Source organism: Corynebacterium sp. HMSC066C02, from assembly GCF_001814945.1.
Lineage (GTDB): Bacteria > Actinomycetota > Actinomycetes > Mycobacteriales > Mycobacteriaceae > Corynebacterium > Corynebacterium aurimucosum.
The window spans coordinates 1-44,300 of the sequence record NZ_KV818428.1 but is presented as its reverse complement, the minus strand read 5'-3'; the positions used below and the strand labels follow the sequence as shown (position 1 = coordinate 44,300).

Sequence of the window (44,300 nt, the reverse complement as noted above, 5' to 3'; positions counted from 1 at the left end):
TATCAGGTGTCTACCTAACAGGGGTCAGGTCCTTCGCAAACGTGGGGTGATTTTGAGCAGGGGCGAACGCTTGTATCTGTGCGGAATCTTGTGGCGTATTGCTATGAGGATGAGGGCGCGCAGTGGACTGGTACGTCTATTTTCCGCCCCGCGTATAAGCATTGGCGGTTGAAGGATGAGTTGCTTCGTAAGGAAGTGACCACTTTGGACCGTAATGGTATGGGTTTCCCGGTGTATACGGGTAGTGATATTACGGATAACCCGAAGGCTGACCTTGAGTATGGGCAGGCGTTGGCAGAGAATGCGCGTAGCGGTGATTATGCTGGCGCTGCGGTTCCTGCGGGTGCGAAGTTTGAGCTTAAGGGTGTTTCTGGCCAGCTGGTTAGCCCGCGTGAGGCGATTAGTTATCACGATTCGATGATTGCTAGGGCTGTGTTGGCCCACTTCTTGAACCTTGAGAACGGCGGCAGTTACAACTTGGCGCAAACGCAGTCTGACCTGTTTATTCAGTCGTTGCAGACGATCGCCGAGTGGTTTGCGGATGTGTTTACGCAGCATGTCATTGAGGACCTTGTGGAGGTTGCGTTTCCTGACCATCAGGGGATGTGCCCGAGGTTGGTGTTTGATCCTATTGCTTCGCGTAAGGAGCTTGGGGCGGGGGATTTGGCGCAGTTGCTTAATTCTGGGGCGTTGTTTGCTGACCCGAAGTTGGAGGAGCATTTGCGTCGTTCGTATTCTCTGCCGCCGAAGCAGAAGCTGACTGATGCTTTGAAGTCGAAGCAGCAGCGGCAGCGTTTGGAAGAGCAGATGGGGGTCACGTTATCGAGTGATTCCGATACGGCTTCAAGTAGTGAGGAAGGAGGCACAGCATGAACGAGATTCTCATGTATGGCCCGATTGGTCCGGATTTTTGGGAGCCGGAGAATGCTATTACTGCGAAGTCGGTGATGGCTCAACTCTCCGAAATCTCCGGCGACGTGACGGTACGTATTTCATCTGGTGGTGGCGATGTCTACGAAGGCATCGACATCATGCAGGCCTTGAAGAACCATGACGGTGAGGTCACTGTGATTGTGGAATCACTGGCCGCGTCTGCTGCGTCGTTCATTGCGGTCGGTGGTGCCGACCGCGTACTCATGCGGGAATCGTCGGAGTTGATGATTCATCGTGCGTGGACTTTGGCTGAGGGTAATGCGGATGAGGTTCGCAAGACATTGTCCGACCTTGAGCGCCAGGACAATAAGCTGGCCGCTATCTACGCAGGTAAGGCCGGCGGTGAGATTCAGGAATGGTTGGACGCGATGAGCGCGGAGACGTGGTACACCGCCGAGGAGGCTGTGGCAGCCGGGTTGGCGGATGGGATTGTGGCTGAGAAGTCGTCCGCACCGGCGCCGTCGGCGTCGTTGGCGAAGCGGCGTTTCAAGTTCGCTAACCGGGCTGCGGCTCCGCCGCCGCCTGTCACCCGGTCGGTATCGGGGGACGTTTCTACTACGCCCAGTGATGGGCAGGAAGGAGATGCTATGAGCATCAAGAATCTCGCCCAGGAACTGGGTGTTGAGCCGGATGTGCTTCGTGAGAAGCTGTCCGGCTTTTTCAATGAAGAGGTAGAGGTTACGACCACTCTGGATGTGACTTACCCGGAGTCTGTGGAGGTTGTGCCGACCGGCAAGGTTGAGATTGCTCCGCAGGGTTCCCCAATTCCCGAGGGTGTGACTTTCGAGGTGTCTGGCCCGGATGGTTGGGAGACCACCGTGGAGGAGACTACGGGCGTGGTTACCGTTGTGGCTCCTGCGGGTGCGGAGCCCGATACCGAGGGAACTGTTGCTGTCACTGTGGCTGGCAATGGTGACCCGGTGGAGCTGACTGTTGGCGTTGTGGTTAAGGCTGCTGCCGATAATGATGGCGACGGTGAACCGGATGTTCCCGCAGAGACTACCGCAACCATGGAGGACACTGTCACCCTGGACCGTGATACCTACAACGACTTGCAGGCGGCGGCGAAGCTTGGTTGGGAAGCGAAGAATCAGGCTGATGCTAAGGCACGTGAGGACGAGGTAGACACCTGGATTCAGGAGGGGCGGGTTAACGCAGCGCGACGTTCCAAGGTCATTGAGGATATGCACCGTGACCCGCAGGCAGCTCGTGAGCTCTATGGCTCGATTCCTGTGAACACTATTCCGCGCATTGAGTCTGGCTATGGCCGCGATGTTGCCCCGGAGGGTGATTCTGCGGTGATGAGCACTGAAGAGCTCGATGCTCTCTCTAAGTCCCGCCTTGGCAAGTAGCCGGGGCGTTTCAATCTTTTAAGGAGAAAGAATGTCTAATCCAACTTTCCGCCAGGGCCCGATTTCTTTTGAGGCTTCCGAGGCGCTTGAGAAGTTCACTCTTGTCGCGGTGAAGGATGGCAAGATTGCCCCGGCTACTGCTGCTGGCCCTGTGTTTGGTGCGGTGACTGAGAAGGCCGATCCGAATAATGCGGCGCTTCCTGATGCGGTTTCGGTTCACTACGGTGTGGCCGCTGTGAAGCTGAAGGTTGCTGGTGGTGATGCTTCCGCGATTAAGGCGGGTGCTGCTGTGTTTGCCGCTGACAAGGGCGAGGTTGCTGCCACTGGCACTGTGCAGGTCGGTGTGGCCGTGTGGGACGGCGAGGGTGACCGTGTGCTGACTGTTCTCAATTCTCTGCCTCAGGCCGCTACCGCCTAGCAGACTGACCCCTAGGGAGATTTCAAGATGGAAACTATCAATTCTGTATTTGACAACATCAAGGGTCTTACCGTTGATGAGATGCTGGCTAATCCGGCGTACCTTCCTGAGAAGGTTCTCACCGCGATGGATGGACGTGAGGTTGAGCGCCTGTTCTTCCGCACCGAGAACGTTGCTTCTAACGTGTTTGCCTATCGTGAGCGTCGCCCGTACTACCTTGAGGACGACGTGATGAAGACCGCCGAGTTTGGCGAAATCCCGGTCGATGACCCCCGTGAGGATGAGTACAAGACTGGCAAGGTGGATAAGTACACCAAGGGTATTCGAGTGTCTTGGGAGCAGCGCAAGGATGATGACCGTGACGCTGTTGCTCGTGAGCTCGCAGCCCGTACGAACACCATCCTGCGCTCTCGTGCACGTGAGGCCCAGGCCGCTCTTGATGCGGCGGAGACTCAGGAGCTGGCTGCTGCCGTTGCATGGGACCAGCCGGGAGCTAAGCCCGCATCTGACATCCTGGATGCTATTGAGCTGATTCAGGGCGCTGAGGATGAGGACGGCAACTACTTCGAGTATGAGCCTAATGTTCTCTGGGTTCACCCGACTACGCTGACGATGCTGAAGCGTAACGAGGAAGTCCAGAAGCTCTACATCGGTGATATGGCTTCTGAGAACCCGCTGTTTAAGGGCGTTTCGGAGCAGCCGCTCCTGTTTGGCCAGTTGCAGGCAGCACCGTCCTTTGCTGTTCCGAAGGACAAGCTTTGGATTGGTGTTGAGGGCGCTGGCGTTCAGGCCCAGCGTGAGGATGAGCAGATTACTGACTTCTACGCTGAGGGCGGGGATTCTCACCTGGCTGGCCCGCACATGTCCTGGCGCTCGGACTACTCTCACCGCCGTGGCTTTGTGGTCGATTCCCCGAAGGGCATTGTTGAGCTGATGGGTCTGGTGACTAGCTAGTGAAGACGGTAAAGCTGGCGAAGTCGATTCGGTTCCCCGGCGGTCCGCTTCTAAAACAGGGCAAGACTCTTGAAGTGGATGATGCCGTGTTTGATGAGTATTTCAGCAGGGGTGTCTTCGTCGTGGAGGTTCCTGTTGAGCCGGATGTTTCTAAACCTGTTTCTGAACCTTCGTCTGGTGATGAGCCGGTGGGGGATGAGGATGAGGTCGTTCGTCCTGCGAAGTCTGCGCCGGCGACTGATTGGCGTGACTATGCCGAGGCTTTGGGTATGGACACTAAGGGCTTGTCTAAGGCGGAGATTATTGCCGCCACCGCTTAGGAGGCGACATGATTGAAGTTGATAAGGACGCCCTGCTTGCGCTGTTTCCGCGCCCGTTGGACGCGTTTGAGTCGGAGCGTCTTGACGGTTTGATTGCGTCGGCGGTCAAGACGATTGATACGGCGTTTCTCCGTCAGGGGCGCAGCTTTAAGCAGGAGCTAAAGACGGTCCCTTGGTTGGAACCGACTGCGCAGGAAGTTGTTGCTGACATGGTCGCGGCGGCGGTGTTGGTTGGCCCGAATGTGGGGCTGACTAATGCTTCGTCGTCTACTGGGCAGGAGTCTGATTCGGTGGGTTTTCGTGACACGTTGAAGTGGACTTCGTGGCGTGGCGTTCGTCTGACTGATGAGATGGCTGCGCTGCTTGGTTTGTCGGTGGCTGCTCGTGCCTTGGTTCGGTCTCCGCATCCTATTCGGTGGCCGGAGCGTCGCCTGTTTAGGCGGTGGTGACCGTGGAATTGATTACGGTTCATGGTGCCGCGGGCGGCGTGGATGATGATGGTTATCCGGTGCCGGGTGAGCCTGACCGTGAGGTCATGGTGAAGTCGGTGCAGCCGCTATCTCTGACGGAGATGTCGGATGAGGATAAGCAGGGGACGAAGGACATTCTGCGTGTGTGGGCGTCTGCTGGTACTGAGGTCGCTGATGGTGATGAGGTCACTGTGCGGGGCAAGCGGTATCAGGTGCGTATTACAGCGTGGGACTGGTCGGCTCATCGGCGGCCGGTTTATCGGCGGCATCGCCCGTCGATGGTTTTTGATTGCGTGAGGGGTGAGGGATAGATGGCGAAGGTTGGTAAGCCTCGTTTGGATATTCCGGATGAGTGGTACAAGAAGAATCTTGCTGCTCTTGCTCCGCAGTTGGAGTCGAAAGCGCAGGCGGTTGCTGGTGCCGTTGAGGGTGACGTGCCCGTGACGGTGACGATGAAGACTGACCGTCATGGTCGCCCAGTTGCGTTGGTGACGTTGGCGCATGCGAAGGGCCTGGCTATGCAGGCGAAGCATGGCACGTTGACGCGTGCCGCTGCGTCGCAGGGCCTAGACGTGCATCGCTACAACCCGAGGTGAGCGGCGTGGATTACTTCATTCAGCGCAACGCCCCGGAGGTCATTCGCCGCGCTTTGCGTGGCGTGATGGCGAAGCCGATCAGGGTCGTCGCGGCTATCCCGCAGGGCTGGTCCGTGGATGATGGCCCGGTAGTGACGGTGTCGAGCGATGGTTCTCCACGCTCGGGTCGTGCTACGTCGACTGAGAATGTTCGTGTCAATGTGTATGGCAAGTATGAGCCAGAGGTTCGGCGGGTTGCCGCCGAGATAGATGCCTGGCTTCTTAACCCCCACAGTGTTGGGGGTTTTCGTATTTCTCCCGGCCCGTTCCTTGTTGTGAAGGATGAGGACGTGAAGGGCTGGGTCGCTGCAGTCACGGTCGTGGCTGCTTCAACTAAGAAAGGACTTTCCTAAATGACTACCCCTAACACTGACCAGGGCACTCAGACCCTGGAAACGGATCGCGCCCGGATGATTGATATTTGGAAGGACGCGGAGGTCTACATCTCCACTGATGACGATCCGAAGATTGGCAATGATGGGTCGTTTGACCCGAAGGTGTGGAGCTTCATCGGATTGCTCAATGATGGTTCTGGCATTACGCAGGAGCCGGAGGTTGACCGCACTGAAATCAGCTCGTTCGGCGGCGTGTTGCAGCTGATTAATAACAAGTTCAAGAAGGACGTTCGCGGTTTCGACGCGCTCGAGATGAATAACGTGACGTTCCCGCTGCTGTGGCCGGGCTCTGTGTTCAAGGAGGGTAAGCCTGGTGTTCTTGTGGCGCCGGAGAACCCTGCTGAGGTGTTCATTGCGTTTAAGACCACTAATAGCTTCGGTGATGTCTACATTGATGTATCTCGTCGTCGTGCTCTGGTGTACGCAGAATCCGGTAATGAGCGTAACGATGATGGCGCTTCGGTAACTCAGTTTAAGGCTGAGATTCGTAAGGACCAGTACCGAGCTCTGTATGACTACCTGCGTCTGCGTGGGGATGATACGCCGGATGAGCTGCCGGATGTTATTCGATTCTCGGCTGAGAAGAATGATTCTGGTGACGCGGCGGAGGAGGCTCCGTCTCGCGGCGCTGACACCGAGGCTGGCGCTACTCAGTAGTGCGATGGGGTAGGGGAGATTTTTGGCAGACCGCCCCTACCCCTCCACCTAATTGGTCTGCCCAAGTTTTGTACAAACAATTCAATGTGAAAGGGTCTGCCATGACTACTCGCAAGAAAAAGAACGACGATGCTATTGACCCGAAGGACGCCTCTGGCGCCCAGGCCGAGGTCATCGAGGAAACCACCACTGATACCAACGATGAGGTGGAGTACCCCACGTTCACTATCAACGTGAACGGTGAGGATATTGAGATTGAAGACCGGTGGACTCGTGAAGCAGCCCCCGGCGGAATGATGTTCGTCTTCCATGAGCGCTACGCCCAGAAGTACATTCCGAGTGTGCTTGAGCAGCTCATTGGTGAGGACCAGGTGTTTAAGCTGATGGAGCTTGGTCTGTCGGTTGATGAGTTCCGTGAGGTGTTTACGGCGTGGGGTGAGCGCCGCCAGGGAAAATAGAGCTGCTGTACCTCATTGCTCAGCATGAGGATTTGGTAGAGGTTGATTTTCAGCGTTTCTACCACCTGGATTACCGGGATTTTTACCGTGAGGATGGGGGAGCCTCACGTATGACTTTGCGGCGAATGTTGTTGCTCGCGGAGCATTTGCCGTCGGAGTCTTTGTTTCATTCTGTGATTTCTGACCGCCCTCCGGTGAGTGAGGTGTCGTCGGTGCTGATGGATATTTGGTCAAGTCTGAATGGGCAGAAGCACCCGCGTTGGGAGCAGTTGAAGCGTGAGCGTCGCGCCAAAGAACGCGAAATTGCGATGCAGCGGGCGCGTGAGAAGGCCCGAAAGTTTAACGCCGCCAGGTGATTGCCTGCGCGGCCTTTTTTGATGGAGGTGTTCGCCCATGGCCGGTGCTGCTGGCTACGCTGTCCTGCCTACTACGATTTCGCTGGCGGGTATCGGCAAGGAACTGCAGGATAAGCTGCTTGCCCCCACCTCTAAGGCGGCGAAGAAGGCCGGCGACTCCATCGAGAAGGGCATCAAGTCTGGTGCTGATGATGCTGCGAAGCGTGTGGAGAAAGCCAACTACCGTGTGAAGAAGTCCTCGGAGGAGTTGGCTGATGCTGAGGCGAAGCGTAACTCTGAGGTGCTGAAGTCTCAGGCTGCGGCGAAGCAGCTGGAGGCTGCGGAGTCGAAGCTTTCCGAGATGAAGAAGTCCGGCAAAGCCAGCTCGGAGCAGTTGGCTAAGGCTGAAGGCGACGTGCTGACTAAGCGTGCCCGGGTTGAGACTGCCGCGCAGAATGTTGAGAAGGCGGAGCGCGGCGTCGAGAAGGCCATGGCTGAATCGAAGCGGGCTTCTGATTCGCTCGCTACGGCGCAGAAAGACCTCGAGCATGCCACGGAAGAAGCCACCAGTGCGACCAAGGAGTTTGGCGACGCCGCGGCTGATGCTGACGGTAAGGGCCAGGGCTTTGAGGTCTCTCTGGGCAAGATTGCCGCTGCCGGTGCGGTTGTTGTTGGTGCTGTGGGTGCGGCTGGTAAGGCTGCGTATGACATTGGTGCCCAGTTTGATGATGCGTATGACACGATTCGTGCGGGTACTGGTGCTAGTGGTGCTGCGTTTGAGGAGCTGCAGGATTCGATGCGCAAGGTCGCTGGCGAGTCCATTGGTGTTGGCTCTGATATGGGGGCTATTGGCTCGACGCTTGCGGATCTGAATACGCGTCTTGGGTTGACTGGTGCGCCGCTTGAGGAGATGACGGCTCAGTTCATGCAGCTGCAGAACCTGGGCGTGGATGCGGACATCAACGAGGTCTCGAAGGCCATGAGCGGCTTTGGTATCGAGGCGAAGGACATGCCGGGCGCGTTGGATGAGTTGTTCCAGGTGTCGCAGGCGACTGGGTTGACGATTACTGAGTTGTCGCAGTCGGCGGTGAAGGCTGGCCCCGTTTTGCGTGGGTTCGGTTTCTCGATGTCTGATTCTGCTGCGCTTGTGGGCCAGATGGATAAGGCTGGTCTGGATGCGGATAAGACGCTGCAGTCGATGCAGCGTGCGCTGGCGGAGTTTGCGTCTGAGGGGCGTGACGCGCCGGAAGCACTCAAGGAGACCATCGGGTCGATTGAGGAACTTATCAATGCGGGTGATGATGCTGCTGCGATTGATATGGCATCCGGTATTTTCGGTACTCGTGGTGCTGCCCAGTTTGTGGATGCGGTGAAGACCGGCACTTTGTCTGTGGATGATTTCATGGATGCGACGGGTGCCACCTCGGACACGATTGGGGGACTGGCGGAGGAAACCGCTGACTTCGCTGAGCGGTGGGACCAGTTTAAGAATCAGGCGATGTTGGCGCTGGAGCCTATTGCGGCGGCGGTTTTTGACTCTTTAGTTCCGGCTTTGGAGATTGCTCAAGGCGCGGTGTCTGGTGTTGCTGATGCTCTGAAGTTTCTAGGCGAGCATAAGGGCCCTGTTCTGGGGGTTGTTGGTGCTCTGGGCGCTTTGACTGCTGGCATGGCTGCTTATAACGCGGTGCAGAGCTTCAAGGATGCTGGTGGCTTTGTAGGCGTCATGGCCAAGATGAAGACCGCGATTATGGAGACCACGGTCGCGCAGAATCTTCTAAACGCGTCCATGTGGAAGTCCCCGATTACGTGGATTACGGCGGCGATTGTTGCGGTTGGTGTGGCGCTGTGGGCGTTCTTCACCAAGACTGAGACGGGCCGCAAGATGTGGGAGTCCTTTACGGAGGCTCTTGGCGCTGGCTGGGATTGGGTCGTTGAGAAGTTTAAGGCTGGCCTGGATTGGGCGAAGTCTACTTTTGGCCCGGTGTTCTCCCAGATTGGTGACACTATTTCTGGCGCGTGGGATACCACGGTGGAGAAGGTCACCGGGGCGGTCGACCGCATGAAGGAAATTTTTTCTGGGGCTTTGGACTTCTGGAAGACCGGCGACTCTACTGACTACGCCGAAGCTCTGGGCATGAACCCGGACTCTCCCGTCTTCACGTTTTTGCAGCTCTTCCGCGATAAGTTGATTGCGTTGAAGGACTTCGCTGTTGAGGCGTGGGGCTTCATGTCTGAAAAGTGGGGCGAGTTCACCGCTGGCTTCGGACAGTTTTATAAGACGTGGATTTCCCCGGTTGTGTCTTTCATGGGGGATGCGTTCCAGGTGCTGGGCACTGTTGTGGTTGGCGCGTTTAAGGGGATTTGGTCGGCGATTGAGCTCGTCGGCTCGATTATCTCAACGGTGTGGTCCTCGGTTATTCAGCCCACCCTGTCGGTGTTTATGTCTGTGGTGCAGTCTGTGGCGTCGTTCGTTGCCCCGATTTTCACCGCTGTGATTGGTGGGGCTTTCCGCACCCTGGGCGCCCTGATTTCTGATATTTGGAGTGGGATTATTAAGCCCACGTGGGATTTCTTCCGCAATGCAGCCGGACTGCTCGCGGATGTGCTCACGGGTAACTTCTCGAATATCGGGAATCGTTTCTCGTCGATGGGTGACGCTATTTCCGATGTGGTGCGCGGCGCTATCAATGCGGCGATGAACCTCTTCAAGTCCATCTTTGACAACGCGAAGGGCGTTGTGTCCGCGTTTGCTGACTCTGTCGGCAACATGGTGTCCGCTGTGCGCGGCAAAATTGGCGAGATGATGAGCTTGTTCGGGCAGATTCCGAGCAAGATTAAGAATGTTTTCGCTAATGCTGGCCAGTGGCTTGTGAATGCCGGTAAGAACATTATTTCTGGTCTCATCAACGGTATTAAGTCCATGTTTGGGCAGGTCGGAAACGCTATCGGGTCGATTATGCCGGACAAGATTCGCGGCATGATGGGATTCGCTAGTGGTGGTCTCGTCCTCGTCGACGGTGGTATCACCCGCGCCTATGTGGACGGCGGCATCGACAAGTTGGAGCGCTACGCCAATGGCGGTACTCGTGAGGACCATCGGGCGCAGATTGCTCGCGGTGGTGAGTGGCGTGTGTGGGCGGAGCCGGAAACCGGTGGTGAGTCCTACATCCCGCTCGCCAAGTCGAAGCGCAAGCGCTCCACTGAGATTCTTGCCAAGACGGCGGACATTTTCGGCCTCACCGTCTTGGACAAGGATGGGGAGCGTATCACCCCGGCCCCGTACTCTGCGGTAGCGCCAATGAGGGCCCACTACTTCGCCAACGGCGGTGTGGTGTCCTCGAAGGAGCTGTTGGCGTTTGCTTCTGGGCAGAATGTGAAGGGCAAGCAAGCCCCCGGCAGTCTTGAGGGGTCGCCCTATGTGTGGGGTGGTGGCCTGCTTGGTAACTGGGGTGACTGTTCTGGCGCTATGAGTGGCCTGGCGGCATTCGCTATTGGCATGGATTTGGCTGGGCGTAAGTTCGCCACCGGTAATCAGGGCCAGGTTCTTTCTCAGATGGGCTTCTCGTCGGGCATGTCGCCCGGTAAGTCCGCCTTTGAGATTGGCCACTTTAATGGTGGCCCCTACGGTGGCCACACCTCCGGCACGATTTATGACGCTAACGGGCGTGCTACGAACGTGGAGATGGGTGGCGGTCGCGGTAACGGCCAGATTGGCGGTGCCGCTGCTGGTGCTCGTCACTCCCAGTACACGAATCTCCATTGGATTGGTCTGAAGGATAAGCCCCCGGTGCCGCCGAAGATGAATGAGATTCTTCCGATGGCGGAGACCGGTGAGATTGACACGTCGCTGGTCACGGGTGAGTCCACATCATCCGGTTCTGCGTCGCAGACGGTGAAGCTGTCCCCACAGGAGGCGGCTATCGCGACGGCTGCGAACGAACTTGGGGATAAGTCCGTGGTGGAGCACCTTACTGAGGGGCTGCTTGATATGGCTGGTCTTGGTGGTGGCCTGTTGGCGAAGATTCTTCTGGGTAAGCCGGGGGATTGGCTGCCGTCGGGTGACTCCATCATCACTGAGAAGCAGGTTCAGGTTCCGACTTCTGGGAAGAAGGAGGAGCCGAAGGTTGATGTGGATAAGTCGGTGGCTCCGGCTGTTGTGACTCCGGATGAGGCTCGGAAGGCTAAGACTGCGGAGTGGGGCCAAGAGTTCTTCGTGAGTGAGATTGCGGAGGCTGCGAAGCGTCTTGGTGTGGGTGCTAAGGGCGCGAAGATTGGTGTGGCTACGGCGCTTGTGGAGTCGGGTAATCCGATGAAGATGTGGGCGAATCGTGCTGTGCCGGAGTCCCTGAAGTACCGGCATGATGCTATCGGCTCGGATTACGATTCCGTTGGCCTTTTCCAGCAGCGTGATAACGGCGCATGGGGCGAAGTGTGGCAGCGCATGGACCCGTACGAGTCTGCTGCGATGTTCTTCCGCCAACTGCACACCTTCAAGTGGCAGGACATGGACCCTGGCGCTGCTGCGCAGAAGGTTCAGGTGTCCGCGTTCCCTGGCCGGTATGCGCAGCAGATGGGCCTTGCTGAGGAGTTGGTCAATAAGGCTGGTGTATTCGGTGGTGGTTCGTCTGCCGCGAAGCCGGAGGTTCAGCTGAAGGGTGCTTTCCAGGAGTTCTCTTCCGCGTGGGATGGTGCCGATGCTGGCATTGTGGATACATCCTTGCTGCTGCGTAGTGAGGACGCCGCTAGGGCGATTCTGAACCTCGTTGAGGAGAGCGGTAAGGCAAAGACCGGTGTCGCCGCTAAGGACGCCTCGCCGGTGGCCTCCTACAAGCATCTGATGACGACGGGTGACTACGACGGACGTATGGCCCAGATAGGCATCCATGAGGATGATGACCTCGTCGGGGCTGTCATTGATGCCCGCCGCGCTGGTGCGGTGTATGACCAGGGTGGCTGGTTGAAGCCGGGCGGCATCGCGGTGAATCTGTCGAATGAGCCGGAGCCGGTGTTTAACGGTGACCAGTGGCGCGACATTAAGCGCGGCGGTCTGAATGGTGAGCAGGGTATGACCCTTGTGGTCAATCTTGAGGGCCAGGAGGTGCTGCGCAAGCGCGTGGACAAGGTCGAAGGCGAGGTCACTATCAACACGGAGGAGATTAGCAAGCTGCGCCGTCGTACTGGTGTGGCTGTTGCTGCGACTACTAGGGGAGGTGCGATGTAAATGGTGAATCCTGTGCGGTTTGGGTCCGGTTTTTCGGGTGTTGATTTGCCGGACCCGCCTGGCTACAAAATCACCTATACTGCGCCGCACCGACCCGGTGAGCAGTTCATTCTTCACTCGATGCTCGACACGGAGGCTGATGAGCAGCGCGTAGTCCTCAAAGAGGGCGGCTTTGGTGACGGTGTAGGCGGGGTGGACTTTACTTCGGTGGAGTCCGTCACCCGCTACGGTTCCCGCGTGGCCGGGATGAAGGTTCCGGCGTTTACCGGCTCTCTGGATGTGGTTGTGCGCCCTGGTCCTGATGAGTCTGTGATGGAGACGCTGCGTGATTGGCGCAACTCTTGGTCCTATTTTGCGGACGGGAAGTTGAAGGTTGTGGCGCGTGATGGTGGTGACCGTGAGGCGCGTGTGCGGTTGGTTAGTTTCGCAGAGGTTCCTTTTGACCCGTCCGGCGTGACCCTTATTGAGGATAGTGTTCAGTATCAGTGTCTTGATGGGTACTGGTCTGGGGGTGTTAGGGCATACACGGGTAACGTCACTGTGACGAGTCCCGGCGACCTGCCCCCGAAACTCCGGCTGCGTTGGGATGGGCAAGCCACCGCCTTCTCCCTACCAAGTGGACTGAGCTTGAGTCTGGCTACTGGGCCGGGCGTGCGATGGATTGATTTGGAGCGCGGCATGCAAGGCCAGGTGACCGACGAGGGCGGCAACGTTGATACCGGAACGTGGTCGTCGCTTCGTGGCGTGCTCGTGGGGGAGACGCTGCAGCCACACACAAAGAATGATTTTCAGTTGGGCGCGGGACTGACCCTAGAGGTTACCCCGCGCTTTCTTAGCCCGTGGAGGTGACACATGGTCAATTGGCAGCAGCATAAGGCTCACCGTGAAGCGGTCATGGAAGCCCACGGGCAGTACGTCGGCCTGTATGACAAGAATTGGGAGCCGGTGCTCGATATTGAGGATTGGCTGGAAGCGGAGTGGGGTGGCGTTTTTGCGGACGTGGGCAACATGTCCATGACCTTGCCGGGTGAGGTATCGCCGGGCGTGGTTAATCCCGTCGTGGACTACCTACTGCGCGATGACATCCGCCGCTTAGACGAGGGCGGCCGTTTGGATGCGCTCATTCACGGCGCGGTGCATGTGGTGGTGGAGCGGCCTGGTCTGCGCCGCCGCTGCTACCGCATCCTAGAAATCAGCCCACAGGGTGGCGACCCTGAGGGCAACCCCGCCGAGGTGGAACTGTCCGGCGTGGACTCGATGGAGCATTTGAAGCATTTGCCGTTGTGGGCGGACCCGTCAAATAGGTCGAAGGTGGTTCAGGCGCAGTGGGAGGACCGCCAGGACGGCAGTGCTGAGAAGGTCAGCCGCAAGCTCATTGGCCGCAACCTCATCGGCTACCAGCAGCCGAGCCTGATGGCGTCGATGTTCTCGTGGACGGACAAGTACACAAGCCCTGCGCAGTGGCGGGGATTCAACCCGTCGATGCACCCGGTGATTTGTTCACCGGTGATGTCTGGCAACCGCTCCGAGTGGTGCGTGGTGTCGGCTCGTTGGGACAACGCCTGGGACCTACTCAAAGCGACATGGGCGGCGGCAGGCGTGCAGCCTTTCGCGTGGCTGTGGCTACCCGGCGATGAGCAACCCTTCCCTTCCTATACGACGCTCTCGTTGCCGACGACGATTATCGACTTCGCCCCCAGGGCCACAGTCACCGGTGCTGCCGGCATCGTCGGCCAGGCATTCCGCCAGCTGAAGCGCACGATTAGCAGCGATGATTACATCACCTCTGTGACTGAGTTTGCGGACGTTGATGTCAGTAATACGGACGGGCGCAAACCCTGGGTGGTGTACACCCTGATGGATGCGCCGAGCGTGCAGGTGCGCAAGTCTACTGACCATCGCTTCCTTGTTGGTGGTAAGTCTCCGGACATGGTGAACAAGGTCGTCAACATCGGTATCAAATCAGCTATCGCGGCGGCTGTGTCAGCTGTGCCGGTGATTGGTGGCCCTGCTGCTGAGGCGATTAAGGGCGCCGGCGAGCTGGCGGCGGAGATGTCCGCAGACCGCCTGTTTGTGCTCAACGAGCACGTAGACCGTAATCGTGAGTTCCACTATGGGCGGTCCCGCTTCACCGCCATATCCAAACCGGGTGAGGCCAACACCGTTGACTCGCTACAGAAAGCTTGGCAGGCGAAGCAGGAGACCGAGGGCGGAATCAGCGCCGAATTCTCCATCGACAACCCCGACCCGTACCTACCAGGCCGCGACTTCGACCTCGGGGACACCATCGGCGTCACCGCGTGGGGTGTGGTGTGGGCCGCCTACGTGTCTGGCCTGACGTGGACCTCGAAACCGGGGCAGGAAGTTGGCTGGCAACTACGCATTGGTGATTACGCTTCGCTGGCGTCGCCGGGTGAGCTCTACCAGGCGAATAAGGAGAATGTTCGTGCTGTGATTGGCCGGCTGGCCGTGACAAAGGGAGGATAAATTGGATTACCGCTACATCGTGCCCACGCAGGTGCCGGAGTCGGAGCACCCGTACGCGGGGCTGTTTCTCGGCATCGTTCCGGAGGGCTACGAGTCACGGGCGGCTCGCCACATCTTCGACGAGCTCGGCGCACGCCTTGAGATTGGGGAGCCGGAGACCATCACGCTGGGGTGGGCGGTGGATTTCGATACCGATAGTGACCGCACCCGCACCAACATTGGGGACATCATGGACATGGTGGTTCCTGGAGCGGATAGGCGCGGCGTGAGGATTGTGGAGGGGCATCTTCCGCCCGGTATCCGGCTAGAGCGCCACACCGGAAAACTAGTCGGGGCGTTCACCCGCCCCGGCCTGTACGACGTGACCCTCATGCTTGGCCCGGCGGTGAAACTCGACCCGCTCGGCGGGGCCGGCACACCAGGCGAAGCTGTGGCGTGGATACCCATCAATCAGCAGAGGGCTAAGGCTGAATCATCGACACCCGCGCCTAAGACTCTGGCTGACCTGACCGCCCTAGAGCTATCCCAGCTCGCTGCTGAGGCCATGCGCCTAGAGCGCTTGAAGGCCATGGAGGAGCTAGACAATGGGTATTAGGCCAAACAACGGTGACAAAGCTGAAACCAATTACCGCGTCGACGGAAGCACTGAAGCCCAACAACTCATCAACGATGCGGAGCACACAGGCAACGAAGCCGGCAAGGTCTTCGCAGAGATTTCGGCGCAAGCAGACTCCGCCAACAACGGCATGAGCGAGCTTTCAAAAAGGGTGACAGCTCTAGAGCAGCTGAACAACCTCCCTCTAATCCTCTTCTGGGACGGGAAATCCACCAAGCCCCCATTACAGCCTAAGTGGCGTCTTTTTAACGGGTCGACCGGACAAATCGAGAAAGGATAGATAGATGGCAACGCTAACCCTCAAGGGGAAACTTGTTGACCTTACTACCAAGCCAGTTGAGGATGTCACAAATGTGACTGTAAAGGCCCCGGCCCCTAACGCGGCAAGCGTGGGCACGATTACTACCCAGCCAAGGAAAGTTAACCTTTCTTCGGACGGGTCTTTTTCTTTGACTGTGGCTGAAGGCACCGGCTGGCTGTTTATTGAAGGACCCGGATGGTCTGACAGCATCCGATTCGTCGCTAAAGCCGGGATGACGCTGTTTGAACAAGCCCGGCTGAATGCTGGACCGTGGCCTGTTCCGCTGCCGATTGCGGAAGCTTCTATTGAGGAGATCAGTAAAGCGCTCGAGTCTGCGATGTCGCGATTCAATAATGCTACTGAATCCACTACCCAGGTGGGCTGGGTAGCAAACGCTAGCAAGCGTCTTGCGCTTGATGCGGAAGGCAAAATACACATCGTGACTGCCCAGGTCACCCGAGAGCAAGACGCCGCATCAAAGGGCTACGTAGACGGGCAAAACAACTTCAAATCCCCACGGAGACTTACCTCAGGTGATATTGGGGAACTTCGGGGGAAAGACGATGCCGGAGAGTACGTCGTGGCGTCAGTCGACGCAGCGAAGAAGATTACCGGGTGGCCAGAAAACCAACCCGGGTATCTCGTAAACCGAACCGGGGGAATCCCCACCCAGGAAGTCATCACATACACGTCCGAGGGACCGCGACTCTGGTGGCGTGAATGGCGCCCAGGCCCCCAGTCGTGGAGCGACTGGATTGAGCCCGGGAAGAAGCAGGAGGTACGGGAAGATGTAGCCCTCGAACATGCGATTCGAGCGGATGCCGCAGCCAAGCGGCACGGCTATACCGTGCCCACCAATGGGCGCGGCGTTGTCATGCTCCGCTTTGACGATTACCCGCAGGACTTCATTAAGAAGATTCTACCCGTGCTCCGAAAGTATGACCTGCCGGCATACTGGGCGTGCACTATTCGGCACGTAGAGCAGGAGCAGCCCACTGATTGGGGAACGGTGCAAGACTGGTTCCTCAAAGACGGCGTGCGTATCTGGAATCATTCTAAGACGCATTCTAACTCCACCACGCCGGAGGATATTTTAGACAACATCGCTGGTGCAGCTGACTATTTCGAGTCGAAGATGCCGCAGGTCGCTATCGATGGGTGGGTGCAGCCCGGAACTGGGAGCAGCACCCCATATATCGATTTCAAATATGGTTCCCATCAGTCGTATTGGGATACGTTTGCAGGCCGGCTAATCATGCAACGTCATGGTGTAGTCAACGGTGGTACGGGTGGATACATGCAGCCGATGGGCGGTGAGGCAGTGGCTCAGTCGCACTACACCTATGAGGCTGTAACCGCGGATGATTTCAAAGAACAGGTGAAGCTGGCGCAGTCTGGGCCGTACGCTCTATCGGTGATGGCTCATCCGAAGTTCATCGGCACCGCAGGCTATATGTCTACGGCTGACTTTGAGTCGTGCATGGCGTGGCTGGCGTCCGAGCGTGACGCTGGCCGTCTGATGGTACTCACCGGGGATGTAGGCCCTTCACTTTCCGCTGGTGGTGGGTGCCGTAATGACCTACTGCCTGATTTTCCCACTGGGGCTTTGAAAAATACCATGTCTGCGACTCTGGACACGAAACCGGTGTGGTGGGCAGGTGGCGGAGTACGAGAGTTCCAGGCCACCGTCACAGTATCCGCGTCAACGGTCATAGAGCTTGAGGTGGCCGGCGAACCGGCAAAGAAGAAGCAGTACACGCTTCCTGCGGGGACACACACTATCCGCACATTTTTCGGCATGCCTAAGGGATTCACGACTTTGAACTTTTGGGTACGACGCATTTCCGGCGGAAAAGCGACTTTGAACGCGGCCCACGTCTACGCAGCATAAGGAGAAATTTTATGCACCGTACATCAACTGACAAAGAGTACTACGAATCTGGGAAAATCGTCATCGACGCAGACGGTATCCCCCTAGAGCCAGCTACGCTATCAGCGCTCGAGCTGAAAACCGATAAAACTTACGTCGATGGAATCGCTTGGAATAAGGGGCATATCTACAAGCAAGATAATCTTGATGGCTACTTCGGCCGAGAAAAACAAGGCACATATTCGCTGTCAAGTACTGTCGGAGGAAATCCGCTTGGCACACCGGGCTGGATGACCCTATCTTATGATTCGAGCTCGGCCCGATCGAGGCAGACTGTCACAGCGTCCTCTCCCACAGATGACCGCGCAGTCTACCGCACCTATTCAGGCGGGAAATGGACAGACTGGCGTCCCGACACCCCAATTGGGGACTACCTGAATTCCACATCCAACGCGGATGACCTCATCTACCCCGGCTACTACCCAGTCAGCAACTCGCAGGCGGCAGGTCTACCGACTAGCGTGCTAGGTACTGTCCAAACGCTCCCCGCAGGAACCGCGAGCGCGGACAATGTGCAACTCTTCGTATCCTCGGAGGACACGCCCCGCATGTGGGCGCGGCGCGTCGGTGGACAGTGGTCCCGCATCGGCACCGACACCGACAGCAATACCGGAGGAAATGAAGAAACCCCCACCCCAGGACAAATCACCTGGGGGCCGGTAACCGAAACCACTAGGAAGTCCTCCGAGATTGCTGGGACTCTTAGCCACGACCGGATGGTCGTGTTCAACGGAGTCGGCGGGCCTCTGCGACAGTCCCGAGACCAGGGCAAAACGTGGGAAATTGTCCACCAGTTCCCAGGGCAGTCAATCGAGCTGGTGGAGCCGCTGGCCAATGGGGAAATCCTGGTGGCGACGAGTGGCACCGTGGACGGTGTACCCTCCACCCGCAGGGTCTACGTCAGCGACGGATACGACCCGGCGGACCCATCGGCGGCGCAGTGGACACACAAGCTCACCGGCTCGGCACAGTTCGTAAAATTCGTGGACTGGTCCATCAACCAACACGGGCCGATTATTGTCCTCGCAGAATACGGGCCAAAAGGCGGCATGGTGTGGGGCTCCGGGTCGGAGCCTATCCCAGAAGGAGAAAACGCACGATACGCTCACCTTTCCCTAGACCACGGAAAAACATGGAAGAGAATATTTGACCTCAACGAGTTCCTAATCTCACGAGGACAGGCAACCCTACTTCACCACATCCACGGCGTCGCATGGGACCCCTACTGGGACCGCATCTGGTTGTCCTTCGGCGACGCGATGGGAGGTAACGGCTCAAACGGCGTCATCTACAGCGATGACCTCGGCGCAACATGGGAAGTTGCCTACCACTCCGCTGAGGTAGACACACCCGCTGGGTGGCAGGTAGTCGGCATCCAGCCGATGAAAAACTGCGTCCTATTCGCTGGCGATATGACCCCAGCGGGAGTTATGCGCCTAGACCGTGCAGGTGGAAAACACCGCGAAAAGTGGGAATTTGTCGAAGCCTGGAATTACGGAGAATCGCACAAACTTCTTTGCCACGCTATCCGCCACCACGAAACCGGGCGCACTGAAACCACCCTCTTCGGATTCTCACGTGAAGGCACCCCCAGCCCCAGCATCATTGTTGGCACCCATGACGGAATCCAGTGGAACCTTATCTGGGAATCCTCAGATAACGCCTCGCCCGGATTCCGATTCATGGCCGGCCCGACTCTTACAGGTGAGCTAATAGCTGCAATTAATAGGAGTGGAACGTGGACAGAATTGAGGGGAAAAATTGATGCCTATTAGACCCGTCACCCCAGGGAACGCTCACGAAGCATCACACGAAATCACCTAATCGCCGCCCACAAGGCGGCATTTTTTATACCCAAAGGAGGGCGTGATGGTTACTCACCCGATGAAACCGGGCACCTATCAGGTGTCTAGTGGCTATGGGCCACGCTGGGGCACGTTTCACGCGGGCCTGGATTTCGCGGCACCGATTGGCACGCCGATTTATGCGGCGGCTGATGGTGTCGTGGTTGAGGGCCGAGAGCGCTATAACGTTTCTGGTTTCGGCTCGTGGATATGGCTGGACTGCCAGGATAGCGTCGGCAAGGACTTCATCTACGGCCACGTGAAGCACGACGGCATTCTAGTTAAGGCCGGTGACCGTGTACGAGCAGGCCAAAAGATAGGCGTTGTGGGCAACGAGGGCGAGTCCACCGGGCCGCACCTGCACTTTGAGGTGTGGGGGTCGCCGGGCCGCCTAGGTGGCGCGCATCAGGACCCGGCCCCGTATCTCGCGGGTGCCGCACAACCCGGCGAGTCCACCTCCCGCCCTGTGGGGAAGCAGGGCGGCACCCTCTTCGGCGTTGATGTGTCCGAGCATCAGGACGGCATGAGCCTCAAGCAGGCGGCGCGTGAGGGTATCGACTTCGCTATCATCCGCACCACCGACGGAACGCACCGTGACCGCTGCTACCGCTCACATCTTGAGGATGCGGAGGGCGCCGGGATGCTCACGGCTGCTTACCACTACCTCAGGAACCCGTCTGAGGGCACCAGCGTGGCGCAGCAGGTGCAAGCCTCCCTGGAGGTCATGGGCGACAAGAAGCGCCCGATGTGGATTGATGTGGAGACCAACGCAGGACTTCATGTTGACCACATCCGTCAATGTAAGCGTGAGTTCGAGCGCCGGGGCGTGCGGGTGATTGGCTGCTACTCCTACGTCCCCTACTGGGAGGGCCGCATCACCTCGGGCGAGCCGGACAGCCACGAGTTCGGAGCGTTCTGGGTCGCAGCCTACGGTACCAACCCCCGGGGCAAGCCCCGTGACATTTACCCCGGCGACCAGCACCGCCAATGGGACTACCCGCTAGGCAACCAGAAGCCCGCCCTGTGGCAGTTCGGCAGCAACGCCCTCGTCGCGGGGCACGCGGTGGACATCAACGCCTACCGGGGGACACGCGCCGAGCTGGGAGCGCTATTCACAGGAAAACAGGAGCAGGAGCAGGAGCTAAGCATGGCCGACATTCAAAGAATCCTCGACCACATTGACCGGAAAACCGAAGAGACCAAGCGCTACGTCGATATTCGCATCACCGACCCCATTGGCTCGGATGTGAAAGATATTCGACAGCAGCTGACAGGCGGGCGCGACAAGATTGTCCGCGAGGACGGCACCGTGGACATTGAGGCGTCGTACCCCGGCTGGAAGCACCTAGGGGTGAACGAGAAAGGCAAGGGCATTACCCCAGTTGACGCCCTTGCTCACATGATCCAGATGATTGTCCGTATTGAGCGCAAGCTCGACCAGCTCCTGGGAGGTAAGCGATGACACGTCCTTCACCGATGCTCACTGAGGTGGGCGAGTACGTAGCTGACGCGGTGGCTGCTGAGCTGGTGGCTCAGCCGTGGTGGCTACGCTTCAAAGGCACCATCATGCTGGTGTTGCAGGCCCTAGCGTGGCTGGCGGGTATCCTGCCCGTCTATCTGGCGGACGCCCCGGCGTGGTTCATCGCCGTGGCTGGCGGTATCGGCTTCATCCTCACCACGCTTGTCAACCGGCTCACGATTGATGGGGTGACCCCGTCCATGGCGGGCCGCTTAGCTGAGCAGGCCCAGCACGCAGAATCCGAGGCCGCGCCCGCCACCCTGCCGGTCTACACCGGGCCAACCACAGCAGGGGAGTGACCGGTATGCCGATTGACCACCTGCCCGCCAAATACCAGCCAGCGGCGCGTCGGCTCCGCGCCTGGTGCATGGGTGACGCCCCCGCCCTTGTCATCCTCGGCATCTCCATCATGGCCCGAGGTGTCTCCTACCTCCCACCGCTCATGTCCCCGCGTGCGCAGGCCGCGCACCCCGCCGAGGGCTTCCTCTCCATGCCAACCTGGGCCGTGATTTGGATAGTGATTGGTGCCGCCTGCATTCTGTCGGCGTGGTGGGGAAAAGCCACGCCCATAGCGGTAGGGGCTGGGGTAGGTCTCAATATCTTGTGGGGCTTAAGCTTCCTGACGAATAGCATTATCAATGACAGTCCACGCGCCTGGGTGTCCTCCATTGGCTACATCTCCCTTGCCCTTCTGACCATTTGGGCGGTGTGGCGAGGTCACCGCGAACCGGCACTAGAGGGGGAGGAGATACGCGATGCACTTCAGCGAGATTGATGGGGGGCAGCTGGCCACCATCATCGTCGCCATCATCTCCGCTCTCGGAGCCTACGCTGGTGTGAAGGCTAAGGCGAGTGCTGACCGTAAAGCGGCTGAGCCTGCCAACTGGCAAGCCCTCACCACGGAAATGAAAGCCTATTTCAAAGAGCGCCTAGAAACCCAGCAGGAACGGCTCGAATCCCAGGGGGCGCGCATCGCCGCCCTAGAAGACCGGCTGACTGACCACATGGATTACGCGGCGTGGCTCGAAGGCCTAGGCCTCCCCAAACCCCCATTCCTGCCGTTTGATGAATGGCGCGCACGCCGATAAACCTGACCCTCACCCTGTACGGGTGGGGGTCTTTTTCTGCGTTTTAGGGGGATTCTGCCGCAGGGAAGAAATTCCCTGAACCACGCGACTCCCACCCAGGAGGCCTATACCGCTTAAGGCGCTGATGGGCAGTCACATGCTTCATCCCCAATGACTCCGCTAGGGAGCGAAGGGACACTGAAGAATCCTCGAGGATTTTGTGTGCAATCTCGGACCACTCAGGTACCCCAGGGGCAGCATTAAGCACATCGATTTCCTGTTGCGTGAGAGGCCTACCCCGCCGTGATTTAAGAGCAGCCGCACGTCCCGCTTTCGCCCCCGCAGACCGATTGCGACTAATCTCACGCGACGCCTCCACCGCTTTAAGTGGGTTGCGGTGGGCGTCCAAGTCTGCGAGATGCTTATTGGAGTGCTTTTCCCATGAAGCCCGCATATTCCCACGCACCTGCTGGGATACAAGGGGCTTTTGGGCATGTAGACCGTGACGCTCGCGATAGTCGGCAACCTTGATTTTATGGCCCAGGCTGACATGGGTAGAGAGGTGCTTGAATCGCTTGCCGCACTCATGGCATAGGAGGCCGTCGGGGTTTTCGTCGATGATGCCGTATTGGCCGTGGCCGTCTTTGTCGCCTACCTGCATTATCGGCTCATCTTGCTAATCGCTTGTGGGGAGACGCCGGCGGCGCGGGCTACGCTGGCTTTGCTGGCACCGGCGGCGAGGGCGGCGCGGATAGCTTTGTCCCGCTCCTGGCGGAGCGCCTCAGCGGTGTCCGCAGCGTGCTGATATGCGAAGGCGGCTTCCTCCACGTCGGCGAGCTGGAGTTCCCCCAAATCCCCGGCGGCGCGGGCGGACTTCACAGCACCGATGAGGAAGTCTGCGTCGGCTTCGCTGATAGCGTCCTCGTCAATGTCGCGGTCGTCCAGCTCTTCGATTTGGGCGATGTAGGTGCGGAGTACGTCTTCGGCGGCGTCCTCGTCCATGTCGAGCATGTAGTGCAGGGTCTCAGCAAGGCGGTTGATGGTGGTGCCCTCCTCCTCGCGGAGGTTGACGACGGACACATCCCAGACGTGGCAGGCGAGGCCTTCTAGGATGTCGGCGGTCAGTGGGCGCGGCTCCGTGGGGGCTTCGTCCTCGTCTAGCTCGGATTCGTCTAGTGGGTAGACCGCTAGGAATTGGTCATAGTAGTCGCCATATTGAGGATCGCGGCGGTTGTCCTCGTGGTAGTCGACTAGCTGACGGCGGAGGTCTTCGAGCGTCTCGCCGGTTAGCGTATGCACTTCGTTGGTGGTGGTGAGGGTGTACATGGGGTGTCCTTTCTGGCGGTGGTGGTCTTGGTGCCCGGCGGGGGAGTCGAACCCCTGCTGCGACCGTCCGGGCTGCTTTTTAGAGTGCGTTGTTGGCGACTACGCTCCAGAAGTCGGCGTCCTGGTCGAGGTAGAAGCCTTCGCCTTCGGTCTGGATGAGGGTGTCGGCGATGGCGTCGATGTCGTGTTCGTTGGCGTACTCTCCGAGCGGTTCGATGATTTCGCGCTGTACTGCTTCGTTGCGGGTGGTGTAGGTGTTCATTGTGTTTTCCTTTTCTCTGTGGCTCTCTGCCTTACACCTATAACTATACACCACCGGGTTTAGGTGTCAACCTGGTTGACGTGTGTTTGCGGTCACACTATAGGGGCAGATAGAGCACCACCGTCGAGGCCTCAAAAACCCACGACAATCCCACGACACGCGCCGCTGTAAACCGCCGTAAATCGCTGTAAAAGACTGCAATGGCCAAAACATAGAAACCCCCTCCCACCAGCAAAAACGCTAGTAGAAGGGGGAAAGAAAAAGTGCCCCCAGCAGGATTCGAACCCGCGACACATGGGGTAGAAACCCACTGCTCTAATCCACTGAGCTATGGAGGCGTACCGAAAACATCATAACGCACCGCTGCGGACCACCTGATTATCGGGCTATCGCTGGTGTTAGTTCTGCGCTGGTGTTGAGGAAACAAATTCGGCAAGGCGGGCGGTGGCGGTGGTGAGGAGGGAATCGATCGAGGTAGCCACGCCGTAGAGATAATCCCCAGCCTCCGTGGTGTGGACTCCGCCGCGTCCGCGGGAAAGTAGCTTCACATTGAGATCTTTTTCAAGCTTGCGGACGGTCAGGCTCAAAGAAGGTTGTGTGAGCTGTAGCGCTTCCGCAGCTTGCGTGAAAGAACCGTGATCTACGACGGCCCGAAAGTGGTGAAGCTGGCGAGAGTCCATGAGAGCAGACTACACGAATGCTGAGAATAATTTACCTTTTAGGTAAGAGAACGTCTGTGGCGGTAGACTGCCCACCATGCACACTGAGAAAGAAAATCCCAGTTCACAGCACTTTCGGGGGCTGGCGCACTCGGGGTCGGGAGCGCAGCCTTCCCGCTTGTTGAATTTTTCTTTCGTCGTCTTCGCGGGCCTCGTGGGAGGAATTATTTCCTTGTTCTTTCTCGCGGATTCGCTTGCCGCCCTGGGCATCCCCGACCCAGGCCGCATGACAACGTTCGGCCTTCCCTTCTTCCGTGCGGTTGCCTGGATGCTCATGGCGCTAGCCATCGGTTCATTTATGTCCAGTGCCTTCTTGATTTACCCGGCCGTGCCGGACAAGGACAACGAGCGTCTCATCGAGGCTGGCCTGACCGTCGATGGGCACATTGCGGCGCGCACCGGCGCGTGGGCCGCCGTGGGCGCTGCGGTGGTGTCGTTGATTGAGGTTCCCCTCGTGATGTCGGACCTCACCGGTACCCCGTTGGGCCAAGTCCTCAACCCAGAGCTGATGGGCATGGCGGTGGGACAGATTGCCACGTCGCAAGTGTGGCTGCTCACCGCGGGAATCGCAGCGCTCGTTGCCATTATGGGCTTTGTTGCGCGCACCTGGGCGGGACAGGTTGCCATGTTCTTCCTGTCGCTGTTGTTGACGGTGCCCCTCGGCATGGAGGGTCACTCGGCCTCCGGCGGCGATCATGATTACGGCACGAACTCGCTGCTATTGCACCTTTTCTTCATCATGCTGTGGGTCGGCGGGCTCATGGGTCTCATTGCGCATGGCCGCCGCCTAGGCCCTGACATGGGCGTGGCGGTTCGCCGCTACTCTACGGTTGCGCTGCTGTCCATTGTGGGGCTGGCGGCGACCGGTGTGGTCAACGCGCTCATCCGCGTTGAGTTAGGGGATTTATTCACCACTCGCTATGGATTGCTGGTGTTGAGCAAAACAGTGCTCACCGTGGTGCTCGCGGCCATCGGCTTTGTGCATCGCCGGGTCACCATTCCGCAACTGACACGCACTCCGCGCCTGTTCATCCGGGTGGCCGTGGTGGAGGTTCTCATCATGGCGGCCACAGTCGGCGTGGCCATCTCGATGGGCCGTACACCGCCCCCGCCGCCGCGGGATCCGAACCTCAACGCCATGCAGATCCTCGTGGGCTACGAGCTTTTCGACGCCCCCACAGCCACCAACGTGTGGACCATGTTCCGCTTTGATCTCATGTTTGGCTCGCTCGGACTCGTGCTAGCCGGCTTCTACCTGTACGCGCTCTGGCGTCTGAAGCAGCGTGGGCTGACGTGGTCGGCGGTGCGTACTACCTGGTTCCTTGTGGGCTCACTGGGCCTGACGCTGATCCTGAGCAATGGCATCGGCCTATACATGCCGGCGCTGTACTCCATGCACATGTTGGTGCACATGATTCTGTCGATGGCAATTCCCCTGTGCCTCGTGTTGGGCGCCCCAGTGACGCTGGTGATGGAAGCCTTTGAGCCGGGTGAGCCGGGCAAGCCCACGCTTCACGACGCCGCCGTCGCCCTCACCAAATCCCGTACCCTGCGTGTGCTCACGCACCCAGCGGTCAATGTCCTGCAGTTCCTGGCCATCCTCTACGTGCTCTACCTCTTCCCGAGCTTCTATGAGGTCGCCATTTCGGAGCATGCAGGGCATGTCATCATGAACTGGGTCTTCTTGATCTCCGGATATATCTACTACTGGGAGGTCATCGGCCCGGATCCGCTGCCGTGGCGCGCGCCCACGGGCGTTCGTCTGTTGATTCTGTTTGTGTCGATGCCCCTGCACCTCTTCGCCGGTGTTTATCTCATGCAGATGCAGGTGATTCTTGGTTTGGACTTCTATGAATCCTTGAACCTGCCGTGGAACCCGGACTTTGTGAGGGACCAGCGGACCGGCGGCGGCATTTCTTGGGGATTCGGCCAATTCCCGCTGGTGATTGTGTTCGGCTCACTATTCCGGGACTGGCTGCGGGAAGATCGCGCGACTGCTCGGCGCTATGATGCTAAGGCAGACGTGGACGGCGATGCTGATCTGGAACGCTATAACGCGATGCTCAAGCAAATGGGGGAAGGCGACGAGTCTAGCTTCCGCCAGCACTAGGGGTGCCAGCACGAGAGAGCTGGCGCGTCCAGGGTGATGGAAAGGGTACTTCTGCCTGGATAAACGGATTTTTGTTGACGCTTGCAACAAGTTATCCACAGGTTGCTGGCGGAGTCATTGCGGGTGCTGTTCCTGGTGGCAAAGATGCGAGGTAAGGGAGGCGCATCGCTTCCTCAACCGCAAGAAAGCTACCAGCCATGACCAGCAAAGGAATCAAGCAATGTCTCAATACCCAATTTCCATTACAGGACGTCTGACTCACGACCCGCACCTGACCAAAATCAGCGACACCATGTATAAGGCCCGCATCCGTATCGCTTCTTCCCGCAGCGTTCCGGAGAAAGACGAGGAAGGCAAAACCGTATGGCGGGAGCTGGATCTCAACTTTATCGATGGAGAAGTGTGGGGGCAGTGCGCCATCAACGTGAAGAAGTCACTGTTTAAGGGCATGCCCGTCTTCGTTATGGGCTCCATCGTGACTGACCGGTGGGAAGATCAGCACGGTGCGAAGCGCTCTAGGACCTATATCAAAATCGCCCACGTGGGCCTGGACCTCAACCGCTTCTGCATCACCTCTACAAAGATCGGTACCTCCTATGGTGAGGAGGGCAGCGAAGCCCTCTGGCTAGGGGAGAATCCGCCGGTTTTGGACGTGGATTACACGGCGCCGCCGAGCGATTCACAAAACGCAAGGGATACGCAGAACACAGAGAGCACAGAAGGCTCGGAGAGTGCAACGGAAGAAGCAATGCCAGCTGCATTGCGGCCGGGAGATACTCCGCAGGACACCGCGGCGGACCGTCAGCAAGCGCAGTCCGGGGCTGAGCCATACCTTGAACCGGAGCCAGAAGAAGCGATGGTCCAAGGACAAAGGACTACCGCCGCCCATGTCATGTAGTCTTTGTACTGTTATTTACCAATCCTGACAGAAGCAAAGGGTGAAACATGGGCGAATTCATCTACACGATGAAAAACGTGCGTAAGGCCATCGGTGACAAGGTTATTTTGGACAACGTCACCATGGCTTTCTACCCGGGCGCCAAGATCGGCGTCGTGGGCCCCAACGGTGCAGGTAAGTCCTCGATCCTGAAGATTATGGCCGGACTGGATCAGCCTTCCAACGGCGAGGCGTTCATCGATCCGGGCAAGACCGTCGGCATCCTCCTCCAGGAGCCGCCGCTCAACGAGGAAAAGACGGTCCGTGAGAACGTCGAAGAGGGCCTTGGAGAAATTTTCCAGAAGAAGCAGCGCTTCGAAGAGATTGCCGAAGAGATGGCCACCAACTACTCCGATGAACTCATGGAGGAGATGGGCAAGCTCCAGGAGGAGCTCGATGCTGCCGATGCCTGGGAAGTGGATTCCAAGATCGAGCAGGCCATGGAAGCACTGCGCTGCCCGCCGTCCGATGACCCGGTGACCAACCTTTCCGGTGGTGAGCGCCGCCGCGTCGCGCTGGCCAAGCTGCTGCTGAGCGAGCCGGACCTGCTGCTGCTCGACGAGCCTACTAACCACCTTGACGCCGAGTCCGTCCAGTGGCTGGAGAAGCACCTCGAGTCCTACCCGGGTGCGGTCCTCGCAGTGACCCACGACCGCTACTTCCTCGACCACGTCGCGGGCTGGATCTGTGAGGTGGACCGCGGCAAGCTCTACCCCTACGAGGGCAACTACTCCACCTACCTGGAGAAGAAGGCCGAGCGTCTCGAGATCGCTGGCGCTAAGGACAAGAAGCTGCAGAAGCGCCTCAAGGACGAGCTCGCGTGGGTTCGCTCCGGTGCGAAGGCCCGCCAAGCCAAGAACAAGGCTCGTCTCCAGCGCTACGAGGAAATGGCTGCGGAGGCCGAGCAGTACAAGAAGCTCGACTTCGAAGAGATTCAGATTCCGACTCCGCCGCGCCTGGGCAACAAGGTCGTGGAGGTCAAGAACCTGACCAAGGGCTTCGACGACCGTGTCCTCATCAAGGATCTTTCCTTCACCTTGCCGCGCAACGGCATCGTCGGTGTTATCGGGCCGAACGGTGTGGGTAAGTCCACCCTGTTCAAGACCATCGTGGGCTTGGAACAGCCGGATTCGGGTTCCGTTGACGTCGGCGAGACCGTCAAGCTGTCTTATGTTGACCAGGGCCGCGAGAACATCGACCCGGAGGCCACCGTGTGGGAGGTCGTCTCCGACGGGCTGGATTACATCCACGTCGGTCAGAACGAGATGCCGTCCCGCGCCTACCTCTCCGCTTTCGGTTTCAAGGGTGCTGACCAGCAAAAGCCTTCCAAGGTCCTCTCCGGTGGTGAGCGTAACCGCCTGAACCTGGCCTTGACCCTCAAGGAAGGCGGCAACCTGATCCTTCTCGATGAGCCGACCAACGACTTGGACGTGGAAACCCTGGGCTCCCTGGAAAACGCCCTGGAGAAGTTCCCTGGCTGCGCCGTGGTCATCTCCCACGATCGCTGGTTCCTCGACCGCACCTGTACTCACATCTTGGCGTGGGAGGGCAACGTCGCAGAAGGCCAGTGGTTCTGGTTCGAGGGCAACTTCGGCGACTACGAGAAGAACAAGGTCGAGCGTCTCGGCGAGGAGGCTGCACGCCCGTCCCGCGTTACCCACCGTAAGCTCAGCCGCTAGGGCCTTTAAGTCCCTAGCGTTAAAGCACGAACTCCGGAAGGAACCTGGAATGTCCGCTCAGAATGTTGTGTCGGAGGAGACCAAGGACAACGTCCACGCGCTTACTGTGGGCGTGCGCTGGTCGGACTTTGACATGTACGGCCACATGATGAATGCCAACTTCATTGAGCTGGCGCAGGAGGCGCGCTTGGCTTTTGCCATGCACCACTTCTACGCACGTGGCATCAATATGGTGGCTTTCGTTCGTCACATCGAAGCGGACTATGTCCGCCCCATCAAGTGGGATGGACGCCATGGAACGGTGACGGTGGAAACCACGGTGGTGCGCCTCGGCACCACGTCTTTCACCACTCGCCAGACGATCAAGGATGCGCAGGGCCAAGTGGCCTGCGTCATTGATTGCGTGCAGGTCACCATTGACCCGGATACTCAGATGCCGCGAGAGGTCTCTGAGCAGGAGCGCAACATTATCCTGGAGCACGCTGTCGTCGAGCTTGAGCAGCAGTAATGGAGCGCGAAACTCTGACATTGCGCAGCGGTGGGGTAGGGCTGCGCGCCCTCCTCTCCCGCGCGACGGGGCTGGATGCATCCGCAGCGGTGCGCCTGCGTCAGTACGACACCAACCAGGCTGAGGTCTTTGTGACCACGCCGTTCGACGTCGTCGTGGCTCGGCGTTGCGAGGGGACCGTGGGCCGCGACGGTGCCGTGGTGTCGGCGCAGGCGCTTCTCGATGCCCTCCACACCGCCCCTGATTCCCTCGGCCACGAGGGAGGCGTGGAACTTGATTTAGGTCCAGCACGTGATCCGTCCTGGCCGGGGGCCTTGCCGCCGGCACAGGGTTTTAAGGAGATCGACTCGCTGCCGGTCGACGTTGTCCGTGAACTCGCGGACAAGGGCCGCCAGCTGGCCCGCCAATTCTCCGGGCCGATGGGACCTCCGAAGAGCCTGTTGAATCAGACGGTGCTCACCGTGAATGATGCGGAGACTCAGGTGGAGATTCCTATGCGGATGATTTTCGCCTGCACGAGCTTGGGGCTCATCCCGGGCTTTGCCGCCTCACTCGAGATCCCCCGCCACCTTCGCGTGGCGGGCAAGGGGCGCTGGGTGCGCCTTGATGCGCCTTATGGCAGCGTTTACCACTCGACGCGGCTGTCCTTGTTCTAAAGGTCTAAAGCAGTGCGTACCCCGCCAGTGCGGCGCCTACGGCGACCGTCCACGGCGGGGCTTTGCATAAGAGTGCTATTCCTGTGCCCACTGCGATGAGCGCCGAGGCCCACCCCGTAACTCCGTGAGTGATGATGGGGCTTACAGGACCGTACATCGCGCAGTGTGCTCATGCTCCGCATACTAACGTCTGACGGGGAGCCGTGCCTGCTGAGCAGGAACAACACATCTAAGGGGTGATCTGCGTTACCCTAAAGGGGTCGAATTCTTTTTCTTCAGCAAAAGGAGATGGCTCGAAGCATGCGTATTGGCGTACCCAAAGAAATCATGAATAACGAAAACCGCGTCGCGCTTACCCCCAGCGCGGCCGGGACGCTGGTGAAGGATGGCCATGAGGTTGTAGTGGAAACAACGGCCGGGGAAGGTGCTTCTTTTCCGGACTCCAGCTATGAAGAGATCGGCGCGACCATCGTTCCCTCCGCAGCGGAGGCCTGGGCTGCGGATATGGTGGTCAAGGTTAAAGAGCCACTCGAGTCAGAATATGGATATCTGCGCGAGGACCTCCTGCTGTTCACCTACCTGCACCTGGCTGCGGACCGCCCGTTGACGGAAGCGCTGATCACATCGGGGACGACGGCCGTAGCCTATGAGACGGTGACCGATTCTCGCGGCACCCTGCCACTGTTGACCCCGATGTCCCAGGTTGCTGGTCGTCTTGCCGTAATCGAGGGCGCGCACCATCTGCTCTCCACCGAAGGTGGGCGCGGTTTGCTGGTTGCTGGCGTACCAGGCACGCGGCCAGCCCGCGTTGTCGTTATCGGTGGTGGCCAAGTGGGGGCGTCGGCAGTGGCAATGGCGCACGGCCTGCGCGGCGAGGTGACGGTGTTGGACCTTGACCCGCACGTGTTGCAGCGCTTCGATGAGCAGTATCAGGGCAGCGTGCGCACGATTGTGTCGGATCCGGCGGCGCTCGAGGCTGAGTTGCTGGAGGCGGACTTGGTTATCGGCGCGGTGTTGGTTCCAGGTGCTGCGGCGCCGAAGTTGGTGCGCGAAGATGTGGTCGAGCGGATGAAGAAGGGGGCTGTGCTTGTCGACGTCGCCATTGACCAAGGCGGCTGCTTTGAAAACTCCCGAAAGACCTCGCACGACGAGCCCACCTTCAAGGTGCACGACACGATCTTCTACTGCGTGGCCAACATGCCGGGCGCGGTAGCGAATACCTCCGCCCGGGCGTTGGGCTCTGCCACGCTGCCCTATATGCGTGCAGTGGCTGCTGATGGCTTTGACGGTGCGGTTGAGCGCTACCCAGGCTTGGGCGATGGACTCATGACTCGTGGGGGAGAGCTGCTGTCCCAGCCGGTAAAGGACGCCTTCGGGCTTTAGGGAGCGCGGTTGATGAGCATCGCCGCCACTCGCTCCATGTGGTCCCAAATCATGGCGCGATAGGCCGGCGGGATGGTCTCCTCGTCGATCTGCGCTAAGGAGTTGCCCATGAGCTCGAGCCAGCGATCATGGGCGGCCATATCGATGGGGTAGGGCACATGGCGCATGCGCAGGCGAGGGTGGCCGCGCTGCTCGGAAAAGAGCTGTGGCCCTCCCCAATACTGCACAAGGAACCAGGTCAGGCGCTGTTCTGATCCCTCCCAGTCCTGCTGTGGGTACATCGGGCCGATGAGATCATCCTCGCGCACCTGGGCGTAGAAACCGCCGACGAGTTTCTCAAAGGTCTCCATTCCGCCGACGGCGTCGTACACGCTCGTTGGTTGCACGCCTAATCTTCCTTTCTCGTCAGGCTGGGTTCTTCCAGATCAAAGATAGCCATCCCCCGCGGGTAGGGCGTGGTAATTCCTTCCGTGTGCATGGCGGTGAGGATTTTCGCCTGCATGGCACGCTGCACATCCCACTGCTTGCCCGGTAGCGTCTTGACGGAAACGCGGTAGGACATGTGGTCCACTTCCAGGCCAGACATGCCGTTGACCGTGGGGGTGGCCAGGATGAAGTCCTTGATGTCGGAGTCGCGGGCGGCTTCTTCTGCTGCGGTGGTGATGACGTCGACTGCTCGGGTGGGGTCGTTGCTCAGCGCGATGGGGACCTGGACGCGGGCTACGGAGTAGCGGTCGGAGTGGTTGGCCACCTGCAGGATTTCGCCATTGCGGACGTACCATAGCGCGCCATCGATGTCGCGGACCGTGGTGATACGCAGGGAAATGGACTCTACATCGCCGAAGACCCCGTTGCCGAGGTCGATGGTGTCACCGATGCCGTACTGGTCCTCCATGAGCATGAAAATGCCGGAGAGGAAGTCCTTGACCAGCGCCTGGGCACCGAAACCAAGGGCGACACCAACCACGCCGGCTGAGGCCACGAGCGGGGCGACGTTGACTCCGAGCTTGTCCAAGATGGCCAGCACTGCCCAGACCCAGACGAATATGGCGACCGCGGAGCGGCCGACGCCGGCGAGAGTCTGGATGCGGGAGGTGCGCCGTGCCTCTTGCGTTTTCTCGAGCGCCTTATCGGTTGTTCGGTGAGCTTTGCGAGGGGAGAGCGGCGAGCTGAGCTTGCCTTTCTTGATGCTGTTGTCTGCCAGTTTGGTGATGAGCCGACGCAGCAGCCAGCTACCGATGATGGCGACTATGAGGATGAGCGCGATGCCGATGGGTTTGTCTATGAGCCAGGACTGCATGTTTTCTGTCTGCCACCAGCGGGTGACCGCGTCGACAGCCCCGTCGCTCTGCTCGGCGGAGGCGCTTAGGTATGCGGTTGATCTGGTCACGTGTGTCCTTTCTGCTATCGCTCACGTCTGACGCCTATCGATAGTAGGGAAGAGAGTTGAATATAAAAAGCTAGTCTTTCTCGCAACTGAACAGCTTGGTCTAGACTTGTGCCTCATGACTGACAACCGCACTCTTGGCTTTTCTTCCCGTTCCATCCATGCCGGTTACCAGCCGGATCCTTACATGGGATCCATCAACGTACCGATTTACGCTTCCACCACGTACCAGCAGGACGGCCTCGCGCAGCTGCGCGGCGGCTACGAGTATGGCCGCGTGGCCAACCCCACCGTTCATTCCCTAGAGAAGACCCTCGCGGCGCTAGAGAATGCCGAGTATGCTCGCTGTTTCGCCACGGGCATGGCGGCCGTCGATACCCTCATCCGTATCATCGTGCGCCCAGGTGACCACGTGATTTTGGGTAACGATGCCTACGGCGGCATGTACCGTCTCCTGCACCATGACTACGGTGAGTGGGGCATCGAGCTGTCCATCGTTAATACCGCCGATACCGCGGCGGTGGAGGCGGCGTTGAAGGAGAACACCAAGCTCATTTGGTTGGAGACCCCGACCAATCCGGCGACGACGATCACGGATATCGCTGCGGTCACTAAGGCAGTCAAGGCGGCTGGCGACGTCCAGATTGTCGTCGACAACACTTTCGCCACTCCCTACCTGCAGAACCCTCTGGAGCTGGGCGCGGATCACGTTCTGCACTCCACCACGAAGTACCTGGGCGGCCACTCGGATGTGCTGGGTGGTGCGGTCGTGACCAACTCCGCTGAGATGGATGAGCGCCTGCTGTACTTCCAGGGCAACGTCGGCGCGGTGTCTTCGCCTTTTGACGCCTACCTCACCGCCCGCGGCATAAAGACCCTGGAGGTTCGCATGGATCGCCACTGCTCCAATGCACAGGCCGTGGCGGAATTCCTGGAGTCCCGCCCGGAGGTCAAGCAGGTTCTCTACCCGGGCCTGCCCTCGCATCCGGGCCACGAGCTGGCGAAGAAGCAGATGCGCGGCTTTGGCGGCATGATGTCCGTGCGCTTCCATAGCGAGGAGCATGCTCGCCAGATCTGTCTCAACACCAAGCTCATCTCATTGGCGGAGTCACTCGGCGGTGTGGAGTCCCTCATCGAGCACCCGCAGAACATGACCCATATCTCCGCGGAAGGCTCCGAACTCGTCCCGCCGGCAGACCTCGTGCGCATCTCCGTGGGCATTGAGTCCATTGATGACCTGCTCGCGGACTTGGAGCAGGCCCTCGACGCCCTGGACTAAAACCACCGAGAGCGCCAAGGCAGTGTGGGCCTCGGCGCTTTCGCTGTGTGAGGTTAGAGGGAAGTGAGCAGGGAACCGGCCGTGCGGTCGGTTTCTTGCAGCATGAGCGGATCGGTGCCCGGCATGGGGGAGATGGTGGTATCCGGCCACTGCGAATAGGTGGGGATGCCGACGATGTGCAGGTGCGGGTCCTCGGTGCCGCCGGGGTTGACCACGCGACGGTTCCATGTCGTCTCCGGCGAGCCGGTGGCCTGCCCATGGTCGACGAACGCGCGAACACGTCCGTTGAGGGATACCGCAAGTGGGTCGCCGGCGCGGCGGACATCGGGGGAGTGCATCCAGGCGTCGATAAGCCAGGTGGAGGAAGCCTCACCGTGCGCGGTGCGCAGTGTGAACTTCTCACCGATCTCCAGCTGGGGGCGCTGGCCCAGGAAGGTGACGAGGCCGGCGTCGACAAGCGCCAGCAGCTGTCGGGTGCGGAAGAGCGGCGGGCCGGAGCCCACCATCTGCCCGAAGGCCATGAACTCCTTGTAGGTGCTGGTCCGGGACTCCCACGTCATCCGGCCCTCCGAGCCGGCGATGGAGGAGGGCTTGCGCGCGGCTGAGATGGCCCACAGCGCGGACTTCAGCGGGGAATCGGCGGCGGCGACGGCCTCCCGGATATCGCGGGCGAGGCCCTCGGCGATGTACTCGGTGATCTCGGCGCCCTCCGCGCTGTCGAAGTCCGCCAGCGGGTTCGCCCAGTGGGCAAGGTCGAGGGGGTCAGTCGATGCGCCCTCCAGCGCCACGCGCAGCTGATCCGCCATGCCTCGGAGATCTGGGGCGGTGAGCTCCGTGGAATCAATCGTGGCGAGGATATCCGCAAGCGGGCGCTGCAGGGCATCTGGGAATACACGAGCCTGGTTCTCGTAGTATTCGGCGTAGGAATCACGCAGAATGTGCGGTAGCAGCTGCGTGCTAAAGTCCAGCTCCGCTTCCGGATCAAGCGCGGCGACCGCGGCGCGGAAGCGGGTCAGCTCAGCCTTTGGTGGCAGCGCGTGATACTCCGACTTCGGGATATAAGGGTAGCCGCGGCCGGAGGAGACGATGAAGTGCGGTTCCTCGCCGTTGGGTTCGTAGCGCAGTCCGGAGCGGGTGGAGGGATCCTCGACGAACTCGCCGCCGCGGTCGATGGTGAGCAGCGCCATGACGTCGAAGAAGCCCATGCCCAGGCCCCGAACTAGGACCTTCTCGCCCGCAGGAACCTCAGACACCGGTTGCTCCACCGGGTTATCTGGGCGCACCCAGTGCAGGCCGGAATCTGCGGCCTCCGCCAGGGCACGCTCGGACTCGGTCAGGGCAGGCACTTGCCAGCCATAAGCCAGGACGGTGGCATCGGCGGTGACGGTGGTGCCGTCGGAAAGCTCGATGGCGTCCTGTTCACCGCGCTCCTCTACGGACAACGCGCGCGCACGGTGCTGGACGACGTCCACGTTCTCCGGCAGCTGGGCCAGTGCAACCTCGAAGACCCACTCCAAGTAGGCGCCGTAGAGCGCGCGGGAAGGGTTGGATTCCGGGCGGGTCTGCGCGAGCTCTGTGGCAAATGAGGCGGCAAGCCCTTCGCGCGGCGGGTGGGAATCATAAAGCTTTAGCTTGGCGGGCGCGATGTCGGGGCGCTCGCCGCGCAGAAGCTGGATCCACTCGTAGAGAATGGGACCCTCCAGCACCGGCGCGGTGGTCGTGGAATCAGGCTCGGTGAATAACGTGACCGCGCCAGCCAGGGTGTTCATGCACAGCGTGCGGGTCTGATCCGTATCCCAAATGCGGCCGGCGCCCAGCGGGGCATCGTCGATGATGTGGAGTCGCAGGGGTGAATGAAGGGGGGTCGCGCGCAGATGGGCCGCAAGGCGCTCGACCAGCGAGATACCGCGCGGGCCGGCCCCGACGATGGCGATGGCGGGCATATAAATCAACCTCAAACTTTTAGACTGTGCTGTCTAGTGGAATAATACCGCTCAGTATGCGTTGTGTTAAATCCAGAGACACAGCACAAACCGACTACCGACTTTCTGAAAGCATTACCGTGAAAACTCTACGCGCACTCGCCGCCACCCTGGCAGCAGCCCTCGCCTTAGCGGGCTGCTCTGCCGCGGATCGGCCGGACGGGGAGGATAACGTCCTCACCTACCTCGAGCCGCAATTCTTCCGCACGCTCTATCCGCCGGCCGCCGGCTTTTACCCCAACGGTGGCGTGGTCAACCAGCTGACCGACCGCCTCCTTTATCAGGATCCCGAGACCCTGGAACTCTCGCCATGGATCGCCACGGAGATGCCCAAGGTCAACGCCGATGCCACGGAATACACGTTTACTATCCGCACCGACGTCACCTACTCCGATGGTTCTCCTTTGACCGCCGAGAACGTCGTGGCCAACTTCGACCTCTTCGGCCGCGGCGATAAATCCCGCACGCTGACCAGCTCCGAGCAGATCGCCAACTATGACCGCGGCGAAGTCGTGGACGAGGACACCGTGAAGTTCTACTTCACTCAGCCCTCCCCGGGTTTCCTCCAAGCCACTTCCGCCTATAACGCCGGCCTGCTCTCTGATTCCACGTTGGCTCTAGACAACGAGGGCTTCGGCCCCGGCAACGCGGTCAACGTTATTGGCTCTGGCCCCTTTGTAGTGGAGTCGGAAGAAATCGGCACCGACCTCAAGCTCAAGACCCGTGAGGACTACGACTGGGCCCCACCAGCGGCCAAGCACCAGGGCCGCGCGGAGATCGACGGCGTCCACTACATCCTCGCCGCCGAGGAATCCGTGCGCACCGGAGCAATCCTTTCCGGCCAGGCCGATATCGCCCGCCAGATCTCAGCCCCGCAGGAGCCGCTGCTGAAAGAACAAGGTGTTGACATCGTCTCACGCGGCACGAACTCCATGAACAACCAGTTCGCCTTCCGCTTCGACCACCCGCTGCTGCACGACAAGCGCGTGCGCGAGGCCATCATCCACGGCGTGGACCGCGAGGAAATCCTCCGCGTGCTCTTCTCCGAGTCCTACCCGCTCGCCACCTCCTCCGTGGCCGAGACCGGCCTGGCGTATAAGGACCAGTCCGCCGCCTATACCTTCGACCCAGAGGAATCCAAGCGCCTTCTCGATGAGGCCGGTTGGGAGCCCGGGCCCGATGGCATCCGCGTCAAGGACGGCCAGCGCCTCGTCCTGCGCACCAACACCGCGTTGCCGCAGCCGCGCTCCAAGGAAGTCATGACCATGGTGCAGGATCAGCTGCGCGCCCTGGGCATTGGTATCCAGGTCAATGCTGGTGACCAGGCCACCCAGAATGCCGATGCCAAGGACATCAACAAGGTGCAGATCTACCACTCGATGGTGGGCCGCGCCGACTACGACGTCATCACCTCGCTCTACGGCATCAACAACCGCGATGCCTTCCTCAACCAGGACGCGGAGGGCAATCCCATCGACGAACACCTGCAGGAGCTTCTCGACGCCGTCCTCGATACCCCCGATAAAGAAGGCCGCACCAAGGCCACGGAAGAGGTCCAGGACTACCTCACCGAGCAGGCCTATGTGCTCCCGCTCTTCGAGGAACCCGTGGTTTATGCCGTGCGGCCGGGCATTTCGGGTTTTAGCCCGGAATCGGTGGCACGCCCGTGGTTCTACGAGGTCAGCATCGACGCCGCGCCGCAGCGCGCAGCATCGAATGAGGAGGAGAAATAAATGACAACTCGCCAGATTTTCAGCCGCATTGGGCAGGCCCTCCTCGTGCTGCTCATTACCTACACCGTGGCCTTCCTGCTTCTGTCGGCGCTGCCGTCGGATGCCGTGCAGTCCCGCTTCGGCGACCCCGCTCTGGGCCTATCCCAGGCGGAGATTGACGCCATCCGGGAGGAAATGGGCGCGGACAAGCCGCTCTTCGTGCAGTACTTCACGTCCCTGGGTGGCTTCCTTACCGGGCACTTTGGTAACTCGACGCAGTCGGGCGCCCCGGTAGCTACGCTGCTTGCCGACGCCCTTCCCCACACCCTCATCCTCGCCGCCAGCGCCATCGGCGTGGCACTCATCGTGGCCGTGCTCGTTGCCTTCCTAGCGACGCTGCCGGGGCTCGGTGCCATCGGTTCCTTCTTCCGAGGCCTGCCTTCCTTCATGGTCTCTCTGCCGGGATTCTGGATTGCCATCCTGCTCATCCAGTTCTTCTCCTTCCAGCTGGGCTGGGTGCGCGTTATCGAACCCGGCAGCGTGGAGGGCCTCATCCTGCCTACCCTGACGCTGTCGGTGCCCATGGCCGCGCCGTTGATTCAGGTGCTGATTCGCTCCATCGACGAGACGCAATCACGGCCCTTCGTTCAAGCGGTACGCGCACGCGGTGCCTCGGAGTCCTGGATTTTCTGGCGCACCATCTTGCGTAACTCGTTGCTGCCTACCTTGACCATGGCGGGCCTGCTCTTCGGTGAACTCGTTGGCGGTGCCGTGGTGACCGAAACCGTCTTCGGCCGCACTGGCTTGGGATACATGGTGGCCCAGGCCGTGGCTAACCGCGATACCCCGGTTCTGTTGGCAGTGGTTCTCATCGCCGCCACTTCCTACATCATCATCAACCTCGTGGTGGACCTGCTCTACCCGGTGCTGGACCCGCGCCTGCGCGCCAGCACCTCGGAACGCAGTTCTGCTCACCGCACAGATTCCGCCGCCACCCCGGCGACTGACTCCTCGGCCACTACTTCGGAAAGGACGGTGCGCTCATGAGCATGACGCACACTAAGCCGCTGCGTTCTACACGGGCGCCGCGCCGCCAGACCTCTAACCCGTGGCTCGCGCCGGGTTCCATCATCGCCATCGTGATCCTCGCGATCGCTTTCTTGGCGGCCCTGTTCCCGAGCTTGTTTACCTCAGCAGACCCTTATGCGGGCACCGATGTGGCCCTCTTGCCGCCAGGGGAGTCCGGGCACATCATGGGAACAGACGCGGTGGGACGCGATCTCTACGCGCGCATCATCTACGGTGCCCGCCAGTCGCTGCTCGGCGCGCTCATCGCCGTGACCGTCGGCCTGGTCGTCGGCACGCTGATCGGCCTTCTCGCCGGCTCTTTGCGCGGAGCGGTGGATACCGTCCTCATGCGCGTAGTCGACGTGTTGCTGTCCATCCCGGGCATCCTGCTGTCGCTGTCCATCATCATCGTGCTGGGCTTTGGTTCCGTACAGGCGGCGGTGGCTGTCGGTGCGACCTCGGTGGCGACCTTCGCGCGCTTGGCCCGCTCCCAGGTAATCTCCGTGGCCAGCTCGGACTACATCGAGGCCGCGTACGGTGCGGGCGCCACCCACGTCACCGTGCTCTTCCGCCATATCCTTCCCAATTCACTCACCCCGGTTATTGCCCTGGCCACCCTTCAATTCGGCACTGCCATTCTGCAGCTGTCGATCCTCGGCTTCCTGGGCTACGGCGCCCCGCCTCCGACCCCGGAGTGGGGGCTTATCATCGCCGAGGGCCGCGACTTCATGGCCACCGCCTGGTGGCTCATTATCCTGCCCGGTATCGCGCTGGTGGCCGTGGTGATGTCCGCCAACCGTCTGTCCCAGAACTTCCCCGTGGAGGCCTAACATGTCTGTTTCAAAGAATGCAGCGCAGCCCCTGCTGCACGTGCGGGACCTCAACGTGTCCTACTCCACCGCCGGGGGCGACGTTCCCGCGGTCCAGGGCGTCAGCCTCGAGGTGCATCCTGGGCAGATGACCGCCATCGTGGGCGAGTCCGGCTCCGGCAAGACCACCTCCGCCATGGCAGCCATCGGTTTGCTGCCCTCGAATGCCACCATCGACGCCGGAACCATCACCTTCGATGGCCGCGATATCACTTCGCTGCGCCGCCGTCAGTGGCGTGAGCTGCGAGGGCGTCGCATCGGGCTGATCCCGCAGGACCCCAATAACTCCCTCAACCCGGTCCAGACCATCGGCGCCTCGGTGGAGGAGGGGCTGCGCATCCACAAGGTCGGCAGCGCTGCAGAGCGCAAGGCTAAGGCGTTGGAGCTGTTGGAGCGAGTCGGCATCGATGATCCTGCGCGCCGCTATCACCAGTACCCGCATGAGCTGTCCGGCGGCATGAAGCAGCGCGTACTCATTGCCGCTGCGGTGGCCTTGGAGCCGGACCTCATCATCGCCGACGAGCCCACCTCTGCTCTCGATGTCACCGTGCAGAAGATCATCCTCGACCTCCTCGATGACATGCGCGCAGAGCTCGGCATGGGCATCCTTTTTATTACCCACGACCTAGCCGTGGCCGGTGATCGCGCTGACCGCGTCGTGGTCATGGAGTCCGGCCGGCTGCGCGAGGAAGGCCTAGCCGCCACAGTGCTGACCAACCCGCGCCACGACTACACCAAACGCCTGCTTGCCGACGCCCCCTCCCTCACCGTCGCCGACGCCGGCACGTCAACTGCCCGCGCCGTCGCACCCCAGGGCAACCTAAGCACTCAGCGTGCTTCATCTGAATCTACCGGCGCGCCGACTACTCGCGCTGCCGGCGAACCTTTGGTGCGCGTCGAAGGCCTGACCCAGCGCTTCGGTGATTTCACCGCGGTCGATGACATCTCCTTCACCGTGGCCAAGGGCTCGACCCGCGCCATCGTGGGCGAGTCCGGCTCCGGCAAGACCACCACCGGGCGCAGCATCGCCATGTTCAATACCCCGACTGCGGGCAGCATCACCGTCGGCGGGCGCGACATCGTGGGCCTGCGCGGCAAGGCCTTGCGCGAAGAGCGAAACAACATCCAGCTGGTCTACCAGAACCCCTATGGCTCGCTGGACCCCAAGCAGACGATTGGCCAGACGGTGGCGGAGCCGCTGCGGAATTTGAAGGGGGCGTCGGCAAGCAGCGCGAAAGCCAAGGCCAAAGAGTTCCTCGAGCTGGTCGCCCTTAACCCGGATTATTATGACCGGCGCCCGCGCGAGCTCTCCGGCGGTCAGCGCCAGCGCGTGGCCATCGCCCGGGCGATGATTGTGGAGCCGGAGCTGGTCATCCTCGACGAGGCCGTTTCCGCCCTCGACGTCACCGTGCAGGCCCAAATCCTGCGGCTGCTTGCCCGGCTGCAGGAGGAGCTTGGCCTGACCTACATTTTCATCTCGCACGACCTGGCGGTGGTCAACCAGATCTCCGATACCGTGTCCGTGCTCTCGAAGGGCCAGCAGGTGGAATGCGGGCCCACGGCCGAGGTCTTTAGCAACCCGCAATCACCGTTTACCCGGAAGCTCATCGAGGCCATCCCCGGCTCGCGCTACCGCGCCGGTGACCTCAACCTCGGCCTGTAGCCTGGGGCCAATCAAGAAAGGATTAGTTCATGGCAGACATCATTAACCTACTGGCGGATGCAAGCGAGGACGTCGCCCAGCTGCGCGAGCGCCGGCCTGAAGCTAAGGAGAATGCGCAGGCCTCCTTCGCCGCGCTCCTTGAGCCTAAAGAGCCCGGCACGTTCAGCTATGCGGAGCGTTACGCCATCGCGACGTTTGTTGCTGGCATTTACCAGGCTCCGCAGGCGGTGGAGTTCTATTCCGACCTGCTGGCGGAGGAATCCGAGGAGCTCGCCGCAGAAGTAGCCCGCGCGGTGGAGCGCGGCATCACCACCGGCCCATACTCTGGTGGCGGCTTCACGCTTTTCGACGGCTCGCCACGCCTCGCCGCCGCCCTCGACTTCGCCCACCTGCTGGCCTTCCACCCCAAGGACGCCTCCCCGGCCGCGATCGGTCACCTGCAGGCGGCCGGCTGGTCCAACGATGACATCGTGACGTTGGGACAGCTCGTCAGCTTCCTGTCCTTTCAGCTGCGGGTGGCCCACGGATTGTCTGTGCTGGCCGGTACCGCCCAGCCCACGCCTGTGACTGAGGCGCCGCGTCCTACCCAGACCCCGGAGTGGGTGCCGGGGGAGGGGACGCTGGTGCCGGACGTCGTCAAGCCGCAGGGCTTTGTGGCGCACTCGCTGGGCTGGAAGCCGTGGGTGCCGCCGCAGCCGAAGGAGGAGTTCACGGATGCGCAGCGTGACGCGCTGATTAAACCCGAGCGCATCGACATGGAGTACTTCCGCCTGCTAGCCCGTGACCCGGCTGCGCTCAAGGCGCGCACGCTCACGGACCTGGACATCTTCTACAACACCGACGGCGGCCTGGGCCGAGCTGAGCGTGAGCTGGCCGCCACGGTGGTCTCACGCCTCAACGGCTGTGAGTACTGCGCGTCGGTGCACCAGCAGCGCGCTAAGGAGGAGGGCGGCGACGCCGCGGCGATTGACCGCCTGCTCGACGAGGGCGTTTCTGCTGACCTGGGCTCGGCGCAGTGGTCCGCCATCCGTGATGCCGCTCTCGCCCTGACTGAGTCGCCCTTCGCGTTCGATTCCTCCCACGTGGATGGTCTCCGCGAGGCGGGTTTCGATACGCTGGCAATCATCGACGTCATCAATTCCTCCGCGTTCTTCAACTGGGCAAATCGCCTGATGTTGACGCTGGGGGAGCCGGATGTGCCGAAGCGCTTCCGCTAACTGAAGGAGGAACAATCATGGTGAAGACTGCCGTTGTGACCGGGGCAACCGGTGGAATGGGCAGGGAGATCATCAAGGACCTTGCGCGAGACCACCGCGTGTATGCACTAGGCCGGCGCGCCGGGGAGCTGCCGGAGGCGGAGAACATCGTGCCGGTGGGCATCGACCTGCTGTCGCTACTTGATGGTGCGGCGCTTCCCACCGAGCTTTCTGAACTGGAGCGCGTGGACGTGCTCGTGCATGCGGCGGCACGGGCGGATAAGCGCTCAGTGGAAAGCGCTAGCCCGGAAGATTGGCGTGCGCAGATGGACCTCAACGTGCACGTTCCAGCAGAGCTGACCCGCCTTCTGCTGCCTGCGCTGCGTGCGGCGGAGGGCCTCGCGGTGTTCATCAACTCCGGTGCCGGCATCCACTCCTATGGTGACAACGTCATTTACGCCGCCACGAAGCACGCACTCTACGCGCTTGCCGACGGCCTCCGCCTCGGCGAACTCGGCATCCGCGTGTCCACCGTCGCGCCGGGTCCGACGGATACCCCGATGCTGCAGGGCTTGCAGGATTACAATCCGGAGCATGTCATCGCCCCGGTCGAGGTGGCGAAGGCTATTCGCACCACCGTTGATGCTGGGCCGACGACGCAGCTCACTGAGATCCGTGTGCGCCCGCGCATTGAGTTGAACCAGCGTAAGTAGGTGGCGCGTTTTCTCTCAAGATGCGAAAAACCCAGCACACGGTACAGTTATGAGGCGTGTCCACCTCTCAACGTCGCCGCCCCGCCTATTTGGTGATCGCGGATTCGCTTAGGAGCAAGATTGAATCCGGCGAATTAAAGCCGGGTGACCGTTTTCCCACCGAGCGGGAATTGGTTCAGGAATACAAGGTGGCGCGCATGACGGTGCGCCACGCGCTGGACATCGTCCAGATTGAGGGCCTCATTGATCGCAAGCGTGGGCGCACCGGTGGCACCTTCGTGCGTGCCACCCCGCCGACGCTGAGCCTGACGAGTGGCCGCAGTGCCCTCGATCAATTGCGTGAACATGGCCTCGATGTTGAGGTGCGGGTGCTGTCGCTGATGTTCATTGATGCTCCCGGGCACCTTGCTTCCGCCTTTGGGATTGAGGAGGGGGATTCCCTGTGGGAGTGCCGTACGGTGCAGGTGTCGGCGGGCTCGCCCATCATGGCCTCCACGCTCTTTATCCCGCAAGTCTTGGCACCAGGACTTACGGAAGAGGATGTGCAGAAGCCACTGACCGAGCTGTTGACGGAGCTTGACCTGACACCCGTTTTTAAGCGCGATTCCCTCGTGCCTGCCACCGCGCGCACGGAGGAACAAAAGGCCCTGGGCGTGGGGCGCAACCAGCCGGTCCTACGCATTACGAGAACCATCAAGGCAGAGGGCGGCGTCGTAGCCGCTCAGCTGGAAGAGACCCTGCGCCCTGATGCGGCCACGGTGGAGGTCGTCATTGGCGAGGATCCCACGCCGACCCTCGACTAGACACCAGCGAGGGCAGCGCCATAAGTTTTCCCCGCCGGGAATACGAACGTGTACTCCAGGAAACCCGCCAACCACCATCGGGCTGGTGGGTCTCGTTCTTTAACGAGCTAAAGGGCCCGCTGCTCCCGCTGTATCT

At 60.3% G+C, this 44,300-nt stretch carries 44 protein-coding genes and 1 tRNA gene; 37 read left to right on the top strand and 8 right to left on the bottom strand.

Annotated elements, in window-relative coordinates:
- Positions 1-168: 168 nt before the first annotated feature.
- From HMPREF2996_RS00260 to HMPREF2996_RS00150, 23 genes are all read left to right on the top strand, one after another.
- Entirely contained in the window at positions 169-873 is a 705-nt protein-coding gene (locus tag HMPREF2996_RS00260) for a phage portal protein family protein (RefSeq protein ID WP_210398885.1), read from the top strand.
- Positions 870-2,285 (top strand): head maturation protease, ClpP-related, encoded by a 1,416-nt coding sequence (locus HMPREF2996_RS00255; RefSeq protein WP_070729553.1) that lies wholly within the window; start codon positions 870-872, stop codon positions 2,283-2,285. Before HMPREF2996_RS00260 ends, HMPREF2996_RS00255 begins: the two co-directional genes overlap by 4 nt.
- Before the next feature lie 31 nt (positions 2,286-2,316).
- Positions 2,317-2,703 carry a hypothetical protein gene (locus tag HMPREF2996_RS00250; RefSeq protein WP_070729550.1) on the top strand — a complete coding sequence of 129 codons (387 nt, stop codon included), beginning with the start codon at positions 2,317-2,319 and terminating at the stop codon, positions 2,701-2,703.
- A gap of 27 nt (positions 2,704-2,730) precedes the next feature.
- Positions 2,731-3,657 carry a phage major capsid protein gene (locus HMPREF2996_RS00245; RefSeq protein ID WP_070729548.1) on the top strand — a complete coding sequence of 309 codons (927 nt, stop codon included), beginning with the start codon at positions 2,731-2,733 and terminating at the stop codon, positions 3,655-3,657.
- The gene (locus HMPREF2996_RS00240; RefSeq protein WP_070729546.1) at positions 3,657-3,977 is read left to right on the top strand and encodes a hypothetical protein; all 321 of its coding nucleotides are present in this window, start codon (positions 3,657-3,659) and stop codon (positions 3,975-3,977) included. Before HMPREF2996_RS00245 ends, HMPREF2996_RS00240 begins: the two co-directional genes overlap by 1 nt.
- An 8-nt stretch (positions 3,978-3,985) precedes the next feature.
- Positions 3,986-4,426: a Gp19/Gp15/Gp42 family protein gene (locus HMPREF2996_RS00235; RefSeq protein ID WP_070729544.1), complete on the top strand. Its 441-nt coding sequence runs from the start codon at positions 3,986-3,988 to the stop codon at positions 4,424-4,426.
- 2 nt (positions 4,427-4,428) lie between these two features.
- Positions 4,429-4,758, top strand: a complete 330-nt coding sequence (locus tag HMPREF2996_RS00230; protein WP_070729542.1) for a hypothetical protein — start codon at positions 4,429-4,431, stop codon at positions 4,756-4,758.
- On the top strand, positions 4,759-5,043 hold the full coding sequence (locus HMPREF2996_RS00225; RefSeq protein WP_070729541.1) for a hypothetical protein: 285 nt from the start codon (positions 4,759-4,761) through the stop codon (positions 5,041-5,043).
- Positions 5,044-5,048: 5 nt separating this feature from the next.
- Complete coding sequence (locus HMPREF2996_RS00220) at positions 5,049-5,435, top strand: hypothetical protein (RefSeq protein WP_070729539.1); 387 nt, start codon at positions 5,049-5,051, stop codon at positions 5,433-5,435.
- Positions 5,436-6,134, top strand: a complete 699-nt coding sequence (locus tag HMPREF2996_RS00215; RefSeq protein ID WP_070729537.1) for a hypothetical protein — start codon at positions 5,436-5,438, stop codon at positions 6,132-6,134. It begins immediately after the preceding gene.
- A gap of 101 nt (positions 6,135-6,235) precedes the next feature.
- Positions 6,236-6,592: a hypothetical protein gene (locus HMPREF2996_RS00210; protein WP_070729535.1), complete on the top strand. Its 357-nt coding sequence runs from the start codon at positions 6,236-6,238 to the stop codon at positions 6,590-6,592.
- A gap of 32 nt (positions 6,593-6,624) precedes the next feature.
- Positions 6,625-6,948: a hypothetical protein gene (locus HMPREF2996_RS00205; protein ID WP_141757460.1), complete on the top strand. Its 324-nt coding sequence runs from the start codon at positions 6,625-6,627 to the stop codon at positions 6,946-6,948.
- Between the two features lie 37 nt (positions 6,949-6,985).
- Complete coding sequence (locus tag HMPREF2996_RS00200; RefSeq protein ID WP_070729531.1) at positions 6,986-12,148, top strand: phage tail tape measure protein; 5,163 nt, start codon at positions 6,986-6,988, stop codon at positions 12,146-12,148.
- Positions 12,149-12,997, top strand: a complete 849-nt coding sequence (locus tag HMPREF2996_RS00195) for a hypothetical protein (protein WP_070729529.1) — start codon at positions 12,149-12,151, stop codon at positions 12,995-12,997. It begins immediately after the preceding gene.
- Between the two features lie 3 nt (positions 12,998-13,000).
- On the top strand, positions 13,001-14,635 hold the full coding sequence (locus HMPREF2996_RS00190) for a Gp37-like protein (RefSeq protein ID WP_070729528.1): 1,635 nt from the start codon (positions 13,001-13,003) through the stop codon (positions 14,633-14,635).
- A 1-nt stretch (position 14,636) separates the two neighbouring features.
- Complete coding sequence (locus HMPREF2996_RS00185) at positions 14,637-15,230, top strand: hypothetical protein (RefSeq protein WP_070729525.1); 594 nt, start codon at positions 14,637-14,639, stop codon at positions 15,228-15,230.
- Positions 15,220-15,531 (top strand): hypothetical protein, encoded by a 312-nt coding sequence (locus tag HMPREF2996_RS00180; protein WP_070729523.1) that lies wholly within the window; start codon positions 15,220-15,222, stop codon positions 15,529-15,531. Before HMPREF2996_RS00185 ends, HMPREF2996_RS00180 begins: the two co-directional genes overlap by 11 nt.
- A gap of 4 nt (positions 15,532-15,535) precedes the next feature.
- Complete coding sequence (locus tag HMPREF2996_RS00175) at positions 15,536-17,443, top strand: polysaccharide deacetylase family protein (RefSeq protein WP_070729521.1); 1,908 nt, start codon at positions 15,536-15,538, stop codon at positions 17,441-17,443.
- Between the two features lie 11 nt (positions 17,444-17,454).
- A complete protein-coding gene (locus HMPREF2996_RS00170; RefSeq protein WP_070729519.1) occupies positions 17,455-19,257 on the top strand; it encodes a hypothetical protein in 1,803 nt (600 codons plus the stop codon).
- A gap of 94 nt (positions 19,258-19,351) precedes the next feature.
- The gene (locus tag HMPREF2996_RS00165) at positions 19,352-20,788 is read left to right on the top strand and encodes a peptidoglycan DD-metalloendopeptidase family protein (protein WP_083313753.1); all 1,437 of its coding nucleotides are present in this window, start codon (positions 19,352-19,354) and stop codon (positions 20,786-20,788) included.
- Positions 20,785-21,144 (top strand): hypothetical protein, encoded by a 360-nt coding sequence (locus tag HMPREF2996_RS00160; protein WP_070729517.1) that lies wholly within the window; start codon positions 20,785-20,787, stop codon positions 21,142-21,144. Before HMPREF2996_RS00165 ends, HMPREF2996_RS00160 begins: the two co-directional genes overlap by 4 nt.
- A gap of 5 nt (positions 21,145-21,149) precedes the next feature.
- The gene (locus HMPREF2996_RS00155) at positions 21,150-21,620 is read left to right on the top strand and encodes a hypothetical protein (RefSeq protein WP_070729515.1); all 471 of its coding nucleotides are present in this window, start codon (positions 21,150-21,152) and stop codon (positions 21,618-21,620) included.
- The gene (locus HMPREF2996_RS00150) at positions 21,601-21,933 is read left to right on the top strand and encodes a hypothetical protein (protein WP_070729512.1); all 333 of its coding nucleotides are present in this window, start codon (positions 21,601-21,603) and stop codon (positions 21,931-21,933) included. The genes HMPREF2996_RS00155 and HMPREF2996_RS00150 overlap by 20 nt, the downstream gene beginning before the upstream one ends.
- Positions 21,934-21,976: 43 nt before the next feature.
- On the opposite strand, the gene HMPREF2996_RS13085 is transcribed toward HMPREF2996_RS00150, so the two are convergent.
- The 5 genes from HMPREF2996_RS13085 to HMPREF2996_RS00125 form a co-directional block, all read right to left on the bottom strand.
- Positions 21,977-22,573, bottom strand: a complete 597-nt coding sequence (locus tag HMPREF2996_RS13085; protein WP_070729511.1) for a MucR family transcriptional regulator — start codon at positions 22,571-22,573, stop codon at positions 21,977-21,979.
- The gene (locus tag HMPREF2996_RS00140; protein WP_070729510.1) at positions 22,573-23,238 is read right to left on the bottom strand and encodes a hypothetical protein; all 666 of its coding nucleotides are present in this window, start codon (positions 23,236-23,238) and stop codon (positions 22,573-22,575) included. Before HMPREF2996_RS00140 ends, HMPREF2996_RS13085 begins: the two co-directional genes overlap by 1 nt.
- Positions 23,239-23,317: 79 nt before the next feature.
- Positions 23,318-23,500 carry a hypothetical protein gene (locus tag HMPREF2996_RS00135; protein WP_070729509.1) on the bottom strand — a complete coding sequence of 61 codons (183 nt, stop codon included), beginning with the start codon at positions 23,498-23,500 and terminating at the stop codon, positions 23,318-23,320.
- Between the two features lie 264 nt (positions 23,501-23,764).
- Positions 23,765-23,838: transfer RNA gene (locus HMPREF2996_RS00130), tRNA-Arg, on the bottom strand.
- A gap of 60 nt (positions 23,839-23,898) precedes the next feature.
- A complete protein-coding gene (locus tag HMPREF2996_RS00125; RefSeq protein ID WP_070711218.1) occupies positions 23,899-24,180 on the bottom strand; it encodes a LysR family transcriptional regulator in 282 nt (93 codons plus the stop codon).
- Positions 24,181-24,256: 76 nt separating this feature from the next.
- Between HMPREF2996_RS00125 and HMPREF2996_RS00120 the strand changes: the two genes are divergently transcribed.
- From HMPREF2996_RS00120 to ald, 6 genes are all read left to right on the top strand, one after another.
- Complete coding sequence (locus tag HMPREF2996_RS00120) at positions 24,257-26,329, top strand: bifunctional copper resistance protein CopD/cytochrome c oxidase assembly protein (protein WP_070729508.1); 2,073 nt, start codon at positions 24,257-24,259, stop codon at positions 26,327-26,329.
- Between the two features lie 220 nt (positions 26,330-26,549).
- Positions 26,550-27,227, top strand: coding sequence for a single-stranded DNA-binding protein (locus tag HMPREF2996_RS00115; RefSeq protein ID WP_070711220.1), 678 nt, complete (start codon positions 26,550-26,552; stop codon positions 27,225-27,227).
- Between the two features lie 47 nt (positions 27,228-27,274).
- Complete coding sequence (gene ettA, locus HMPREF2996_RS00110) at positions 27,275-28,945, top strand: energy-dependent translational throttle protein EttA (RefSeq protein ID WP_070711221.1); 1,671 nt, start codon at positions 27,275-27,277, stop codon at positions 28,943-28,945.
- Between the two features lie 49 nt (positions 28,946-28,994).
- The gene (locus HMPREF2996_RS00105) at positions 28,995-29,453 is read left to right on the top strand and encodes an acyl-CoA thioesterase (protein ID WP_070644647.1); all 459 of its coding nucleotides are present in this window, start codon (positions 28,995-28,997) and stop codon (positions 29,451-29,453) included.
- Positions 29,453-30,109 (top strand): DUF8185 domain-containing protein, encoded by a 657-nt coding sequence (locus HMPREF2996_RS00100; protein WP_070644648.1) that lies wholly within the window; start codon positions 29,453-29,455, stop codon positions 30,107-30,109. The genes HMPREF2996_RS00105 and HMPREF2996_RS00100 overlap by 1 nt, the downstream gene beginning before the upstream one ends.
- Before the next feature lie 300 nt (positions 30,110-30,409).
- Positions 30,410-31,492: an alanine dehydrogenase gene (gene ald, locus HMPREF2996_RS00095; RefSeq protein ID WP_070729507.1), complete on the top strand. Its 1,083-nt coding sequence runs from the start codon at positions 30,410-30,412 to the stop codon at positions 31,490-31,492.
- On the opposite strand, the gene HMPREF2996_RS00090 is transcribed toward ald, so the two are convergent.
- Complete coding sequence (locus HMPREF2996_RS00090) at positions 31,489-31,878, bottom strand: globin (protein WP_070729506.1); 390 nt, start codon at positions 31,876-31,878, stop codon at positions 31,489-31,491. The genes ald and HMPREF2996_RS00090 overlap by 4 nt on opposite strands.
- A gap of 2 nt (positions 31,879-31,880) precedes the next feature.
- Positions 31,881-32,882 carry a mechanosensitive ion channel family protein gene (locus tag HMPREF2996_RS00085; protein ID WP_070644650.1) on the bottom strand — a complete coding sequence of 334 codons (1,002 nt, stop codon included), beginning with the start codon at positions 32,880-32,882 and terminating at the stop codon, positions 31,881-31,883.
- A gap of 115 nt (positions 32,883-32,997) precedes the next feature.
- Here HMPREF2996_RS00085 and HMPREF2996_RS00080 point away from each other — a divergent pair, with 115 nt between their 5' ends.
- Entirely contained in the window at positions 32,998-34,158 is a 1,161-nt protein-coding gene (locus HMPREF2996_RS00080) for a cystathionine gamma-synthase (protein ID WP_070443606.1), read from the top strand.
- Between the two features lie 53 nt (positions 34,159-34,211).
- Here HMPREF2996_RS00080 and HMPREF2996_RS00075 read toward each other — a convergent pair whose 3' ends face one another.
- Positions 34,212-36,101, bottom strand: coding sequence for an FAD/NAD(P)-binding protein (locus tag HMPREF2996_RS00075; protein ID WP_070729505.1), 1,890 nt, complete (start codon positions 36,099-36,101; stop codon positions 34,212-34,214).
- A gap of 56 nt (positions 36,102-36,157) precedes the next feature.
- On the opposite strand from HMPREF2996_RS00075, the gene HMPREF2996_RS00070 reads away from it, so the two are divergent.
- The 7 genes from HMPREF2996_RS00070 to HMPREF2996_RS00040 are packed head-to-tail and all read left to right on the top strand — an operon-like array spanning position 36,158 to position 44,164.
- Positions 36,158-37,873 (top strand): TIGR04028 family ABC transporter substrate-binding protein, encoded by a 1,716-nt coding sequence (locus tag HMPREF2996_RS00070; RefSeq protein WP_246822951.1) that lies wholly within the window; start codon positions 36,158-36,160, stop codon positions 37,871-37,873.
- Entirely contained in the window at positions 37,874-38,899 is a 1,026-nt protein-coding gene (locus tag HMPREF2996_RS00065; RefSeq protein WP_070729499.1) for an ABC transporter permease, read from the top strand.
- On the top strand, positions 38,896-39,750 hold the full coding sequence (locus HMPREF2996_RS00060; protein WP_070729497.1) for an ABC transporter permease: 855 nt from the start codon (positions 38,896-38,898) through the stop codon (positions 39,748-39,750). The genes HMPREF2996_RS00065 and HMPREF2996_RS00060 overlap by 4 nt, the downstream gene beginning before the upstream one ends.
- A 1-nt stretch (position 39,751) precedes the next feature.
- Complete coding sequence (locus HMPREF2996_RS00055; RefSeq protein WP_070729495.1) at positions 39,752-41,452, top strand: dipeptide ABC transporter ATP-binding protein; 1,701 nt, start codon at positions 39,752-39,754, stop codon at positions 41,450-41,452.
- 29 nt (positions 41,453-41,481) lie between these two features.
- Complete coding sequence (locus tag HMPREF2996_RS00050; RefSeq protein WP_070729492.1) at positions 41,482-42,669, top strand: alkylhydroperoxidase domain protein; 1,188 nt, start codon at positions 41,482-41,484, stop codon at positions 42,667-42,669.
- Between the two features lie 17 nt (positions 42,670-42,686).
- On the top strand, positions 42,687-43,361 hold the full coding sequence (locus HMPREF2996_RS00045; RefSeq protein WP_070644659.1) for an SDR family oxidoreductase: 675 nt from the start codon (positions 42,687-42,689) through the stop codon (positions 43,359-43,361).
- Between the two features lie 56 nt (positions 43,362-43,417).
- Positions 43,418-44,164: a GntR family transcriptional regulator gene (locus HMPREF2996_RS00040; protein ID WP_070443630.1), complete on the top strand. Its 747-nt coding sequence runs from the start codon at positions 43,418-43,420 to the stop codon at positions 44,162-44,164.
- Positions 44,165-44,300 lie beyond the last annotated feature (136 nt).

Excerpts from the sequence above, each read along its gene's own strand:
- HMPREF2996_RS00255 (WP_070729553.1), top strand. The coding sequence starts at position 870 with ATGAACGAGATTCTCATGTATGGCCCGATTGGTCCGGATTTTTGGGAG.
- HMPREF2996_RS00250 (WP_070729550.1), top strand. The coding sequence starts at position 2,317 with ATGTCTAATCCAACTTTCCGCCAGGGCCCGATTTCTTTTGAGGCTTCC.
- HMPREF2996_RS00245 (WP_070729548.1), top strand. The coding sequence starts at position 2,731 with ATGGAAACTATCAATTCTGTATTTGACAACATCAAGGGTCTTACCGTT.
- HMPREF2996_RS00235 (WP_070729544.1), top strand. The coding sequence starts at position 3,986 with ATGATTGAAGTTGATAAGGACGCCCTGCTTGCGCTGTTTCCGCGCCCG.
- HMPREF2996_RS00225 (WP_070729541.1), top strand. The coding sequence starts at position 4,759 with ATGGCGAAGGTTGGTAAGCCTCGTTTGGATATTCCGGATGAGTGGTAC.
- HMPREF2996_RS00215 (WP_070729537.1), top strand. The coding sequence starts at position 5,436 with ATGACTACCCCTAACACTGACCAGGGCACTCAGACCCTGGAAACGGAT.
- HMPREF2996_RS00210 (WP_070729535.1), top strand. The coding sequence starts at position 6,236 with ATGACTACTCGCAAGAAAAAGAACGACGATGCTATTGACCCGAAGGAC.
- HMPREF2996_RS00200 (WP_070729531.1), top strand. The coding sequence starts at position 6,986 with ATGGCCGGTGCTGCTGGCTACGCTGTCCTGCCTACTACGATTTCGCTG.
- HMPREF2996_RS00195 (WP_070729529.1), top strand. The coding sequence starts at position 12,149 with ATGGTGAATCCTGTGCGGTTTGGGTCCGGTTTTTCGGGTGTTGATTTG.
- HMPREF2996_RS00190 (WP_070729528.1), top strand. The coding sequence starts at position 13,001 with ATGGTCAATTGGCAGCAGCATAAGGCTCACCGTGAAGCGGTCATGGAA.
- HMPREF2996_RS00180 (WP_070729523.1), top strand. The coding sequence starts at position 15,220 with ATGGGTATTAGGCCAAACAACGGTGACAAAGCTGAAACCAATTACCGC.
- HMPREF2996_RS00175 (WP_070729521.1), top strand. The coding sequence starts at position 15,536 with ATGGCAACGCTAACCCTCAAGGGGAAACTTGTTGACCTTACTACCAAG.
- HMPREF2996_RS00170 (WP_070729519.1), top strand. The coding sequence starts at position 17,455 with ATGCACCGTACATCAACTGACAAAGAGTACTACGAATCTGGGAAAATC.
- HMPREF2996_RS00165 (WP_083313753.1), top strand. The coding sequence starts at position 19,352 with ATGGTTACTCACCCGATGAAACCGGGCACCTATCAGGTGTCTAGTGGC.
- HMPREF2996_RS00160 (WP_070729517.1), top strand. The coding sequence starts at position 20,785 with ATGACACGTCCTTCACCGATGCTCACTGAGGTGGGCGAGTACGTAGCT.
- HMPREF2996_RS00155 (WP_070729515.1), top strand. The coding sequence starts at position 21,150 with ATGCCGATTGACCACCTGCCCGCCAAATACCAGCCAGCGGCGCGTCGG.
- HMPREF2996_RS00150 (WP_070729512.1), top strand. The coding sequence starts at position 21,601 with ATGCACTTCAGCGAGATTGATGGGGGGCAGCTGGCCACCATCATCGTC.
- HMPREF2996_RS13085 (WP_070729511.1), bottom strand. The coding sequence starts at position 22,573 with ATGCAGGTAGGCGACAAAGACGGCCACGGCCAATACGGCATCATCGAC.
- HMPREF2996_RS00140 (WP_070729510.1), bottom strand. The coding sequence starts at position 23,238 with ATGTACACCCTCACCACCACCAACGAAGTGCATACGCTAACCGGCGAG.
- HMPREF2996_RS00135 (WP_070729509.1), bottom strand. The coding sequence starts at position 23,500 with ATGAACACCTACACCACCCGCAACGAAGCAGTACAGCGCGAAATCATC.
- HMPREF2996_RS00125 (WP_070711218.1), bottom strand. The coding sequence starts at position 24,180 with ATGGACTCTCGCCAGCTTCACCACTTTCGGGCCGTCGTAGATCACGGT.
- HMPREF2996_RS00120 (WP_070729508.1), top strand. The coding sequence starts at position 24,257 with ATGCACACTGAGAAAGAAAATCCCAGTTCACAGCACTTTCGGGGGCTG.
- HMPREF2996_RS00115 (WP_070711220.1), top strand. The coding sequence starts at position 26,550 with ATGTCTCAATACCCAATTTCCATTACAGGACGTCTGACTCACGACCCG.
- ettA (WP_070711221.1), top strand. The coding sequence starts at position 27,275 with ATGGGCGAATTCATCTACACGATGAAAAACGTGCGTAAGGCCATCGGT.
- HMPREF2996_RS00105 (WP_070644647.1), top strand. The coding sequence starts at position 28,995 with ATGTCCGCTCAGAATGTTGTGTCGGAGGAGACCAAGGACAACGTCCAC.
- HMPREF2996_RS00100 (WP_070644648.1), top strand. The coding sequence starts at position 29,453 with ATGGAGCGCGAAACTCTGACATTGCGCAGCGGTGGGGTAGGGCTGCGC.
- ald (WP_070729507.1), top strand. The coding sequence starts at position 30,410 with ATGCGTATTGGCGTACCCAAAGAAATCATGAATAACGAAAACCGCGTC.
- HMPREF2996_RS00080 (WP_070443606.1), top strand. The coding sequence starts at position 32,998 with ATGACTGACAACCGCACTCTTGGCTTTTCTTCCCGTTCCATCCATGCC.
- HMPREF2996_RS00075 (WP_070729505.1), bottom strand. The coding sequence starts at position 36,101 with ATGCCCGCCATCGCCATCGTCGGGGCCGGCCCGCGCGGTATCTCGCTG.
- HMPREF2996_RS00070 (WP_246822951.1), top strand. The coding sequence starts at position 36,158 with ATGCGTTGTGTTAAATCCAGAGACACAGCACAAACCGACTACCGACTT.
- HMPREF2996_RS00065 (WP_070729499.1), top strand. The coding sequence starts at position 37,874 with ATGACAACTCGCCAGATTTTCAGCCGCATTGGGCAGGCCCTCCTCGTG.
- HMPREF2996_RS00060 (WP_070729497.1), top strand. The coding sequence starts at position 38,896 with ATGAGCATGACGCACACTAAGCCGCTGCGTTCTACACGGGCGCCGCGC.
- HMPREF2996_RS00055 (WP_070729495.1), top strand. The coding sequence starts at position 39,752 with ATGTCTGTTTCAAAGAATGCAGCGCAGCCCCTGCTGCACGTGCGGGAC.
- HMPREF2996_RS00050 (WP_070729492.1), top strand. The coding sequence starts at position 41,482 with ATGGCAGACATCATTAACCTACTGGCGGATGCAAGCGAGGACGTCGCC.
- HMPREF2996_RS00045 (WP_070644659.1), top strand. The coding sequence starts at position 42,687 with ATGGTGAAGACTGCCGTTGTGACCGGGGCAACCGGTGGAATGGGCAGG.